This window comes from Paenarthrobacter sp. YIM B13468, assembly GCF_042788025.1.
GTDB classification, from domain to species: Bacteria; Actinomycetota; Actinomycetes; order Actinomycetales; family Micrococcaceae; genus Arthrobacter; species Arthrobacter aromaticivorans.
This window is the reverse complement of record NZ_JBHZPI010000012.1, coordinates 1-57,095: the sequence shown is the minus strand read 5'-3', so window position 1 is coordinate 57,095 and position 57,095 is coordinate 1. Positions and strand designations below refer to the sequence as shown.

At 61.0% G+C, this 57,095-nt stretch carries 50 protein-coding genes and 4 pseudogenes; 22 read left to right on the top strand and 32 right to left on the bottom strand.

The window, feature by feature from the left end:
• Positions 1-356: 356 nt before the first annotated feature.
• From mftR to pntB, 4 genes are all read left to right on the top strand, one after another.
• The gene (gene mftR / locus ACFX4T_RS12855) at positions 357-932 is read left to right on the top strand and encodes a mycofactocin system transcriptional regulator (RefSeq protein WP_216926630.1); all 576 of its coding nucleotides are present in this window, start codon (positions 357-359) and stop codon (positions 930-932) included.
• A gap of 997 nt (positions 933-1,929) precedes the next feature.
• Entirely contained in the window at positions 1,930-2,454 is a 525-nt protein-coding gene (locus ACFX4T_RS12850; RefSeq protein ID WP_377652220.1) for a MarR family winged helix-turn-helix transcriptional regulator, read from the top strand.
• Positions 2,455-2,603: 149 nt separating this feature from the next.
• A complete protein-coding gene (locus tag ACFX4T_RS12845; protein WP_377652219.1) occupies positions 2,604-4,163 on the top strand; it encodes a Re/Si-specific NAD(P)(+) transhydrogenase subunit alpha in 1,560 nt (519 codons plus the stop codon).
• On the top strand, positions 4,160-5,638 hold the full coding sequence (gene pntB / locus ACFX4T_RS12840) for a Re/Si-specific NAD(P)(+) transhydrogenase subunit beta (protein WP_377652218.1): 1,479 nt from the start codon (positions 4,160-4,162) through the stop codon (positions 5,636-5,638). The genes ACFX4T_RS12845 and pntB overlap by 4 nt, the downstream gene beginning before the upstream one ends.
• Before the next feature lie 607 nt (positions 5,639-6,245).
• On the opposite strand, the gene ACFX4T_RS12835 is transcribed toward pntB, so the two are convergent.
• Complete coding sequence (locus ACFX4T_RS12835) at positions 6,246-8,405, bottom strand: glycogen debranching N-terminal domain-containing protein (protein ID WP_377652217.1); 2,160 nt, start codon at positions 8,403-8,405, stop codon at positions 6,246-6,248.
• A 484-nt stretch (positions 8,406-8,889) separates the two neighbouring features.
• Here ACFX4T_RS12835 and ACFX4T_RS12830 point away from each other — a divergent pair, with 484 nt between their 5' ends.
• The 3 genes from ACFX4T_RS12830 to ACFX4T_RS12820 all read left to right on the top strand — a co-directional run bounded on the left by ACFX4T_RS12830 (position 8,890) and on the right by ACFX4T_RS12820 (position 12,595).
• The gene (locus ACFX4T_RS12830; protein WP_377652216.1) at positions 8,890-10,014 is read left to right on the top strand and encodes a sugar ABC transporter substrate-binding protein; all 1,125 of its coding nucleotides are present in this window, start codon (positions 8,890-8,892) and stop codon (positions 10,012-10,014) included.
• A 98-nt stretch (positions 10,015-10,112) separates the two neighbouring features.
• Positions 10,113-11,072: an ABC transporter permease gene (locus tag ACFX4T_RS12825; RefSeq protein WP_377652215.1), complete on the top strand. Its 960-nt coding sequence runs from the start codon at positions 10,113-10,115 to the stop codon at positions 11,070-11,072.
• Positions 11,069-12,595 (top strand): sugar ABC transporter ATP-binding protein, encoded by a 1,527-nt coding sequence (locus ACFX4T_RS12820; RefSeq protein WP_377652214.1) that lies wholly within the window; start codon positions 11,069-11,071, stop codon positions 12,593-12,595. Before ACFX4T_RS12825 ends, ACFX4T_RS12820 begins: the two co-directional genes overlap by 4 nt.
• Positions 12,596-12,806: 211 nt before the next feature.
• Here the strand turns inward: ACFX4T_RS12820 and ACFX4T_RS12815 are convergent, their stop codons facing one another.
• The gene (locus ACFX4T_RS12815) at positions 12,807-13,538 is read right to left on the bottom strand and encodes a hypothetical protein (protein WP_377652213.1); all 732 of its coding nucleotides are present in this window, start codon (positions 13,536-13,538) and stop codon (positions 12,807-12,809) included.
• A gap of 449 nt (positions 13,539-13,987) precedes the next feature.
• Between ACFX4T_RS12815 and ACFX4T_RS12810 the strand changes: the two genes are divergently transcribed.
• The 3 genes from ACFX4T_RS12810 to ACFX4T_RS12800 all read left to right on the top strand — a co-directional run bounded on the left by ACFX4T_RS12810 (position 13,988) and on the right by ACFX4T_RS12800 (position 16,981).
• The gene (locus tag ACFX4T_RS12810) at positions 13,988-15,094 is read left to right on the top strand and encodes a tyrosine-type recombinase/integrase (protein WP_377652212.1); all 1,107 of its coding nucleotides are present in this window, start codon (positions 13,988-13,990) and stop codon (positions 15,092-15,094) included.
• Positions 15,094-15,435 (top strand): helix-turn-helix domain-containing protein, encoded by a 342-nt coding sequence (locus ACFX4T_RS12805; RefSeq protein ID WP_377652211.1) that lies wholly within the window; start codon positions 15,094-15,096, stop codon positions 15,433-15,435. Before ACFX4T_RS12810 ends, ACFX4T_RS12805 begins: the two co-directional genes overlap by 1 nt.
• Before the next feature lie 388 nt (positions 15,436-15,823).
• On the top strand, positions 15,824-16,981 hold the full coding sequence (locus ACFX4T_RS12800) for a hypothetical protein (RefSeq protein WP_377652210.1): 1,158 nt from the start codon (positions 15,824-15,826) through the stop codon (positions 16,979-16,981).
• A gap of 290 nt (positions 16,982-17,271) precedes the next feature.
• On the opposite strand, the gene ACFX4T_RS12795 is transcribed toward ACFX4T_RS12800, so the two are convergent.
• Entirely contained in the window at positions 17,272-18,312 is a 1,041-nt protein-coding gene (locus ACFX4T_RS12795; RefSeq protein WP_377652209.1) for a hypothetical protein, read from the bottom strand.
• A 998-nt stretch (positions 18,313-19,310) separates the two neighbouring features.
• Between ACFX4T_RS12795 and ACFX4T_RS12790 the strand changes: the two genes are divergently transcribed.
• Positions 19,311-19,937, top strand: a complete 627-nt coding sequence (locus ACFX4T_RS12790; protein ID WP_377652208.1) for a hypothetical protein — start codon at positions 19,311-19,313, stop codon at positions 19,935-19,937.
• Here ACFX4T_RS12790 and ACFX4T_RS12785 read toward each other — a convergent pair.
• The 3 genes and pseudogenes from ACFX4T_RS12785 to ACFX4T_RS12775 all read right to left on the bottom strand — a co-directional run.
• A pseudogene (locus ACFX4T_RS12785) lies at positions 19,934-20,224 on the bottom strand (integrase core domain-containing protein); the annotation flags it as partial. The gene ACFX4T_RS12790 and the pseudogene ACFX4T_RS12785 sit on opposite strands and share 4 nt — an antisense overlap.
• Positions 20,225-20,228: 4 nt before the next feature.
• On the bottom strand, positions 20,229-21,626 hold the full coding sequence (locus ACFX4T_RS12780) for an IS30 family transposase (RefSeq protein ID WP_377652207.1): 1,398 nt from the start codon (positions 21,624-21,626) through the stop codon (positions 20,229-20,231).
• A 43-nt stretch (positions 21,627-21,669) separates the two neighbouring features.
• A pseudogene (locus tag ACFX4T_RS12775) lies at positions 21,670-22,260 on the bottom strand (IS3 family transposase); the annotation flags it as partial.
• A 253-nt stretch (positions 22,261-22,513) separates the two neighbouring features.
• On the opposite strand from ACFX4T_RS12775, the gene ACFX4T_RS12770 reads away from it, so the two are divergent.
• A complete protein-coding gene (locus ACFX4T_RS12770) occupies positions 22,514-23,563 on the top strand; it encodes an IS110 family transposase (RefSeq protein WP_377652206.1) in 1,050 nt (349 codons plus the stop codon).
• Between the two features lie 20 nt (positions 23,564-23,583).
• On the opposite strand, the pseudogene ACFX4T_RS12765 reads toward ACFX4T_RS12770, so the two are convergent.
• A pseudogene (locus ACFX4T_RS12765) lies at positions 23,584-23,862 on the bottom strand (transposase); the annotation flags it as partial.
• Positions 23,863-24,153: 291 nt separating this feature from the next.
• On the opposite strand from ACFX4T_RS12765, the gene ACFX4T_RS12760 reads away from it, so the two are divergent.
• Positions 24,154-24,747, top strand: a complete 594-nt coding sequence (locus ACFX4T_RS12760) for a hypothetical protein (protein ID WP_377652205.1) — start codon at positions 24,154-24,156, stop codon at positions 24,745-24,747.
• A 252-nt stretch (positions 24,748-24,999) separates the two neighbouring features.
• On the opposite strand, the gene ACFX4T_RS12755 is transcribed toward ACFX4T_RS12760, so the two are convergent.
• The 4 genes from ACFX4T_RS12755 to ACFX4T_RS12740 all read right to left on the bottom strand — a co-directional run bounded on the left by ACFX4T_RS12755 (position 25,000) and on the right by ACFX4T_RS12740 (position 28,876).
• Positions 25,000-25,512, bottom strand: a complete 513-nt coding sequence (locus ACFX4T_RS12755) for a DUF4145 domain-containing protein (protein WP_377652204.1) — start codon at positions 25,510-25,512, stop codon at positions 25,000-25,002.
• Between the two features lie 847 nt (positions 25,513-26,359).
• The gene (locus tag ACFX4T_RS12750; RefSeq protein ID WP_377652203.1) at positions 26,360-26,815 is read right to left on the bottom strand and encodes a hypothetical protein; all 456 of its coding nucleotides are present in this window, start codon (positions 26,813-26,815) and stop codon (positions 26,360-26,362) included.
• 132 nt (positions 26,816-26,947) lie between these two features.
• Positions 26,948-27,559: a hypothetical protein gene (locus tag ACFX4T_RS12745; protein WP_377652202.1), complete on the bottom strand. Its 612-nt coding sequence runs from the start codon at positions 27,557-27,559 to the stop codon at positions 26,948-26,950.
• A 678-nt stretch (positions 27,560-28,237) separates the two neighbouring features.
• Complete coding sequence (locus tag ACFX4T_RS12740) at positions 28,238-28,876, bottom strand: LysE family translocator (RefSeq protein ID WP_377652201.1); 639 nt, start codon at positions 28,874-28,876, stop codon at positions 28,238-28,240.
• Between the two features lie 82 nt (positions 28,877-28,958).
• Between ACFX4T_RS12740 and ACFX4T_RS12735 the strand changes: the two genes are divergently transcribed.
• From ACFX4T_RS12735 to ACFX4T_RS12720, 4 genes and pseudogenes are all read left to right on the top strand, one after another.
• Positions 28,959-29,432, top strand: coding sequence for a MarR family winged helix-turn-helix transcriptional regulator (locus tag ACFX4T_RS12735; protein WP_377652200.1), 474 nt, complete (start codon positions 28,959-28,961; stop codon positions 29,430-29,432).
• Between the two features lie 345 nt (positions 29,433-29,777).
• On the top strand, positions 29,778-29,993 hold the full coding sequence (locus ACFX4T_RS12730; RefSeq protein ID WP_377652199.1) for a hypothetical protein: 216 nt from the start codon (positions 29,778-29,780) through the stop codon (positions 29,991-29,993).
• Positions 29,990-30,205: pseudogene (locus ACFX4T_RS12725) on the top strand (hypothetical protein); the annotation flags it as partial. The gene ACFX4T_RS12730 and the pseudogene ACFX4T_RS12725, both read left to right, overlap by 4 nt.
• Positions 30,206-30,347: 142 nt before the next feature.
• On the top strand, positions 30,348-30,689 hold the full coding sequence (locus ACFX4T_RS12720) for a response regulator transcription factor (protein ID WP_377652198.1): 342 nt from the start codon (positions 30,348-30,350) through the stop codon (positions 30,687-30,689).
• Positions 30,690-30,844: 155 nt separating this feature from the next.
• Here ACFX4T_RS12720 and ACFX4T_RS12715 read toward each other — a convergent pair whose 3' ends face one another.
• Positions 30,845-30,940, bottom strand: coding sequence for a glycogen debranching N-terminal domain-containing protein (locus ACFX4T_RS12715; protein ID WP_377652301.1), 96 nt, complete (start codon positions 30,938-30,940; stop codon positions 30,845-30,847).
• A gap of 87 nt (positions 30,941-31,027) precedes the next feature.
• On the bottom strand, positions 31,028-31,378 hold the full coding sequence (locus ACFX4T_RS12710) for a hypothetical protein (protein ID WP_377652197.1): 351 nt from the start codon (positions 31,376-31,378) through the stop codon (positions 31,028-31,030).
• 307 nt (positions 31,379-31,685) lie between these two features.
• Here ACFX4T_RS12710 and ACFX4T_RS12705 point away from each other — a divergent pair, with 307 nt between their 5' ends.
• The gene (locus tag ACFX4T_RS12705) at positions 31,686-32,210 is read left to right on the top strand and encodes a transposase (protein ID WP_377652196.1); all 525 of its coding nucleotides are present in this window, start codon (positions 31,686-31,688) and stop codon (positions 32,208-32,210) included.
• Between the two features lie 1,333 nt (positions 32,211-33,543).
• On the opposite strand, the gene ACFX4T_RS12700 is transcribed toward ACFX4T_RS12705, so the two are convergent.
• From ACFX4T_RS12700 to ACFX4T_RS12690, 3 genes are read right to left on the bottom strand one after another with little or no spacing between them, the layout of a single operon-like run.
• Positions 33,544-33,783: a hypothetical protein gene (locus ACFX4T_RS12700; protein WP_377652195.1), complete on the bottom strand. Its 240-nt coding sequence runs from the start codon at positions 33,781-33,783 to the stop codon at positions 33,544-33,546.
• Complete coding sequence (locus ACFX4T_RS12695; protein ID WP_377652194.1) at positions 33,780-34,289, bottom strand: riboflavin kinase; 510 nt, start codon at positions 34,287-34,289, stop codon at positions 33,780-33,782. The genes ACFX4T_RS12700 and ACFX4T_RS12695 overlap by 4 nt, the downstream gene beginning before the upstream one ends.
• A complete protein-coding gene (locus tag ACFX4T_RS12690; RefSeq protein ID WP_377652193.1) occupies positions 34,286-34,789 on the bottom strand; it encodes a flavin reductase family protein in 504 nt (167 codons plus the stop codon). The genes ACFX4T_RS12695 and ACFX4T_RS12690 overlap by 4 nt, the downstream gene beginning before the upstream one ends.
• A gap of 113 nt (positions 34,790-34,902) precedes the next feature.
• On the opposite strand from ACFX4T_RS12690, the gene ACFX4T_RS12685 reads away from it, so the two are divergent.
• A complete protein-coding gene (locus ACFX4T_RS12685; RefSeq protein ID WP_377652192.1) occupies positions 34,903-35,541 on the top strand; it encodes a PadR family transcriptional regulator in 639 nt (212 codons plus the stop codon).
• On the opposite strand, the gene ACFX4T_RS12680 is transcribed toward ACFX4T_RS12685, so the two are convergent.
• Genes ACFX4T_RS12680 through ACFX4T_RS12660 form a run of 5 tightly spaced genes read right to left on the bottom strand, consistent with a single transcriptional unit; the run spans position 35,497 to position 40,569 of the window.
• Entirely contained in the window at positions 35,497-36,396 is a 900-nt protein-coding gene (locus ACFX4T_RS12680; RefSeq protein ID WP_377652191.1) for a ribokinase, read from the bottom strand. The genes ACFX4T_RS12685 and ACFX4T_RS12680 overlap by 45 nt on opposite strands.
• Positions 36,389-37,753 (bottom strand): NtaA/DmoA family FMN-dependent monooxygenase, encoded by a 1,365-nt coding sequence (locus ACFX4T_RS12675; protein ID WP_377652190.1) that lies wholly within the window; start codon positions 37,751-37,753, stop codon positions 36,389-36,391. The genes ACFX4T_RS12680 and ACFX4T_RS12675 overlap by 8 nt, the downstream gene beginning before the upstream one ends.
• 35 nt (positions 37,754-37,788) lie before the next feature.
• The gene (locus tag ACFX4T_RS12670) at positions 37,789-38,646 is read right to left on the bottom strand and encodes an ABC transporter permease (RefSeq protein WP_377652189.1); all 858 of its coding nucleotides are present in this window, start codon (positions 38,644-38,646) and stop codon (positions 37,789-37,791) included.
• Complete coding sequence (locus ACFX4T_RS12665) at positions 38,639-39,454, bottom strand: ABC transporter ATP-binding protein (RefSeq protein ID WP_377652188.1); 816 nt, start codon at positions 39,452-39,454, stop codon at positions 38,639-38,641. The genes ACFX4T_RS12670 and ACFX4T_RS12665 overlap by 8 nt, the downstream gene beginning before the upstream one ends.
• Before the next feature lie 8 nt (positions 39,455-39,462).
• Positions 39,463-40,569 (bottom strand): ABC transporter substrate-binding protein, encoded by a 1,107-nt coding sequence (locus ACFX4T_RS12660; RefSeq protein WP_377652187.1) that lies wholly within the window; start codon positions 40,567-40,569, stop codon positions 39,463-39,465.
• A gap of 346 nt (positions 40,570-40,915) precedes the next feature.
• Between ACFX4T_RS12660 and ACFX4T_RS12655 the strand changes: the two genes are divergently transcribed.
• Positions 40,916-42,334, top strand: coding sequence for an MFS transporter (locus tag ACFX4T_RS12655; RefSeq protein ID WP_377652186.1), 1,419 nt, complete (start codon positions 40,916-40,918; stop codon positions 42,332-42,334).
• 280 nt (positions 42,335-42,614) lie between these two features.
• A complete protein-coding gene (locus ACFX4T_RS12650) occupies positions 42,615-44,813 on the top strand; it encodes a glycogen debranching N-terminal domain-containing protein (protein WP_377652185.1) in 2,199 nt (732 codons plus the stop codon).
• Between the two features lie 375 nt (positions 44,814-45,188).
• Here ACFX4T_RS12650 and ACFX4T_RS12645 read toward each other — a convergent pair whose 3' ends face one another.
• Genes ACFX4T_RS12645 through mobF form a run of 3 tightly spaced genes read right to left on the bottom strand, consistent with a single transcriptional unit; the run spans position 45,189 to position 50,952 of the window.
• The gene (locus tag ACFX4T_RS12645; protein WP_377652184.1) at positions 45,189-45,941 is read right to left on the bottom strand and encodes a hypothetical protein; all 753 of its coding nucleotides are present in this window, start codon (positions 45,939-45,941) and stop codon (positions 45,189-45,191) included.
• Positions 45,860-46,300 carry a hypothetical protein gene (locus tag ACFX4T_RS12640; protein ID WP_377652183.1) on the bottom strand — a complete coding sequence of 147 codons (441 nt, stop codon included), beginning with the start codon at positions 46,298-46,300 and terminating at the stop codon, positions 45,860-45,862. Before ACFX4T_RS12640 ends, ACFX4T_RS12645 begins: the two co-directional genes overlap by 82 nt.
• Positions 46,301-46,347: 47 nt before the next feature.
• Positions 46,348-50,952, bottom strand: coding sequence for a MobF family relaxase (mobF, locus tag ACFX4T_RS12635; protein ID WP_377652300.1), 4,605 nt, complete (start codon positions 50,950-50,952; stop codon positions 46,348-46,350).
• A gap of 439 nt (positions 50,953-51,391) precedes the next feature.
• On the opposite strand from mobF, the gene ACFX4T_RS12630 reads away from it, so the two are divergent.
• Positions 51,392-51,805, top strand: a complete 414-nt coding sequence (locus tag ACFX4T_RS12630) for a hypothetical protein (protein WP_377652182.1) — start codon at positions 51,392-51,394, stop codon at positions 51,803-51,805.
• Positions 51,806-51,866: 61 nt separating this feature from the next.
• Here ACFX4T_RS12630 and ACFX4T_RS12625 read toward each other — a convergent pair whose 3' ends face one another.
• The 8 genes from ACFX4T_RS12625 to ACFX4T_RS12590 form a co-directional block, all read right to left on the bottom strand.
• Positions 51,867-52,352 carry a hypothetical protein gene (locus tag ACFX4T_RS12625; RefSeq protein WP_377652181.1) on the bottom strand — a complete coding sequence of 162 codons (486 nt, stop codon included), beginning with the start codon at positions 52,350-52,352 and terminating at the stop codon, positions 51,867-51,869.
• Between the two features lie 7 nt (positions 52,353-52,359).
• Entirely contained in the window at positions 52,360-52,620 is a 261-nt protein-coding gene (locus tag ACFX4T_RS12620; RefSeq protein WP_377652180.1) for a chemotaxis protein, read from the bottom strand.
• A gap of 40 nt (positions 52,621-52,660) precedes the next feature.
• A complete protein-coding gene (locus ACFX4T_RS12615) occupies positions 52,661-53,266 on the bottom strand; it encodes a thermonuclease family protein (protein WP_377652179.1) in 606 nt (201 codons plus the stop codon).
• Positions 53,263-53,520 (bottom strand): hypothetical protein, encoded by a 258-nt coding sequence (locus ACFX4T_RS12610; protein WP_377652178.1) that lies wholly within the window; start codon positions 53,518-53,520, stop codon positions 53,263-53,265. The genes ACFX4T_RS12615 and ACFX4T_RS12610 overlap by 4 nt, the downstream gene beginning before the upstream one ends.
• A 15-nt stretch (positions 53,521-53,535) precedes the next feature.
• Complete coding sequence (locus tag ACFX4T_RS12605; protein WP_377652177.1) at positions 53,536-54,369, bottom strand: single-stranded DNA-binding protein; 834 nt, start codon at positions 54,367-54,369, stop codon at positions 53,536-53,538.
• Entirely contained in the window at positions 54,366-54,686 is a 321-nt protein-coding gene (locus tag ACFX4T_RS12600; RefSeq protein WP_377652176.1) for a hypothetical protein, read from the bottom strand. Before ACFX4T_RS12600 ends, ACFX4T_RS12605 begins: the two co-directional genes overlap by 4 nt.
• Positions 54,683-54,967 carry a glutaredoxin family protein gene (locus ACFX4T_RS12595; protein ID WP_377652175.1) on the bottom strand — a complete coding sequence of 95 codons (285 nt, stop codon included), beginning with the start codon at positions 54,965-54,967 and terminating at the stop codon, positions 54,683-54,685. Before ACFX4T_RS12595 ends, ACFX4T_RS12600 begins: the two co-directional genes overlap by 4 nt.
• 683 nt (positions 54,968-55,650) lie before the next feature.
• Positions 55,651-57,015, bottom strand: a complete 1,365-nt coding sequence (locus ACFX4T_RS12590) for a ParB/RepB/Spo0J family partition protein (RefSeq protein WP_377652174.1) — start codon at positions 57,013-57,015, stop codon at positions 55,651-55,653.
• Between the last annotated feature and the right edge of the window lie 80 nt (positions 57,016-57,095).

Genomic DNA, 57,095 nt, shown 5'->3' with positions numbered 1-57,095 from the left:
AGGACGCGATGAGGAGTTCGCAATGCCCCGCTGGAATTTGCCGGCATGTCAAATGCGCTCCGAGCAGGGTAAGTGTCTGGATGTCAATCGCGGCCGCATCCGACTCCGGCGAAGAAATCGGCGGCCCTAATGTCACTTGGCTTCTGTTAAAAGTCGGGCCTTTAACCCCATCGGCGCTCCGGCCAGAACTCGTGCGCGGCAGAGACGCAGTCGAACACTTCTTCTACGGTGTTGGGGTCTTTCGAAGTGGTGCGGGAGAATAAATGCACCAGTGGTGACAACGATAGATGCATTCGTTGTCAAAATGAAAGACCCCGAGGAGGAGACAGTTGGCCCATCGCAGTCAGACACGGTCCTTGGCGCTTGGACGCCCAGAAGCAACGTCGCATGCCGATATTGAACAGGCGGCCTTCCGGATATTCGCCCAGCGGGGATTTGAGGCGACGACGCTCGACGCTATCGCAGAATCTGTGGGGGTCGGGCGCCGCACCCTGTTCCGCTACTACCCCTCCAAAAACGACATCCCCTGGGGGCAGTTTGACTCCACTCTGGAGCATTTCCGCGAAACTCTGGACTCCATGCCGCCGGAAATTCCCCTCCACCAGGCAGTTCACCGTGGCATCCTGGCTTTCAACAGCTTTCCGGAGGACGCGCAGCCCCCGCACCTTGAGCGCATGAGATTGATCCTACAGACACCGGCGTTGAAGGCTCATTCGGCAATCCGATTCACCCAATGGCGCCAAGTCATCGCGGATTTTGTTGCTAGTCGCACGGCAACCGCTCCGCACAACGCGCTGCCGCAGGTTGTCGGTCACGTCTCCTTGGCCCTGGCACTGACGGCGTACGAGCAGTGGCTGATGCGCCCGGACGATTCGCTGCACCATCTCATCGACGAGTCGATGGACTTGCTTACCGATTACCTGCATCAGTGAACCTAGAGAACCGCGGCCCTATGGTACCGGTGCACCGCCGCTGCACAGGCACAAGCTCCGACCGAAAAATCCGACAGTTCCTGAGCTGACGTTCGGCGGCGGCCGGCGCACTATGACGGGCAAAGGAAATGTTGCCTGACGTGAAAATGAAGCTACCGAAATCGCCGACCGGCTGGAAATCCTCGCCGGCTACGCGCTACGCACGCCGTCTACCGGTCTGACTACGACACGCTTCCGGACCGTGTCTTCACCGCGGAAGTCACGTTCGACATGATGGATGCTGGCGGCCCGCAATTGACTTGGGCACTCGTGCGCGAGCCTGACTCTTCGGCGGCACGGGATTCCCTCATTTCTTCCACATCACGGTCCCAGGCCCGCTACCATGATGAGCTCTTGCGCACCGAGCGCGGCGGATTGTTTCGCGCCGATGGGAGAACGGTTGTGTCTTCAGTTGGGAGCGCAGGGCCTGGGCAAGATAGGAGCTGGAGATGGCGGCTTCGATGGCCTCAACCAACCGGCCCACCGGCGCGGAATAGCCGCCGCGGGCAGGTCAGCTGCGCTGAGGAGCATCGGGGCGTCACGGAGTTCCGCGTGAAGCGCCACGAAGACGCTCCTCTCTCCTCGTTGCACAGCCAGAGCTGCTGCCCTGCACTCTAGCTCCTCGAGCACCTCGAAGAGCTCGTCGACGTCCTCCAACAAATACCAGTAACGACGACACCGCGATCTTGAGCAGTCTGCGTGAGACCTTGCCGCCTAGCCTGCCAAGTGCCTCCCCGAGAGGAGTGCGGGAGAGGCCAAGCCGATCCGATTGTTCGACTTCAGCCAGAACAGTTCCCGGCAAAAGACGCTACTCACCGATGTCTTCACGAAGGTTGTAGGCCCGTTCGGAGGACGCATAAAAAATTATTGTATACATCAAGGGCACGCACGCATGAAAAAACTGAATATAAGTCATTCTGTGTATACATTGATAGCTCCTCACTCTAGAATCGTTGCGATGAGCAACCTGTACGCTACTCTGCCGCGCGTCGATGAGGACGCTGTTGAAACGGAGCTTCAGAACTTGGAACACCAGTTCAGCCTCTTTTGGATGCAGGCAAGGGCCGTAGCCAACCAACTGTCCCGGAAGGTCCACCCCGATATGGAGTCGGCCGCCTACGGGCTCCTGAAGGTTATCCGCTCCGGGGGCTCCATTCGGCTGACAGAGCTCGCAACGAACATTGGAGTCGGCAAACCATCCGTCAGCAGACAGGTTGCATTTTTGGAAGACATCGGCCTGCTGTCCAAGGAAGCGGACCCGCTGGATCGCCGTGCACAGTCCATCCGCCTCACGCCCAAGGGCGAGGAGAGAATGCGTCAGGTCCAGGATGCCCGGAGGCGGGTTTTCCGGGATCGCTTGGGTGAATGGCCCGTGCACGAACTGAGAGAACTGGCGCGCTACATGGGAAGGCTGAATTCCATGTACGAGCGGGGCGGGTTCTCGAAGGATGGGCCTGCGGCACGCGACGACGAGGACAGCTGACGAGTCTCACGGGGTGATGGCACTCCCGAAGACACTGTGAGGGAGAGTCAGCACGCAGTTGCTGACTGTGACCCAGAATAAACGAATCGATACCGTGCTGCACCGGGCAAGGGTGTGCCCCATCAGCAAGTTGGACTAAAGGGAGAAGATTGAAGAGCATTGGCATTGTGGCCGAGTTGGGTCGCGAGACGAGGGTGGCGGCGACGCCTGTCACCGTGAAGCATTTGTTGGGGCTGGGCTACCAGGTTGTGGTCGAGAAGGGCGCCGGGGAACATGCATCATTCCAAAACGAAGCGTATGCGGATGCTGGCGCACTGATTGTTGGTGCGGAAGAGGCTTGGGGTGCCGGCGTCGTGCTTAAGGTGAACCCGCCCACCGAGGAAGAAATCGGGCGTCTGGCCGACGACGCAACCCTGATCGGGACGTTGAGTCCTGCACTTCGGCCTGATCTTGTGGAGGCCTTGACGCAACGGCAAATCACCGCGTTGGCGTTGGATGCCGTTCCGCGTATCTCCCGCGCACAGTCGATGGACGTGCTGAGCTCCATGGCGAACATTGCCGGGTACCGGGCCGTCATTGAAGCAGCGCACGAATTTGGCAGGTTCTTCACCGGCCAGGTGACCGCGGCGGGCAAGGTCCCGCCAGCGAAGGTCCTGGTCGTCGGCGCCGGTGTCGCCGGCCTCGCAGCGATCGGTGCCGCGTCCAGCCTGGGCGCGATTGTCCGGGCGACGGACCCTCGGCCTGAAGTCGCTGACCAGGTGAAGTCCATCGGCGGGACCTACCTCAAGGTCGAGGTCCAGGAGGTAATGAACTCCTCTGACGGGTATGCCAAGGCCACGTCCGAGGCTTACAACGCACGGGCTGCTGAGATCTACACCGAACAAGCAGCGGATGTGGACATCATCATCACCACAGCCCTGATCCCGGGACGGCCGGCGCCGAAGCTACTCACGGCCGAGGACGTGGCGGGCATGAAACCCGGAAGCGTGATTGTCGACATGGCCGCCGGCCAAGGCGGGAATGTCGAAGGCTCGGTCGCCGGGGAACGGATTGTCACTGACAACGGCGTAGTGATCCTGGGCTATACGGATCTTCCGGCGCGTTTGCCAGCCCAGGCGTCCCAGCTGTACGGGACGAACCTGCTGAACCTGCTCAAACTCCTCACCCCGAACAAGGACGGGATCCTGCGCCTCGACTTTGATGACGTGGTGCAGCGCTCGGTGACGGTGGTGCGGGAGGGGGCGAAGACCTGGCCGCCGCCCCCGGTCCAGGTCTCCGCCGCCCCGGCAGTGAAGACCGACGTCGGGACCTCCACTGAAGGTGCCGCGCCGAAGAAGAAGGCCGGGGTGAGCCCGGCAGGTAAGGCGGGGCTTTTTGCCGCGGGCATCGCGGCATTGTTGGTGGTTAACGCGGTCGCCCCGGCGCCGCTGCCCCAGCACTTCACGGTGCTGATGCTTTCGGTCGTCGTCGGGTTCTACGTCATCGGCAAAGTCCACCACGCCCTGCACACCCCGCTGATGTCGGTCACGAACGCGATCTCCGGGATTATCGTCGTCGGCGCCCTGCTTCAGGTCACCTCCGAGAACATTGTCATGCAGGTCCTGGCCGCGGTCGCGGTGCTGCTGGCCAGCATCAACATCTTCGGCGGATTCGCAGTCACCCGACGCATGCTGGCGATGTTCTCCCGCGGTGAGAAGGCCCGTTCATGAGCACCGTATCCGAAACAGCAGCCCGAATCGTATCGAGGAGCCTTACCGTGTCTGACACCGCCTCCGGTCCGCTGACCGCCGACTCCATCGCCGGAGCTGCGTATATTGTCGCGGCCCTGTTGTTCATCCTGAGCCTCGCCGGTCTGAGCCGGCATGAGAAAGCCCGGGCAGGGGTCATCTACGGCATCACCGGCATGATCATCGCCCTCGCCGCGACCATCTGGCTGACCGTCCAAGGCGCCTGGGGCACCGGCCACGCCCTGACCGGCCTGGTACTGCTGCTGGCCGCGGTGCTGGTGGGCGGGGCCATCGGGCTCTGGCGCGCCCGGGTCGTTGAAATGACCGGGATGCCCGAGCTCATCGCGCTGCTGCACAGCTTCGTGGGCCTCGCCGCAGTGCTGGTCGGCTGGAACGGGCACCTCGAAGCCCCCACCCTTACCCCGGAACTGACGGCAGTCCACCACGCAGAGGTGTTCATCGGCGTCTTCATCGGCGCAGTCACCTTCACCGGTTCGATCGTGGCGTTCCTGAAACTCTCCGCCAGGATGAAATCCTCGCCGCTGATGCTGCCGGGCAAAAACGCGATCAACCTCGGTGCCCTTGGCGCGTTCATCGCCTTAACTGTCTGGTACGTCAACGACTCCCAACTCTGGCTCCTCATCGTGGTCACCCTCTTTGCTCTCGGGCTGGGCTGGCACCTCGTTGCCTCCATCGGCGGCGGCGACATGCCCGTCGTCGTGTCCATGCTCAACAGCTACTCCGGCTGGGCAGCAGCCGCCGCCGGCTTCCTGCTCAACAACGACCTCCTCATCATCACCGGCGCCCTGGTCGGCTCCTCCGGCGCCTACCTGTCCTACATCATGTGCAAAGCCATGAACCGGTCCTTCATCTCCGTGATCGCCGGCGGCTTCGGCATCGCCGCACCCACCAGCAAGGGGGAGACAGACCAAGGCGAGCACCGCGAAATCACCGCCCAGGCCACCGCAGAAATGCTCACCAACGCCACCAGCGTCGTCATCACCCCCGGCTACGGCATGGCCATCGCCCAAGCCCAATACCCAGTCGCCGAACTCGCCCACCAACTCCGCGAACGCGGCGTGAACGTCCGCTTCGGCATCCACCCCGTCGCCGGACGACTCCCAGGACACATGAACGTCCTCCTCGCCGAAGCCAAAGTCCCCTACGACATCGTCCTGGAAATGGACGAAATCAACGACGACCTGGACGAAACCTCAGTGGTCCTCGTCATCGGCGCCAACGACACCGTCAACCCCGCCGCCGCCGAAGACCCGTCCAGCCCCATCGCCGGCATGCCCGTACTCCGGGTCTGGGAAGCCGAGAACGTCATCGTGTTCAAACGATCCATGGCCGCCGGCTACGCCGGCGTCCAGAATCCACTCTTCTACCGGGACAACTCGCAGATGCTCTTCGGGGATGCCAAACAACGCGTCGAGGACATCCTCCGAGCCTTCTAAAGGACTTTCCCGGCCGTCGGCGGGTCGGCGGTACGCCGCCCGACAAGGCCAGCGCGCTCAACCCGATCAACACAGTTCGCGACGTTGGTCGGATGCACTTGCAGGCGAGCACTGGCCTTAGCCATGGGCAGGGCCCCTCCCTGGTGAAACTGAGCAGGGCCAGCAGTTCAATAGCCTTCTTCGGCCAGCTGGTGGCGCTGAGGGCCGACCTGAATAGCTCAAGGACCGGACATCCAGACGTTCTCACCGCGGGCGCCGTACGAGTGACCGGTTCCCGATCACGATGACAGCTCAGGGTTTCGCGACAGTCGCTCACGAGCAGGAGCGTGGCCGCTGCATGCCTCAGGCAGCCTATTTGCGAAGGTATTGCGCAGACCGGGATGGCGCCGTCGGCTTTGGCTTAGCCGCCGGCTCGAGTAGGCCCGCTGCAATAGCGTCTCCGCGTTATTAGGACACCCTAGGCTTGGAGTTTCACACGCGGACTGACTTCCGTCTTCTCACGGCTTCCGTCGTTCGTCATGCGACGGAGGCTGCTGGCGGCCCGAGGAGGCTAATGAGGCGGCTAATGAGACGTGCTTTTTCCCGGCGCTGCCAGCCGCCGCTTCGGTTACCCCTTCCGGCTCAGCCTGTCCAGCTCCAGTGGGTCACCAAACGAGGGCCGCGTTCCCCTGTGCAGCGCGATTCCTTCTGGCAATCCCTCCACGGTAACTCTGGTCCCGGATACCTCGACGGATAGCCGCGCCCTGCCCACAGATACATTCGTGGCCTGCACGCTGCCCCACGTTGTCGGTAAAAGAGGGTTCATCCAGAGTCCACCGAGAGAGACGTCCGCTTCGTAACACAACAGGCTCCGGAGAAGCATGAGTGGCGTCGCCGACGCCCACGCTTGAGGTGAGCAGGCAGTCGGATATGGAAGCGGTTGGGGATAGTTGGATCGGCTGAACCCGCAGAATAATTCGGGAAGCCTGTTATCCGTGTACTCGGCTGCCTCCATCAGCGCCGAGGAAATTGTCTGGGCTTCCTTTACAAACCCGTAGCGCATCAGGCCGGCAACTATGAGCGCGTTGTCGTGTGGCCAGACTGAACCATTATGGTAACTGACCGGATTGTAGGCACCCATATTCGTCGCTAGGGTGCGAACACCCCAGCCGCTGAACATCTCCGGCGACATGAGCCGGTCTGCAACCTGTTGGGCCTTGTCCACATCAATAATGCCAGACCATAAGCAGTGCCCCATGTTGGACGCGCAGGCATCGACCGGCCGCTTATTCCGGTCGAGTGCGATGGCATAATAGCCACGCTCCGGCAGCCAGAACATGTCGTTGAATTTTTTCTTCAGCATCGCTGCACGGTCATGCAATTCAGCTGCCAACGCCTGCTCGCCGGTACGAAGGGCCATCGAGGCACGGGCAAGGTATGCGCTGTAAACGTAGCCCTGCACTTCGCACAATGCGATGGGGGCCTCCGCAAGGCTGCCATCTGCAAAGTTAATTCCATCCCAGGAGTCCTTCCAGCCCTGGTTGATGAGGCCTTGGTCGTTGAGTCGCTCATACTCGACGAACCCGTCGCCATCGCGGTCGCCGTAGTCCCTTATCCATTCCAGGGCGCGGTCAGCGTTTTGGAGGAGCGGGGCGATGTCCTCCGCGGCAACGCCCCAGCGGCTGACTTCGCCGAGTAGGGTCACGAACAGGGGGGTGGCATCCGCTGTGCCGTAATACGCAGATTTGCCGCCAAGCGCCAAGCCAGTACCGACACCAAGCCGCACCTCGTGCAGGATCCGCCCCGGCTCTTCCTCGGTCATCAGATCCACCGTAGAGCCCTGTCTATCGGCCAAGGTCTGCAACGTCCCCAATGCCAGTGACGGGTCTATTGGGACCACCATGAAGGAGGCCAGTAGTGAGTCCCGGCCAAAAAGTGCCATGAACCACGGCGCCCCTGCTGCGACGACCATGCGATCTGGGTGGCGTGAGTCAACGATCCGGAGGGCCCCCATGTCGTCATAACTGCGCAGGAAGGTCCGTTCCACAGACGGATTGCCGACGCGAAGAACGGGTACATTTGTAGCCCAAGCTTGCTGTCGCCGTTCCTGGGGCGAGACAGTATCGGAATCGACACGCACAGTCGCCGCCACTGCTCCTTCATCCGGGTCCGGGTCCGGGACTACAGTTACCCGGACGCCCCGCTCGCCATGCGCGGGGACGATTGTAGTAAGGCGAAGGCCTTCCGGGATTGCCCCGGTGCCAGGTGCGCGTACGTAAACGCCCTTCCGCACGCTTTGCCAGACGGCCTCAATATGTACTGCGCCTTCTTCAGAACGCCGTTCCTGTTCCCACTGCCGTTGGAATCGCCCGTCTTTGACTTCAAATAGATCCGCGAAGTCCGCGTCGATGGACAGCACCATATCGCACTTGGTCGGCTGCTGGGCAAAGTTGCGGATCGTGATGGTCTCACTAATGCCGGCTCCCAACTCACGTTTGCGCTCGACCGTCAACGGGCTGTCCGCCCGGCCATCAGCACCTACGGCCCTGCCGACATACACCCCTTGGTGGGGCGAAGGCGTCCACGCGCCGAGCGGCTCCAGGGGCTGCCCGTTGATGGTCAGGCACCAGCGGGACAGAACTCGGGTGTCCTGATAGAAAACGCCATGAGGGTGTTGGGGGGAAATGTCCCCGTTTTGCATAGAAATGCAGAACGAAGACCCCTCCACCAGTGTTACGGCCCCCTGCCCGGTGGGGCCCGCCACGTTGTCTGCATTCCATCCGGCCACCGCTGGCTCCTTTGCAACCGCCGCGCCATATCGAGTGAATTGAATCTACGCCAGCCACCACGCAGGCACCAGACAGCCAGACGAAGCAGGGCGGCTCTTAAGCAATCGCACTGAATGCTGGACGTACCTTCAGGCGACGTAGGTCAAGGGCTCGGCCGGGAGAAAGCCAGCCGATTCGATGAGTCTGACTGCCGATGGCGATTCTCAATGGATTCCTGATGGCATTAGCCCCGTACTTCAGGCGAGTGACCTGCCCATCGAACGTGCTGTCTCCGCCCTGCCTCTTCGGCAGGCCGCAGTTCCCGCATCCGGTCTGTCGATCAGGGCGGGCGTGTTTGTCCAGCCTCGTTGGGAGAACGCCCTCCCGGGACCCGACCGTTGACATATCTCGAGCCCGATCCTACGCTAAAGTTCTGCAATAGGGTCTGATGTTCTATTTTGCAGAACAAGTTTGTTCCAACACAATGATGTAGAAGGAGCACGGATGCGCAAACAACCGAAATTTACCCTCGGTCTCGGAATAGCGCTGGTTATCACATTGGCTGCCTGCAGCGCCCAAAGCGGTGGCTCGGGGCCCGACACAGCCGGCAGCGCTACCCCCTCGGCTTTGAGCGCAGATGTACCGACCACTGAGCCCTCGAGTATCCCTATGACGGAGCCGCTGAAGGAGCGCCCCGAACCGGGAAAGAAGGTGATCGTGCAGTACTGCAGCGCGCCGACTTGTGCCCGATTCAACCAGGGGTTCGAGGATGCGGCAAAGGCACTCGGGTGGACCGTCGAGACAATGGTGTACGACACGAATGACATGAGCGCGTCCCTCAGGAGCGCCGTGGTCCGACATCCGGATTTCATCGTCACCTCGGGTCAGCCGAGAGAAGCGCTTGAAGCTGGCCTCAAAGATGCCCACAAAGCGGGAATCCCCGTCTTTGTAAACTCCACGGATATCCAAACCGACGAAAGCGCTGGTCTATACGCCGGAGTCAATATGGCGCCCACCACTGAACGCAGCGCTGAGTACCTCGCCGACTGGATGATGGCCGATTCCGGCAGCACTGCAAACGCGGTGTACTTCTATCTGGGTGACCGACCGGTTCAGCAGGCTTCAGCTGCCGCCCTGAAGAACCGGTTCGCGGAATGCGCCAAGTGCTCGTTGAACCTGCATTCGATCAGCCTGGAAGAGATCGGGCGTGGCGCGGTCCCCGCAAGCGTGGTTGCGTTTGTTCAGGCGCACCCGGAAGTGAAGTATGTAGCGTTCTCCTTCGGCGACGCCGCCACGGGGGTTGGTGCCGCACTTGCTTCAGTAGGTCTTGCCGATCGGCTAAAGCTGATCGTCGACGGGACCACCTCACCTGCGGTAACGCAAGAGATGGTGCATGGAACGGTCTCCATGATGCTCCCACAAGCAGCCCACTACATGGGTTGGGCATCCGTCAACCAGATGGCCAGGTACGCAGCAGGGCTTCCCCAGCCCTCGGAGGAGGAGCGGCTGATGCCCGCATGGGTGGTTGAGACACCGGAAGCCGCACAGACGCTCATCCCTAAGGGCGGTCTCTGGCCGGGTCCGTCGGGGTTTGAGGAGCAGTTCAAGAAGATCTGGCACGTGCAGTGACGCCGGACGACACGATGACCGTCCAGGGGCGCATAGTGGCTGCTGTCGCTCGCCTCCGCCTCAGCCGATTCAGCGCTGTGGGGCTGTGGGTGCTCTTCATGGTTACCTTCGGCATTCTCGAACCGGCCACCTTCTTATCAGCAACAACGTTCTCCATCGTCTTTCACCAAGGTGTCGTGCCCTGCCTGGTCGCGCTGGCCTTCCTGGTCCCTCTCACCGCAGGAGCGTTCGACCTTTCAGTTGGGGGACTATTAGCGCTCAGCCTCTCCCTCTGCGTGTTCCTCAATATCGCGACCGATCTTCCGATCCTATTTATTGCGGTTATCGCCCTCCTGGCAACCTCCGCAGTGGGAGCGTTATCGGGCTTTATCGTCGTTAGATTGCGCATCGATTCGTTCATCGCCACGCTCGGAGTAAGTCAGCTTCTTCTCGCGGGTTCGATCCTGATCTCGGGGAACTCACAGATCATTGGCCACTTTCCAGATTTCTGGGCCGCGCTGGGCATCGATCGATTTCTGGGCGCTCCAATCATCATCTTTTTCCTGCTGGCGGTATCACTTCTACTGTGGTTCATCTTCGAGCACACACGCATCGGCCGGTACCTCTTCGCCACCGGTGGGAATGCGGAAGCCGCCCGCCTCGCCGGTGTCCCAACAGATCGGATGATCTGGGGTTCGTTGATCGCGTCGGGCTTCATCGCCGGCCTCGGAGGCATCGTTCTATCAATGCAGTTCGCGGTGTTTGCTCCCACCACTGGGCCGGGGTACCTCTTCCCAGCAGTCACGGCCGTTTTCCTTGGTGCGTCCCAATTCCAGCAACGACCAAACGTGTGGGGGACATTGGTGGCGTACTTCGCCCTAGCCTTCGGCATTCAAGGACTCACCCTGGCCGCCCCCTCCGCATCCGCTTGGAGCCAGCCGCTGTTTCAAGGTGCGGCACTAATCCTGGCGGTCGCCCTCGCCAGTCGTCACTTAAGGCAGCTTCGCAGGGGACGGCATCCCCGAAAGACCGATCCGCCTAGCGTCCGTCGCAGCCCTGCGAAGGCAGCACTGCGATGAGCCAGGAGGTCCGCGAGGGAGTTGTAGTGTTACGTGGGTTCAGCAAAGCATTCGGCGACGCCCTGGTTCTCGATGACGTTTCGCTGGACATCCGTCGGGGCGAAATCCACGCCCTGCTCGGCGGCAATGGCTCCGGCAAGTCGACGTTGATCAAGATACTGTCGGGATTCCACACGCCCGAGCCGGGCGCCTTAGTTGAAGTCGACGGCGCACCTGTGAGTCTCGAACGCCATGGTCTCGCAGACGCCGGATTCCGCTTCGTACATCAAAACCTAGGCCTAGTCGACGCACTAAACACAATAGAGAATCTGGGGCTTGGAGTCGGCTACCCGACGGGTGTGCTGGGCCGCATCCGATGGCGTGCCGCGCGCCGCGACGCTGAAGAGCGCTTGCGATCGCTGGGCTACGAGATCGACGCGCGGATTCCCGTCGGCGAACTGTCGGCAGCACAGCGAACTGCCGTCGCAGTCGCTCGAGCACTTCACGACTGGCGGAGCGCGAGGGTTTTGGTATTGGACGAACCGACGGCAGCAATGCCGGTCGGGGAGTCGACGGCGCTGTTCGACATGATGGACCGGTTACGGCGCTCAGGCATGTCGGTGGTTTTCGTCTCGCATCACCTCGACGAAGTTTTCGCGATCGCGGACCGAGTGACAGTCCTGCGGGATGGCCAGCGGGTCGCGACCATCCCCACTGCCGATATCGATAAGTCTCAACTCGTCTCGCTGATGCTCGGGGATGTCGAGTTTGCCGAGCTTCCCGCTAAAGAAATACGCGGCACAGGGCCTGTTCGGCTGGAGGCGAGCGGGCTGTCCGGCGCAGTGATCCAGCAAGCGGATCTGCAAGTAAGGGCGGGAGAAATCGTGGGTATCTCCGGGCTGACTGGCTCCGGGCGAGACGAACTGCTGCAGCTGATCTTCGGAGCATCCCGACGCAGTGGTGTCATTCGAATCAATGGGCAGCCCATCGACTCGGGAGATCCCCGGGCCTCGATCCGAAACGGGATGGCTCTAGTCGCAGCCGATCGCGCGCGGCAGTCGAGCATCGGGACGCTGAGTGTAAAGCACAATCTGACATTGACAGACGTGAGTCGGTTCAGCGGAAAATTCGGCCTCCTCAGCGACAGACGCGAGGAGCAGGAAGTGCTGGGCTGGATTCAGCGGCTGGGAATTCGCCCTACGTCTACAACAGCGGCCTTTGCAACCCTTTCGGGTGGAAATCAGCAGAAGGTGGTGCTTGCCAAATGGCTACGAAAGAACCCTCAGGTGCTTCTGCTCGACGAGCCGACGCAAGGTGTTGATATTCACGCGAAATCGGCAATCCACACCTTGACTATGGAGGCGGCGCATGCCGGGTGCGCCGTCATCGTCGCGAGTTCCGACGACGCTGAGCTCTGTCAGCTTTCCGATCGGGTGCTTGTCTTTCGTGACGGAAAGATCGTCGTCGAACTCCTTGACGAAAAGATCACTCAGACCGAAATAGCACGTCATCAGCACACCGCAATCGCGACGGTATCGCTTTAGGTATTGGCCGCTCAGCGGGCGTTGCCGCCCCTTTCGCTTCAGTCAAGCCTCGGCGTTCTTCCGTCGCCTACACGGCGAGGACCGAAGCAGTCAAAACCCGTAGGAGCCTGTGCCTACCAACCCGTTGAGAAGCGAGGGCTCCCGGCAACTATGAACTGCTCCCCTGAAGTTGGAATGAGAAATTTTCAGTTCCGATTTAAGGGGAGCAGTTTTATGCGTTCGAGAAGTTCTTTGTCTGTGTCGCAGCGACCTGGAGCGCGCCGAACCGGCCGAACTGTTCAACGTGGGGATTGGGGCCGAAATCGACGTACTCGAGCATCCTCAGTTCACGGCGGCGCAGCCCGTAAGCGTAGGCGACCTTGAACGCCGTCGAATCCCTCAACGCCGGCAACCAACGCTTGGAGCGTTTGGAGAACTCCGTATCCACCAGGTCATCAGCGACGTCAAAGAACGTTTGAAGCTCCGCCCTGGTGAACGCCCGCCGGCGCGGCCGCACGGCGTCGTCGGTGGTGTGCCGCGGCGAGTTCCACTCGAACACGACCTGCACCGGAATGTCGGCGAACACCCGTTCGCAAAGGGCTGCCCACCCATAACGACCATCGGTCAGATAAGCACAGAACGCCTTGATCGCTCCAGCGTTGGACCGGAGCGTGGACAACGCCAGGCCATGCTCTGAACTGCGCCTGTCCGCGAAGAACTCGTCCACGTGGTGCGCCGACCACGTCCACGGATACTCGTTTGCGTGGTCCTGGAACCGCTCAATCACACTGCAGGAACTCTTGATATACGCGGTCGAGAGCCCGCGTGCCAGCATCTGCGCACGCAAACCATCAAGCATCGCCTCGAAAACCCGGTCATCGGCCCGCAGCAGCCCAATGTTCTCAGTGTTCAGAAAGGCAGGAATCCGCCCAGGTTCGATAGTCAGGAGCAAAACTCTACGCAAGAATCTCTCATTTAATGAGAGATTACGCCGCTACAACGCGCAATGACGCGGCCGAGCCGATGGCTGTTACTCGACGATGCCCTCAGCACACCCGAAGCTGACGTGGGAAAACGCTGCATGACAGGTCTGGACGAGTTATCTCATCTACTTCTACTCGTCCCACTCGAACGCCGATAACGGACGTTATGTAAGGCAGTAATGACTTTAAGTGCGAATCGTGCACATCGTGAGCTTTCGGGGAACGTCTTGCCGCTCTCCCCTAATCGGTACCTGACATGCAGATTCATTGTGACGTTAGGCCCCCCGGGAACAGCGCGGGTGAGTTCCGTGGAGCGCCTGGATGGCCCGCAGTAAGTGGCCTGTGAGCAGCCTTTTTACCGTTGGTGATTGCGGTTCTCGCAATCTGCGTGCGAAGATCGCAAAGAGCTGCGACGATGCAAGGACTGACCATGGCGCAGGATGATGAGAATGTTCTGTTTGTTCCGTTCGGCGGCGAAGCGCCGGATCCGGAGTCGTTCCTGACGCTTGTCCTGGATGGCTGGGAGCGCCAGCAGCGCGCGAAGGATTTCTCGCCGTCGACTATCCGCACCAGGCGGAACGTCGTGCTGAGCCTCGTGGACTTTTCCGGCCGGTATCCATGGCAGTGGACGTTGGGCGACGCGGACGATTTTTTCTCTCATGCGCGTGCTGTGCGAAATCTGTCCCATGGCACTGTCCGCTCCTATCAGGGTGCGGTGAAGTTGTTTTGCGACTATGCCTGCAGCCCGCACTATGACTGGTGTGGGCAAAGCGCGAAGCTCTTCGGCCAGGTCTTTGCCCAGGTGGTAACCGAGCTGAACCGGGTGACGCACGCGCAGCCGACGGAAGCCCGTCCGGCCAAGCGGCCATTTAGCCAGCGCGAGCTGCAGGAGCTGTTTGATCTGGCCGACCTTGAGGTCGTGCGGATCATGGACTCCGGTCGCAAGGGTGCACTGGCTGCCTGGCGTGATGCGATTGCGTTCAAGACAGCTTATGGATGGGGATTGCGCTCGGACGAACTGCGCCACTTGCAGGTGGCGGACTTTTCGCGCAACGGCAAGGCGCCGTTTCTTGGAGACCATGGCGTACTCCGGGTGCGCTGGGGAAAGCCTCACCGCGGCTCCGCGAAGAAGGTCCGTTCCGTCCTGACGGTTTGGGAGTGGTCCGCGGAAATGGTTGCCGATTGGATCAGGAACGGACTCCCCCGCTATGGGCATCCCGTCACAGACCTCTTCCCAACCAGCGCGGGAAAAATTGTTGGCGAATCACACCTGATCGGCCGGCTCCATGACCTTGTGGACGAGCTGGGGTTCCCGCCGGGCCTGGACCTGCACTCTTTCCGCCGTTCGTATGCCACGCACCTGGTTACCGGTGAGGGTTTCGATGTGGCTTTCGTTCAGCTGCAGCTCGGCCACGAGCACGCGGCCACGACGTCGATCTACACCCTGCCCTCCCCCGACTATCAACGCCTCGCACTTGAGCGGGTGCATGAACGAATCATCAACGCGGCCCTGGAACTGCGCGAGAGGAAACACTGATGAGCAGACGAGAGATCGACTACACCTGGCGGGTCCGCGAGATCATGGCACGCCGCGGGGTCCATACGGCCAAGGAACTCGCCGCCCTATTGCACGATCGCGGCATCACCTTGACCGCCAACGCCATTTGGCGGATCGTGACCCAGGAACCTGAACGGATCTCCTTCAAGGTCCTCGTTGCACTCTGCGATGCCCTGGACGTAACGCCGAACGACCTGATCACCTACACGGCCACCGACACCAAGACCATCCGGCACCACCGCAAAACAGCGACTGGAGATGTCCCGGACATGCGCAACTACCGCCCCGTCCGCGCCCGGATCGTCGATGACGATGACTAGCCGAGGGCGTCCAGCCACCGGCGGCAACGGCTCCGCACGCCCGCCAACACTCACCGATCTGCCCACCCCCAAAAAAAGCGGCCGACCACGCTCAAGCGGAGACTACACCTGCGGTCGGTGCCACCAGCAAGTCGCCAAGATCCGGGTGCACTGGCCCGACGGCCCAGTCTGCGGAGCCTGCTTCACAGAGGCCACCCACAGCCGCGGGAAGTGCCCCAACTGCGGTGAGACCCGCATGCTCCCTGGCCGCTCGCCAGACCAAGAACCCATCTGCCGCGACTGCGCTGACATCACTACTGCCTTGACCTGCACACGATGCAAAAGCGAATCCGAACGGTTCCGGGGCGGTCTCTGCATCCGCTGCACCCTCACAGACGACCTCACGGCAGTGCTCAAACCCAATGATGATTTCCGTCTGCGCCGGCTGATCGGCCTCCTCACCGAAACCGGCAGGCCCGAGAGCATCTACACCTACATGCGCCGCGGCACCAAGGCCCGGGCACTACTCGAAGCAATCGGGGACCGAACACTCAAGCTCACTCACGAGGCCTTCGACGCCCTTCCCCGGTCCACTGCCGCCGAACACCTGCGCGCACTGCTGGTCCACCACCGCATGATGCCAGGGCGCGGCAATGAAAATCTCACCCGCTTCGAACATTGGCTGGCCACAAGGATCAGCAACCTCCCCGACGACGGCACAAGCCAGGTGATCGAACGCTACGCGGCATGGCACCACCTCAAACGCATCCGGGACAAAGCAACAGACCCTGCCGTGAATCTCGAGACCGTTACCCACGCAGCGAAACAGGACATCACCGAAGCAGGCAAGCTCCTCATCTGGCTCCGCGACTCTCACGGCATCGCAGCGGGCGAACTAAGACAAGCCCACATCGACGAATATCTCAGTACCGGGCCCAGCACCCGCAAGCACATCCGTAATTTTGTCCGGTGGCTCAACCGCGACAGCACACGGCGAGGGCACCTCGACGCGCCGTTCCGTCCCGCTCAATCCACGCCAACGATCACTCAAGCCGAACGTATTGAACTCGTGCGCAACTGTCTGGAACACGACCACGTCATAAGGTCCACACGCCTCGCTGGGTTGATCTTGCTGCTCTGGGCACATCCACTGAACAAGATCGTCATGCTCCGCCACGAACACATCAGCATCACTCCGGCGGGCATGCTTCTCAAGCTTGGGACCACGCCGGCCACTATCCCCGCAGCAATAACCGAGATGTTCTGGAGCCAGCGTGAGGGATCTGAGAACCAGAACACGACGAACTCAAATACCTCGTGGCTTTTCCCCGGCACCCGCGCGGGCCAGCACCTTCACCCGGCGACCCTTTCCGAGCGGCTCAAAGTCCTTGGAATCGACGCACAACGGGCCCGAAACGCCACACTCCGCGACCTCACCCAGGAAGTCGACGCCCGAACACTCATTGATCTACTCGACTACAGCCCCGCGGTCATCACACAGCACGCAGCCCGCGCAGCCACGCGAATGTCTGACTACATCGTCTTCAAGCATAATCAGCGTCCTTAACGCCCGCGCATGGCAAGAAAACGGATAACGTACTTCGCCATCAGTAGTCCGCGTATCTCATCAGATGAATCAATTCGTCCGATCCGCTGATCCTGCCTCGCTCGCCTGAATAGCCTTGGGACTCCGCGGATTTGGGGCGGTCAGTTGTGCCGAATGTCGCCGCCTCGATCGACAACCCACGAGGCTATAGACCTGGCGTCTGCCTAACTGAAGAATCTTCGGAAACAAGTACTGAAGAAGCGCAGCCGTTCGGTTGTCTGTATGGTCTCCTCCTAATCGATACTTGTTGATTAGAAGGGAGGTTCTTGGTTTTGCCACTGTGCGACCTGTTCGGGAGTCATCGTCCAAGGATCGAATTCAGCTAGTGCCTCTGGTGGTTCATGGTTCACAGTTTCGACAGCCCTGGCTGCGTCGGCTCGGTCACGTCGTTCACGTGCCGCGAGTATGTCCCTTGGTTCTTGATTCGACAGCCGGACCATCAGGGCTCCAGCAACGTGTATCGCAAGCCACGCGTCAGCCTTGGAGGCGTCGTCTGCCCGATGGTGGTGTGCATTACCACGGTCAGAACGATCGGCATTGAGCCAGTTCACGAGCGGTCTTAGGAGCTGCCTGTCCGCCTGTGTGATGACTTTCTGCCGCGCAGCAGCATCGATCTGATCGGTAATGCTGTTTCCCTGCACGCCAAGAGCTCTGAACATTTCCTGCACTGCAGATGCGGCATCGGTGATGGCAACGTCGGGTTTGTTGTCCGATAAGCGCGAAATTGCGGCGCTGAAGCCGCGAGAGGCTTTAGCAAATTCTGGACTTGAATCAAGGAGAACCGTTGCTGGCTTGACTACGTCCGCGTACATAACGGAGTTGCCACGCTGCACAAAACTTTCGTCGCTGAAATGCCATTCCACACGCTCAGCAAGGAGGACGTCGTTTACCGAGGTAAGGAAGCGATCCACTTCGTATCGAGGTTCCTCATCGGGCGTGTTGAAGTCTCCCTCAATCAGTTCCTTATCACTGCGGCTAAGTTCTATGAATGCATATACAACAGCGGCTAGAGCGTCCAGCCTTTCCACCTCGGAACCTTCGCCCGCCAAACAACGTTCGATTTCCATTGTGACCACCGTCGAACTGCTTCCCGCCACCCAGTGTTCTTCGGCCAGCCTCAACACGCGCCAAGCAGCGTTCGTTGCCCGCCGCAGCAGGGCCGCAACCTTGCGGCCCACTTCGGGAGGACAGTCGTCACGCCATTGAATACCTCTTACCGCCTCCAGCTTCGCCATCTCGGACCGCCTACGCATCTCGGACGGAAGCGGTGCAAAGAGATGGTTCGAGTTCATGCTCCAACCTTAGTTCCACCTAGCGAATACACTGCTGAGAAGAACGACCCGAAACCAGATTTTTCGTGAAGAGGATCCAACCGAGACCCCATCAAGGGAATCTCGCGGGAGAGCCTGGTCCTGGAACGACAAACCACAGGCAGAGTCGCTTCCGACCACGAGCGTCAGTCAGTAGCCTCATTGAGCCGTGCAGTCGTTGCAGAACCAAAGCAGCCCCGACAAATGACAGCCACCAAGGGTGGATCGGGTCCGGGCTTACGAACCCATGCGCGACACCTTCATCCAGATCTAGTGAGATCTATCTAGGGCTAGCAAAGAGATAGAAACAGATTTTTGGTCGGCTCGGGCGCACGCCGACTTCCACCACCAACACGAGGGACGGATCTCTCCTGGCGGAACAGTGTCGCGATGGCCTGGATCGTGACGCGCAACGGGATAAGTTTCTTGGTCATCCCGTGGCGGCTGATGTCGGCAAGCCCTGCAAGACGGTGCTGATGCCATCGAACGCGCCACCGCCGGTCTCCTTGAGAGCCTGCGATGGCACCCGGTCGTGCGGCAGCAACCCAGTACGGCCCCGTAAGTTCCCCCGAGAGGTGGAATCCGGGCATGGATATCACGGCACGAGGCTGCCGCGGCGACAATTCGTGGATCGAGGTTCCTGAAGTCAAGGGGCCGATACCCGGCCCGGAAGCTCAGCGAGGTCAAAGGGATGGTTCTGGACGCGGCAAGTGCCATGGCCGGCCGCCCCGAGGGCGATTTCAGTGTCCGGATCTTCCGTCTCGGACCAAGACCACCGAAGGGACCAGTCTCCGGCCGAACCAGCCCAGGGATTGGCCGGACATGTGGCCGGCCGCGTCTCGGGGTAGCCCGATCTACATCAAGCCGGGCCCGGGGGTGGACGGTAGCATCAGAGGCATGGACACGGACGGCAGCGCGCCTGCGGAACTGTATGCGGACGCGGACCGCTTCAAAGGGCTGACACTGCGGGACCTCGGTATGTGCCTCATCCGGACAGTCTCTCCGAGGAGGAGCGCCCCGAACTGGACGTCGAGACATTCGAGTGGATGGCCGGGCTGAATGAGGATGAACGGCGCCTCGGGCTAGACCGTGCCCGCCTGCTCGCCGGGGCGCTCTGGCAAGCCTCGATCATCCTCATCGATGAACTTTTTGAAGACATTATCGCTCTCTACGACAAAGAAGACATCACCGCCGAAGACATCCAAGAAACACAGGTGCTGTGGACCCTCCCACCGCAGTACGCGGCAAAGTACAACGGACTCTTCGCCCGCCGTTTCCTCATCGTAGCCGCTGATCTCACGACCAAACTCGCCGGCACATGGTCCATGCCCAGCTGCGTAGCCCAGGAACTCACCGTGCGGTGCCTCCTCGACAAAGTCGAACTCGTAACTGACACCCACGACCTTGACCTGGAACCCGATTGGCGGGGCACTTTGACCGACAGGATGCTCGAAGACACGGACAGCGACATGCTCTATAACCCCAGCATGGACGGTTTCCAACACAATCAGCACGTCACCGAAACCTTCCGGCTCGCTCCCATGGCGCTCGAGCACTGGTTCGAACCATTTGGGACTGCCCCGGCTTTTGTTGACTCGGGGTCTTAGGCCGCTATGAGCGCGGTTCGGTTGATTGTTTCATATTCGATTGGCGTGAGTTTTCCCAGCCGTCTTTGCCGTCGCCGGCGGTGGTAGGTCCGTTCGATCCAGGTCGTGATGGACAGCCGGAGTTCCTGTCTGGTGGTCCACCGCTGACGGTCGAGGACGTTCTTCTGTAGAAGCGAGAAGAAGGATTCCATCGCGGCGTTGTCCGCGCACGCGCCGACCCTGCCCATCGAGCCTGTGAGCCCGTGGTGCCGGAGCGATTCAACGAAGCGGCGGGACCTGAACTGGGCGTAATCAACCGGTCGAAGCAACAGTCGCTATTGGGACTGAGCTTAGCTGGTCCGCGAAGGCTTCCGCTGGAGTGCGCCATCCTAGTACCCCGCGCGGCCGGTTGTTGATGATGTCGGCGACAGCTTGGATCTCTGGCGTGCTCCAACGAGATATGTCGGTGCCTTTCGGGAAGTACTGCCGAAGCAGCCCGTTGAGGTGTTCATTGCTCCCTCTCTGCCATGGGCTCTTCGCGTCGGCAAAATAGACCGGCAACCCGATTTCCTGCGTCAGAAGGGCGTGCGCGGACATCTCCTTCCCGCGGTCCCAAGTCAGGGAACGTCGCAGGTCCGCCGGAAGCGGCTCGAAGGTCCGGACGAGTGCGTTCTTCATCGTGACCGCCCCGTAGCCAGCCAATGCTGGCCCATTCTTTGTCGGCTTGACCACTCCGTAACCCTTCTGCCGAGGCAAATGAACGAGCATGGCGAAACGCGTCGTGCGGTCGATCAGAGTCGCGATCGCTGACCGGTTGAGACCAATGATGAGATCTCCTTCCCAGTGGCCTGCGACTTTCCGCTCGTCCGCTTCGGAAGGTCGCTTCTTCAAGGTTGTGGCGTCGGTGACATGCGCCCAGGCTTGCTGACGTGTTCGCGCTCGTGGCGTGCGTTTCGTGCGCCCTCGGCGCAGGTGCCACGCCTGCTGCCTGGTCAGTCCGCCTCGGCTCGGAACATAAAGGGCTTGGTAGATCGCTTCGTGCGAGATCCGCATCGTTGGATCATCCGGGAACTCGACCGGCAGGCGTTTCGCGATCTGCTGAGGACTCCACCCCCTCACCCATTCGCGGTCCTCCCTATGCGGTTTGTTCTTCCCGTCCCAGACCGGGCCGACCGGGCCCAAACGTTCTCCTCCGCCGGATCTGACGTGTCCGCTGAGCTTGTCATTGACGTAATCGCGGAGGTCCTTGTTCGTGATCAGCTTCGCGGTCTTGGGACGGCGGGCTCGTCGTTCGGCATGCCACTGCGCTGTAGACGCCTTGTAGTCCAAGCGATACGTTCTCGTCGACGCGTTCCGACGCAGCTCCCGCGAGATCGTCGATGGGCTTCGGCCCAGCCGGCGAGCAATCTCTCGCACTCCACAGTCTTGCGCACGCCACAACGCGATGTTCTCACGGTCGCTCGAGGACAAATACCGCCCAGACAGTGTCGGGGCCAGCTGAGGATTCACACCGCCAGCGTGCAGGAACCAACGATGCGCGACGGGCTCTGACACGCCCGCCGCGACGCCAGCGTCCCGCGTCTTCGCGCCCGTGGCGATCGCGACCCAGAACCGTACCCGGTCCTCGCGCCAAGCCACCGACGGCCGACCCGGCGAAGGGATCTGCCCTCGATACGCCCGTACCTGCTTCTGACGATTTCGAACCGACATCCAACACCTCCGTGATCAGGTGTTGCTTCGACCGGTTGAATACGCCCTGGGACCCACGGTCCGAATGCACCACCGTCCCTGCCGGGCGGCGCGCCCGCACCGCGTTCTCCAGCGCGGCGACGGCAAGCGAGGACTTCATCCGCGAGTCCATCGAATAACCGACGATCCTCCCGGAATAGACGTCCTTCACCGCACAGAGGTAGAGCTTCCCCTCGGCAGTGGGGTGCTCAGTGATGTCGGTCAGCCACAGCTCGTTCGGCACCGCGGCGGTGAAGTCCCGCTCCACCAGATCATCGTGGACCGGTGGTCCCGGCTTCCGATTCAGGCCACGCTTCTTGGAGAATACGGACCAGATGCCGTGGTCCCGGCACAAGCGCTGGACCCTGTTCTCGCCGACCATGATGCCCTTCTCCGGGAGTTCGTCGGCGATGAACCGGTAACCGAACGCCGGATCGTCGGCATGGATGTCCCGGGCTGCATTGACCAGGTGCGCATCGACCCAGTCCCGTTCCGTCACCGGGCTGGCTCTCCACCGGTAATAGCCTTGCTTGCTGAACTTCAACACCCTGCAGGTCACCGCCACGGGAACACCGTCGGCGGCAAGATCCGTGACCAGCGGGTAGATCTGTAATGGTCAGTAGCCGGCCCGAGGTTGGCTGGCAGGCTGGTCCCGGAGAACGGCGTGTGACTCAGGGTATATCCGACCCGCTCATGCGGTGTCTTGAAAATGACTCGTCCGCACCATTCTCCGGGCACCGGCCTGCCCGCACGGATGACCTGATCAGAAGACTGTCCACCACTTGGGTGTGACTCGTTACAGATGCGTCTCCAAGCGACTCAGGCAGGCTCCTGCCACCTGTCCGGTTCATAAGGAAAAGGAGATCACAATGGCGATTATCGCCGAGGAATTTGCGTTCGTCGTCGGGGTCGACACTCACGCCCGCACCCACACTTTCACCGCGGTTCATGCCGCAACCGGGGCAGTGGTCGACACCGCCGCGTTTCCGGCCACCTCCGCGGGGATGGACCGTGCTATCACCTGGATCCGGCGGCGCACCGGCGGGGAGAGGATCTTCGCTGCTGTTGAGGGCACGTCCTCCTACGGTGCCAGGCTCACCCAGGCCCTGCTTGCCGCTGACATCGAGGTTGGCGAGGTCAGGCCTCCTACCCGCTCATCGCGGGCCCTCACCGGGAAATCGGATCCGATCGATGCCGAAGCCGCAGCCCGTTCAGTCCTGGGGCGACCCCGCGATCAGGTGATGGAGCCACGCGCAGCCGGAGCCCGGACCGCAATCAGAATTCTGTTGGCCTCCCGGTCCCTGCTGGATCACCAGCGCACCGCGAACCGCAACGCCCTCACCGCCTTGATCCGCGGCACCGACCTCGGAATTGACGCCCGGTCATCTCTGCGGGACTCCCAGATCACCACCATCGCCGCCTGGCGCAGCTCAAACATCGTCGACCCCATGGTCCAGATCGCGCGCGCCGAGGCCAAACGCCTGGCTTTGGCCGTTAAAGACATCACGATTCAGCTCGCCGAAAATCACAAGGCCCTGGCCCAGCTCACCGAAGAACTGGCTCCTGGACTGCAAACCATCTCGGGCGTCGGTCCCGTAACAGGGGCGATCATCATCTGTGCGTACTCCCATCACGGCAGGATCCGTTCAGAGGCAGCATTTGCCGCCCTCGGAGGTGTTGCGCCACGCCCTGCTTCCTCCGGCAACACCACCCGGCACAGGCTCAACCGCTCCGGCGACCGGCAACTCAACCGGGCCTTCGACGTCATCGTCCGCACCCGCATGAGCTTCGACACCGAAACCAAGGACTATGTGACCCGCAGCCGGGCAACGGGAAAATCAAACCGCGAGATCCGCCGGAACCTCAAGCGCTACGTCTGCCGCTCCATCTTCCGCCAACTCCAAACCATCATGGCTTGACACAACCCATAGAAGAGTCATTTTGGGTTGATGTCCCTTGCCAGATAGGCAGCAGCGCGGCGCAGGATCTCATTCTCCTGCTCCAGCAGGCGGTTGCGCTTCTTCAGCTCGCGCATCTCGGCAGACTCGCCCGTTGCCGGGCCGGCGCCAGAGTCCTTGCGTTCGGCGATGGCAACCCAGCGCTTCAACGTGGTGACCGAAAGCCCGAAGTCCTTCGCAATCTGCGCCAGCGGCGCCTCGCCCTTGCGGGCCACATCAATAACATCCTGGCGGAACTCCGCCCCATAAGCCGTGGGCATGGTCAACATCCTTCCACGAGCACCAGCTCGCTAGGTCAAGGAGTCAACAAAACCGGGGGCAGTCCCTTTCGGGAGAATCGGCAGGTCGCACCCTACGCCCAGACGAACTAGCCCGTACTCGACCTCCCACTAACTCCTTCACCACGACTCTGCGCCGGCGGACAATGAGGCGCCCAGAGTTACTGTTTCGTTTGTAGGCGAGCATTCCCCTAAGCTCGAGCAAGATGCTCCGCTAGGAATGCTGCCGAGCACCTGCCCCAAATCAAAGCCCGCATCTGAAGGAAGCCCACGATGACCGCTGAGGCCACCCGTGAAGCAAAGGCGCCCACGGCGTTTCAAAGAGTTGCAGCCGCTTGGAAGTGGCTCATACGCCCATCTGCTCTAGCATGCGCCGCCATCTTCCTTTTCGGTGCTGCCTTCATTCTTTGTACCTTAGCGTTGAACTCAGGCTCAGAAGATAAAACTTCGGACTGGATAAGTGCATTCGGAACAGCCTTTGGGGCAGCGCTAACGGGCGGTGCACTTCTGGTCGCCGCATTCACCTATCGGCACCAAGTCGACGAGAGGATCCGCATTGCGGCTGATAACAGGAAAGCACAAGCAAGGGCTGTATCCGTTTCAATAAGAAAGAAACCTGGATACGACAAAATGCTTCAAATCCAGGTTCTAAATAACAGTAACTTATCGATTAACAGTGTCTTTTTGATTCTTCTCGATAAGAAGCGAAGAGAATGTCACCAGGAGACATACCATTTGATGGTTCCCGGCTCAGAAGAGGGATTTGACCGGGACGAGCGCATCGTCGGCGCAGCCTATGCAAACTTCATAGACGCTGATGGCAGGCGCTGGCGTAGCTGGTTCAATGGTGACTTGGAGGAGCGATAGCCTGTCTCCACGAAGGTTTCAGAGATCCCAGGTTCACGGAGCACGCCTGTCGTGTCCGCTCTGGTCTCGGACGAGAGAATCATGAACTATTCGGCGTGCGTGCTGACCGCGCACTCTTCACTCCCTCCCCCAAAAGGACGTATCTGGGGTCCTGGATCACCCTTGAATCATTTCAGTCTTCGGCGAAGTTCCTTCGCGGAGAAATGATGCTCAATTAGTCTAAAAGCCAAAATGCACGAAATAATGCAGGCTCTACGTGCCTTTGGTTTCTGCCCTATCGTAGCCCGTTACAGAGGCTGAATAGCCTTCGCGCTTCGGGCCGCTGTTCGAGAGTCTGCAGCCTCCTGCAGCCTCTGAAGTTCGGCGCGCGACTGGTATACACCATGGAGGATCAAGTCCATGAATTCGAGGATGCTGTCCGCGTCCAGAGAGTCTACTGGTTTCGCTTAAATCACCGTGGGCCATGTCATTGCCGAACACCCGGATCGTATGCGCTGTCTCCTTGGTGAACTCATCGATGAGTCCCGTCTCGTGGAGCTTGTCGATCTTTTGGTAAAGGTTTCCGTTCTCAATTCCGTTGTCCTTCGCCACGGATTCAATCACGGATCTCGCCATAAGAATGGTAGACATCAGCGCATCAATACTTCTGCGTCGGTGGGCCTCTGACGCGGGTATCGCAACAGACTCCGGAACATCCTGATAGTCCTGACCCTTTAGATACGGAGGCGACCAGTGCGTGGGAGGGTTCTTACTCCAGAAATTCATCAAACTCTGGATGTCTGTACGAGAAGGACCACTTCCGTGCGTAACCGAGCCTATATTGAACCTTAGGCACTTGTCGCAGCGGAAAACCGATTCAACCCAGAACGATCGGCTGGGTCCTGCCGGTGCCAGGTGAACGCCCCCGATCAGTGTCATGTGGCTAATCGTGCCGCAGCGCCCACAAGCAGTCGTGGTCAATTCGCCTCTCCCATTCGTTGAAATCCGGAATCCTCCGGTCAACGATATGTGGCTGCTGGGCTGCCCAAACCTTTGGGGTCGACAACTGGCAGCTAATACAGGCCATGAACCACGGAGTGGAAGGAACGGCAAACACACCGGACGTTGTCGGTAATGGTCCGCCTGACTCTTCATCGTCATAGCTGACCCCGACTCGTGTACCGTGACGAACGCTCCGAAACTGCGCGCTATATGGGTTAAGCGCGATGACAGCTCGACATTGCCAGATTCCGTTCTGCGCTGGCGCGCGGGAGTCGACGACGCCGCTGTCGAAGTTGAGACAAAGGCAGTCGGCAGATGGGGCAACGTCGTTATACCCTCGGGCGCCCGAGATGAGTCTGGTTCGCTTCTTCCCCTCATGAATGTCGGATACGAGGTGCTCGCGCCCGAGGGTATGGTTTTCCTGCTCAAGGAGGGGTGATCGCCCCGCTTCAATCTAAGGAGCGGGTAAGGCAATCGAGCCCTGCATGTCAGGACGCGGCGAAACCGAGAATCTACCTTCAGGCGTGCGATTGGAGAATCCACGTAGCCTCCCGGACGGGAGCAGAGCTCCCGGCGTCTCGGGTATCGTCTCTCGGAACCCTGTCCCCAAACCCGGTGTAACCGGCACTGCTCATTTGGCCTTCATGTGAAACGCACGAAACCTGTCAACCGCCATTATCAATTCCACAGGCTGCGGAAGATCTAACTCCAATCCACCTTCGCTCACAATTCCAGTACAACGCATTTCACCGCCTCCAAGTTCGATCGCAAGGTCGGCGAGAAGCGTCTTGCCAATCCGACTTAGATCCCTTTCATAGAGGTAGCCAAAGAACCTCTGGTCAAGGTCTCCACCGAACTCGTCCGGTGCTGCAACGGAGATTGCATTTGGGTTGTAGTCGTTGTCTGGGCGGTGGACCAAGGCCAGTTCAACGTGTACGCGTTCTTGTTCTAGAAGCTCACGCCCAACGGCTCGCTTCGTGTAGTCCTCAATTCTGTCAGCTGCATCGTGCCACCGAGCAAACTTCCATGAGGATCCTCCAGGCGGAAGGACAGCCTTGCCATCAACTAATTCGATTCTGTAGGGCACTTCTTGGACTCTCACTTTCGCGGCCCGGCGGGGACTCATCCGTGTTTCATTTGGTCGTGGTGGCCGGAGCGATCTCGGTTGCCTGGTTTCAACTTGCGCTCAGCATCGTCGAGGCGAATGCGGTTTCAAGTCTCAGTAGCAGGACATTGAGTCCACACGGAATGACGCGCCTTGCCCTGATAGGTCAGTGAAGTCCAGTTGAGCCTGTTCGCCGGCTGCCAGCGCCCCGGTAGTGCGTGCCCCGTTGTATACGGATACGCCACTTGCCGAGATGAACGATGCTCGAACCCCAATCCCCCGCGGGCATCCCCCGGTCTTGTTGTTGGTCACGACCATGTAGGTGCACCCGTACCGCGTGGACGGGCAGAGGTAATTTTCTTCGGGTGTAGCGAAGTAGAGATAATCGGACACGTATGTCCAGCCCTGCTTCTCCATCGCTATCCGGTCTGCCTTGGCCCTCTCCGCCTCGGCCTTGGCCAGTGATGCGGCAGCATCCCGTTGTGCCCGGGCTTTGTTGGCAGCTTCTGCTGCGGCTGATTGACTCGCTCCTGCCCTCGATGAGGCAGCACTACTTGCTTGTGCTTCGTGTGCTGCGGCAGCGGAACCTTGAATGCCAAAGAAGATGAACGCGCCAAGCACGGATGCAATGGCAAGGGATCCAATGACGATCAACGTGATGATTAGAGCCCTGGGCGGCTTGGGATGCTGCGGTGCAGGCGGCATGGCGGGATAGGGATAAGTCATTGAAGGGCCCCCGGTTAGAACGGTGATGTTGGTGAATTCTAACTGCTAGGAATCGATGAAGCCGCTGGCTGCCTCCCAGTACAGCGGGTCGGATCCGGCTGGAACGTCACGACCGCCATCCTTGACCTCCTCAGCAGTCGGGCCCCAATAGGTTGACGGAATCATTATTATCGGCGTTTGAGTGGGACGAGTAGAGGTAGATGAGACAACTCGTATCAACGTGTCATGGGGCGTTTTCCCACGTCAGTGACCGGTGCGGGTGTGATGGCATAGGGTGGAGTGAGACGCATGCCAAGGCCGAAAGAAGTCGTCCTCCACTGAAATTTCGCCCGTCCAGACGTGCCAACCACTAGTGCCATCAGAGGACGGGTGGCGAAGTCCGTGCACCGGCCAGTCCCATTCGTTCCAGGGGTCGTGACGCACCGAGCACGTCTTTTTGTTCATCAGTCGGCATAACGCCATTCTGCCGGGAAGATATGTGATCGCAGGCGGCATGAACTCGTCCCACTTCAACACCCCTGCCAGTCAGAATACGGTAGAAGTGGCTTCCAAAACTCCGGCTTCGAATGTGTGACCGTGCAGGCCACGAGCGGCGAACGGTGGCGTAACCTACCCCATCAGTCGTATCCGGGCCCCTGAGCGTGCGGGGCCATGGGCTGGGGCCCGGCCACGGTTTGTTTACGCGGCAGAGGTCCTCACGAGTTCGACCGCGTACACCCCGGTCAGCACGATCCCGAGGATGCCGAGTACGACCGTCGCCGAGCGCATAGTTATTGTGTACGCCCGCGGGGTGAAACGATCGCGGAAGCGCGCGAGCAGCAGCGCCACGACCGCTTTCGCCCCGATCAGGGCTAGGTAAAACGCGGCAACCAGAGACAACGCGCCGAGCGGTACCGATTTCCACTCGCGCAAGAACAGTGGTCCAAGCACAGTCGCCCACGTGATCCAAGGGTGAGGGCTGAGCAAGTTCACCAAGGCGCCCTGGAGGAGAGTACGCCACCCGTCCGTCCGCGGAGGCACGACATCAGACACGACCTGATCGACCGTTGCACCACGGTGCCACTGCAGCCCGGCGGAGACGGCCAAGTACAAACCTCCCAGCAACCCAATCACCGATAGCGTCCAATACGGCAGCCGGTCGAGCGCGAGGACTACCAACACCACGACGACCGCGTCCGAGAGCACCGGCGCCACGGCCGTCGCCATTCCTCCACGCCAACCGCGGCGGAGTGTCTGTGCCACAACGAGAACGAGCAGCGGCCCGGGACTGACACCCGCCGTGGCGCCGAGCGACAAGCCGATTAGAAGCGCATCCATTGTTGTTTCCTCAAGTGGACTGTAAGCATCATAATAACTATTATTTCACCATAATTATGCACGCACAACTAAAGGTAAAACGATGAAGATTGGTGATGCGGACGATCTCGGCACGCTGGCTGACCTGCTACTCGACGTCGCACGGCTTATTCGAATGGTCGAACCCCTCGGTGAGGTACCAACCTTGACTGAGACGGAACAGATGGTCATGCGCGTTGTCGACCTCGCGCCAGGGTCGACGCCAAGCGAAATTGCGGACCGGTCCGTCCTCCAACGGCCCAATGTCAGCGCTGCGCTCCGCAGCCTTGAGGCCAAAGGACTCGTCGATCGCACCGAACGGGCCGGACGGAACGTCGTTGTCCGGCCGACAAGGGCTGCTGCCATCGCGCTCGAGCGGCTTCGGACAGCCCTGCGCGACGTGATGATAGAGGCAACGGAGGAAGCCGATATCGAAGAATTGTTGGCCCTCATTGCACCACTGCGCAAGCTGGAGCTGAGACTCTTCGCACTGCGGCGCCCGAGTCGGACGCAGATGAGCAGGTCCGACCTTCCGTAGCAGCGCGGCCCCGTATTGTCCTCTTGATGGGTGCACTCGGACGGGCGGCACGATCTACGACCCATAAGAGCCAGTTCCTGGTCCCCGAGGTCACTAGCCGGGGAAACCTGCGCGCCCTTTGCCGTTCCGGAGAGCCCTGGGAATTGCCAGGCACTCTTATGCGCTGGAACTATGATCGAGTTACGACCGGGTCGGGACACCGAGGAGTGCGGCGGCGAGGCGCCCTTTCTCAGGGTAGCTCGTGACTGACACATATCGGACGGTGCAAGGTTCCTCCGTCTGATCAGGCACGTATGTGAAGGCCGGAGTCGGAAATGCTATGTGCGTGGTCCTGGATCCAAATACGTGACACTCGAATCGGCCAAGGTCGCAACTTCTGCAGCCACCGCTCCCTACACGGGCGCAACAATCTGGTATTACACCGGAACTGCTGGCGGTCTTCTCAACCCTGCCAGCACCAGCTACAACCCAAATGCATGGAATGGCTGCGGTACGGACACTCCTTTGGCTGATGGGTGGACGACAACGCCGCCGGCCAACCTTAGTACGGTGACGTCATGACCTTTCAAAACCAGGCCCTTATTGACCAGGGGACGTCTGCCAACGGAATGCTTGGCCTGCTGGTTTCCCAGAAGATCAAGAGCCCGGTCGCGATTGGCCAGGACATCTGGTCGTGGGGTTCATATGTGTTGAACGGCGTTGTAGCCGAGGCCGCCGACGGCACTGAGGGAGTCGCCGCCGCGACTGCGGGTGGGGTGGATCTCGCTGTTCTCGACATCGCCATGCCTCAGATGACCGGCATCCAGGCGGCGCGGCAAATAGCGCGTCGCGCCCGACGTCCGGATCCTCATCCTTTCGACGTACGACAACGAGCAGTACTTCTTCGAGGCGCTGCGCGCAGGCGCCTCTGGTTATGTGCTCAAGTCGGTCGCCGATCGCGACCTGATCGAGGCATGCAGGGCATCTATGCGCGGGGAGTCCTTCGTCTACCCCGGAGCGGTCACCGCACTCATCCGCGACTATCTGGAGCGCGACCGCCGCGGCGACCGGATGCCGGACAGCATCCTCACGCCACGGGAGGAGCAGGTCACGAAACTAATCGCAGAGGGAAACTCCACCAAAGAGATCGCCGAGATCCTCAGGATCAGCGTGAAGACTGTCGACCACCACCGGGGTAACGTCCTGCAAAAGCTAGGGTTGCGCGACCGGCTGGACCTTACAAGATTCGTTATCCGCGCCGGGATCATCGAGCCGTAAGTTTGACCCGACCACCCTCCGTCGTAGCTGTCGTAGTGCATTTGTCCCGCCGGTCCTAGCTTGATGGAATCTGCTTATCGACGTTTGAGTGGGACGAGTGGAAGTAGCTGCGAGAACTCCCGCCCCGTAACGAATCCAGCGTTTCTGCCGGTCAGTCATCGTTCAGTGAGCGCTCCTGTGGTTGGAGGGACTGACTGCAGATTCCAGCGGGACAGGATACGGGTGTCCTCGACGAAAACCCCTTGCGGGATTCAGGGTGGATATTCCCTTCGCCGAGGATCTCTCTACGAAGGTGACCATCCCGGGCCCAGCGGCCCGGCGGCAGTGTCAACGGGTTGCTATGCCGCTGGCTGGGTCAGGCGGGTGTCCAAAAGTGCTTCAGCGCATCGGACGAGATGCTCCGGTACATCGGTGTCGTGGTTGAGTCCTGTCCGGCCCAGGAACACGACGTTTCCGGTCACCGGCAGGTCAAGGCCGGTTTCGTGAAGCAGCTGCATGGCACGGATGTTAGGTTCTGCTGCTTTCTGGGTGTCCGCGTTCAGGTAGACCTGCCAGTCTCCTTGCGCGATGCACTCCAGTCCGCCGCCGACAATGATTTGAAGGCTGGCGTGGCGTGCGTCGAGGCTGTGCACGGTGACGCTCTCACTGAGCCGTTCCGGGATGTACAGAGCGGTCAGGTGGCTAAGCATGGTGTTGCTCCTTCTTGTCCGAGAAAAGGAAGTGGGGCGGCCGATGGTGACTGGCCAGCTTCCCTTGCTCCCCCATCACCGCGGTTGCCGGCCACGCTGGCTACAGCTGATATGAGTTGAGTTAGTCCTTCCCAAACACCTCCGGAGATGTCAGGACGGGATGTATCAGATTCCCGTGAAGGACCTGGGGTTTGATGTGCCGGGTCCTTTGAGATGCCGGAGGTGTTTGTAATGTCTGTTCAAGCCATGGTTCCCACTGATTGGCCTGTTGTTGTGGCTGTTGATGTGGGTAAGACGGTGGTCGCGTTTGTCGGTCACCGATGCGGGCCGGCACCGGTTGCTGGGGCCGGTGGATTTCGAGATGACCGGACGGGGCCTGCAGGGGGTCCTTGCGTTAATCCGTACCAGGCTGGCTGGGACCGATTTACCCGTGAAGGTCGGCATCGAAGCCGCAGGACACTACCACCGGCCGCTACTGGCGCCAACGGTTTGGCCTGAAGGCTGGCAGGTGCTGGAGCTTAATCCCGCGCATGTGGCCGAGCAGCGCAGAGCACAGGGACGCCGTCGGGTGAAAACCGATGCCCTGGACCTGGAAGCGATCACGGAGCTGGTACTCAGCGGCAGGGGTATCCCGGTCACGGCTCGAGAGTCCGTGATCGGTGAGCTTGGCGCATGGGCAGCGCACCGGAACCGCAGGATCGGGACCCGGACCGCGACGAAGAACCAGATCCTCAGGCCTAACGTTCAGAATACCTCGGCCCCTTGCGTATGGACTAAGGAGGCGACCCCTGCCGCACTCGACCGGGACACCCTTAGGGCACGGGTCCGTTGATAACATCGGCAGGATTCCTTCGGAATCTCGGGCCCTTTCCGGCCTCATCCAGCCCCTGCTTGGCCGTGCTCCGTCGCCCCCCAGTCGGCTCCGGGGTTGTTTCCGTGCCCGCTTCATGTCCCTCGACCCAGTGGCGAACGAGTTCCCGAATGCGATATCAATGCCGTCGTTTCCGGTGCAACGAGGCGCGCGCATCAAGGAAGTGATTTGTACTGTAAGCGCCACCGCGCAGCTGATAGACGACTCGCTTCGAACAGCCGCGACGATGTGGAAAGCGCACGATGTGCGCTGCTACGACACCTGTTGCAAAGGTTCGATCACCCGTCCTCGGCGAACTCGTTCCTATGTACGAACTCCTTGAACTATCCGTCGACTATGGCAAGTCCTCCTTCTCGGGCGCGCCTTGCAGTTGCCGTTGCTGACGACACCGACTGCTCGCCGCTGGACTGCCGAGCACCATTTCTCATTTGCGGCGAAAATTGGAATCCGTCCGCCCTTCCTGGATGCGGCAGTGGCCCGCTGGGACAGTGCCTGCCCGCCACATTCCGCGGCTTAGCTCAGCCGTGAACCTCGATATGGACGAGAGGCAGCTAATCGGCTGTGGCCTAGCACGGCTAGTGGAATAGCCGAAGCTATACGATGCATCGCCACAGAACTCGGAGTGTCCATGGGACGATCCGAAGACCTCTGCAGCCCTGATGTCTGCCCCTCTCATTGGAACGACAAAGGAGACACCTAATCGAGTCGGTAAAGACCCTGGATGTTGGCTCACAGCAGAAGAGGCCATTTCACCGAAGCAGCACTACATACCACGGCGCCCGCCTCACTTTGAGCTATCGGGTGGGACTCTGCCCCTAAGCCATTCCTCGGACTTTGGCCACACCAGAAGTTTCCATGCCCGCCAAAAGCCGCTACACATGAAACGTGGGAGGCGAGGATGACGGCAGCTGCACTCGAGTTCGACATAAGAGGAGTCTGTAATTAGCGGTGCCGTCGCCTTCGAGCAACACCAACCTGACGTTGGGGTCTCTAAGTACCGTCCGGGGCTAAAATCACAAGGCGATTTTGGACTCTCTGGGAAAGTAGTTCCGTCAAGCATCGCCGGATTGGACAAGGACGGCTACACCGCTCGGAAAGGAACAGCCCAGCTCCGTGTGGCGCGGGTTTCAGCTGACCGACCCCCGCTGCCACGAGGAAAGCATGCGCCGATCTCTCAGAGCCCACAGCGTCGCTCCCAACGGCCCGAAGGAGCTGAGGCTGATTTATGAAAGGCAGCACTTAGCAGGAGGAGAGTTAAGCACTGCAGGCAGCCGCCGACTTATTCCCCGACGCGTCATGCCTTTCCAATGGGTGTTGCAGTCTCAAGTGTTTTCTCGTACGTGTACCCGTAGGGGACCAGTGGACTCAGTTCGATCGTGAACCGACCAGGAGCCAACCTGGTGACGAGGATTCCCATTGCGCCTTGGGCGCAAGCCTGAATTTGGAGTCTGCCGACTTCGTGTTCCAGTGCCTGGTCGAGATCGTGGGCGTGAAGAACGCACACTTCTGTTCTTTCCGCCGCGATTTTTGTCATGGGTTCCTTTCCTTCCCGGTGCCCTGGGGCCGGTAGCCTCTTTGCGACCTTGGATCCACAGTTTGCTGCCTCTTAGGCTCATTCTGATCCATTGAATACTGCGCATCGTCTGCCGTGCTTGAGAGGATCTCGCGGGAGCGTACTACGTCCTGGGCGGTGTTGAGGATCAGGTCGGCTACGGTTTCGAACCTGATCATGTCTCTGAGCCGCTGCACTAGCCAAATTTCAATTCTTTCGCCGTACAGATTTGTTGTGACGTCGTGTAGATGCACTTCGATCCGGGATTCTGCGATGTCGCCGAAAGTGGGGTTGTCCCCCACGCTGAGGGTGCCGTCGTGGACTTGCCTGGAGGAGGGCAGTGCTACACGGCAGGCATAGATTCCGCTTTCCGGCAGGCGGCAGTCCGGGTCGAGTGCGATGTTTGCGGTGGGGAACCCGAGCCGGCGTCCCCGTTTTTCACCGTCGATGACGCGGCCGCGGAGGCTGGCTGAAGTGGGGTTGTTCACTGGGACTGGAGACCGCGGAACGCGCTTTGGTGGAACACGAGCGGCTCCACTTCCGGGAAGAACTCTGCCCCGAGAACGTTCAGGAGGATGATTTCATGGTCTCCCCCGTCAAGGACTGAGTGGACGCCGCATTCCAGCCAGAGGGCGGCGTTCTCAATGAGGACTGCTCCGCCTTCGGTGGCGTGCCAGGACGCATCCGCGAACCGGTCGGGACTGCGCGACGACAGCTGCCTGCACAGCGCCTGGTGTTCGCTTCCGAGGATGCTCAGGCCCAACTGGGGGGCTGCGGCGAGGATGGGCCAGGTGCTTGAGGTCCGGGCGACGCTGACTGCTACCAGTGCCGGTTCAAGGGAGATCGACGTGAACGAATTGACCGCCATCCCTACTGGCTTTTCATCTACCAGGGCCCCGATGCCGACAACGCCGGTAGGGAACGCGGAGAAGGCACGCCGTAAAGCGCGTGGCGCGTCGATACCGGCTGCGTGTGTTGGGATGGACATGTCGGTTAGCTCCTAGCTACTCGGCCAATCTAAATAGTCAAATTTATCTATGTCAGAACAGTGTATAAAACTTTACTCATACAAACAACGTAGAAAACGGTTAGGGTGGTTGCATGTCGTCTATTACCCGCCTTGTGGTCCTTGGGGCCGTCCATCAGTTCCAGCCCGTTCACGGATATTTTCTTCGTCGGGAGCTGCTGACCTGGCATGTCGATGAATGGGCGAACGTCCAGGCTGGCTCGATTTACAACGCGCTCCGGTCCTTGGAGAAGGACGGCTACGTCGAGGAGAGCAGCACCGAGGCTGAGGGGAAGCGCCCCGCGCGGACGACGTACAGCATTACTCCCGAAGGTGAGGTCGAGTTTCTTCGGATGTTCCGTAGTGTGCTGTGGAACGTGGAGATCTTTGACGCGAAGCCTGTGATGGTGGTGCCTTCGTTCATGAACGTGCTGAGCCGTCAAGAGGTTGTCGATGCTCTCGCCCACCGGGTCAGCGACATCGACGCAATCGTTTTGACCAATGCGTACAACATTGACGACACGACCCGTTCGTCCACGACGCCCGGATATGTGCGGGAAATCTTTGAGCTCTCCACGCTCCGCCTGCGTGCCGAGCAGCAGTGGGCCCGTGATCTTCGAGAGCGCCTTCTCGCCGGCGATTATGTTTTCGCAGGCGAGAAGGGCTCCCGCGTGGAAAGTGCTCCTGAGTTAGTCCCGGCTGACGAGGCAGTCAACGGCGCCGGACGTCAGTAGGCCCGTTTGGGCGCCAAGGGCCGTAGCAACTATGGCCCCGGCCGCCGATGCCTTCAGCAGGGCGGTTTCAATGTCATCTCCGCGGCTCATGGCCGCCGCCAGCGCGCCGCAGAACGCATCGCCTGCCCCGGTGGTGTCAACGGCATCCACCTGGAAAGCCGGGACCCTAAGGTGGCCACCGGAGCGGTGGGTCCATTGCGCACCACGCGAACCGAGGGTGACGATGACTGCTTCAGGACCTGATGCCAGGATGTGTTCGGCTCCGCCCAGCGCAGCTGCCTCGCTCTCGTTGACCACCACCACGTCGGCAAGACGGAGAACCGAAGCGGTTACGCGCTCTACCGGTGCAGCGTTCAGGATCGTGACGGCCCCGGTGCTTCTTCCGGCGGTGAGGGCCGCTTCAGCGGCCGCGGCGGGGATTTCCATTTGCACCAACACCACCGCGGCTCCCTCAGCGGCCGCCGCGGCGGCAGTTGAGGGAAGCGAGGAGTTCGCTCCGCCTACCACGATGATGCTGTTGCCGGATTCGGGCAGCACTGCAACTTGTGCAATCCCTGTTGGCTGGTGCTCGCTGGTGCAAAGTCCTGTTGCATCGATGCCCGACTCTTCAATCGTCCTCCTGAGCATTGCTCCGTCCGCGTCGGATCCCACCTGCCCGCAGAAGCGGGTCTGTGCCCCGCAACTTTGGGCAGCCAGCGCTTGGTTCAGTCCTTTCCCTCCCGGGAGCCGCCCGACCCAGTCACCGAGAACGGTCTCGCCATGCTCCGGATAGCGGTCCACGCGAACCATCTGGTCCACGTTGGCGCTTCCTATGACGCTTACCAGGCCGCTGGCTGCCTTTCCTGGGTCACGCAACAGAGGCCCCTTGCCGGTTCCGGTAGCCGGCGCCGGGGTGATCCGCGGGCAAAGTCGGAGAATCGGAGCCCAGCAACCTCTCGCGGAGGCTTGCTGATTCGTACTCGGACGAGGCAACACCGCGCTTGCGAAGGATTGGCAGGACGTGTTCGACGAAATCAAGGGTGGAGCCGGGTTGGATGACCGGGGACAAAAGGAACCCGTCGAGGTCCGCCTCTGAAGCCAAGGAGCAGATTTGGTCAGCAGCCTCTTCAGGGGTGCCGACAAATGGCTTGACCCCCACGCCGTGGGCGTGCCAATCCTTCAGGACTTCCCCGACCGTGAGATCCCCGAAGCGGGCGACTTGCGTTTGAGACATTTCCGTGTGAAGGTCGCTCATCGGCGTCTGCGGATCGTGGGCGGACAAGTCGATTCCCGTGAACCACGCGTAAGAAGCGATGGTTACTTCCGGGCTTTGCGATTCCAGGATGGAGGCGTATTTGCTTTCGGCCTCCTCCCGTGTGGATCCGATGACACACGAGAAGGCCGACATGAGTTTGACTGCATCGGCGGACCGGCCAGCACTGACGGCTTCCGCCCGGACGCTTTGCACGTGCTGGGCGAGGGCGGCAGGGCTTCCGCCGCCGAGGAAGATGCATTCTCCGTGGCGTCCACCGAATCGCCGCCCTGCAGGAGAACTGCCCGCTTGGAACAGGACGGGCGTCCCCTGGGGTGAGTACGAGGTGTTGCCATAACCGTGGGACCGGAAGTACGGCCCCACGTGGCTAATCCGGTGGACTTTCGCAGGATCGGCGTATCGGCCTTGCTTGTCCAGCTCCAGGGCTCCGGGCTCCCACGCGGACTCCCAGAGCTTGTAAACGACCTCCATGAAATCCTCGGCCATTTCATACCGCTCGTCGTGGCCGACCATCGGAACACCAAAGGCCTGCGCTGCAGTCTCGGCGGTCCCGGTGGTCACGATGTTCCATCCCACTCGTCCGCCGGAGAGGTGATCCAGGCTCGCCATGCGCCGCGCGAAGGAGTACGGCTGCTGGAGCAGGGTGGACCCGGTCAGGACCAGCCCAAGGTTCTTGGTAGTCGGAATGACCGTGGCGGCAACGACGGCCGGGTCCAGCCGCGGTAAGTCCAGTCCTTCCAGGGAACATACGTCCGGTCGGCTGCCGTTCACATCAGCCCACCCCCAGGCGTCTGCAAGGAACATGAAGTCCAGGCAGGCGTCTTCGGAAATACGGGCTATTTCCTGCCAGTAATCCGCGGTCTCGAAGAGGTGCCGTTTACTGTCTGGGTGCCGCCAGGTTGCCGTTCCTGAGTCATTGGTTTGAGCGTTCTCGAAGAGACCAAAGCGGAGCTTTTTCATTTCGTGCCTTTCAGAAAATTCTTTGAGTACAGCTGTCAGCGACTGGTGATTTCCCCGTCGCTCCACCAGAGGACCTTCTTGCGCACCAGGGCAAGGACGGAGACCAGGGCCACACCCATAAGGCACAGGAGAGCAATGGACGCCCAGGTAACCGGCAAATTGGCTTGGGCGGCTGAGATCGTCACGAGTGAGCCCAGACCTGCTTGCTGCCCGGCGGCAACGAACTCCGCCACGGCAGCTCCGACGATGGCCAGGGGAAGGGCGATTCGAAGGCCGGCGAAGAAGTACGGCATACTCCCGGGAAAACGGAGTTCGCGGAAGATCTCCCATCGGCTGGCATGCAGGGTTCGCATGACGTCCAGTGCGCGGCTGTCCACATCGCGAAGCCCGGCAAGGGAGTTGACGAGCATCGGGAAGAACACCACGAGCGCAGTCACGATGTATTTGGGGGTCATGCCAAATCCGAAGGCCACGACAAGGGCAGGGGCGATCGCCACGATGGGAGTGACCATGACCACCACCACCAGCGGCATGACGGCCCGTTCGATGATCTGGAATTCCGCCATGACCATGGCAAGGACAAAGCCTGCCACGATTCCTGCGGTCGCACCGATGACCACCTCCTGAGCGGTGACGAGCATGTTGGACCAGTACATACCGGCATCGTCGACCAGGCTGGCCCCAATGGCGTCCAGCGTCGGAATGACATAAGGGTTCGTCGTGGCCACGAACTGCCACAAACCCGCCGCCAAAGCGAACGTAATAACGGTGGGCAGCCACGTCCGCCACTTCGTCTGCGGGAATGCTCTTCCCTGAGCGGGCTGCTTTTCCTTGCCTTGGACTTCTGAGGGAGGTTTCACTGCAGGTGCCTTCATGGTTCCGATGTCAGACATTGTTCTTCTTCTCCATTACGCTTAGAAGGGATGTCCTGACAACACCCTCAAGGTCTCGGAATTCGTCCGTGGCATAGGTTTCGGCTGTTCGCGGCCGTGGCAACTTCACGTCGATCACGTCTGCGATCCGACCCGGATGGGCAGCCATAACGATGATGCGGTCCGAGAGCATGATCGCCTCGGGAACGGAGTGCGTCACGAACATGACAGTCTTGCGGTTCGACTGCCAGAACTTGAGCAGCCCAAGTCGCTGCTGATCCCGGTTCATCTCATCAAGTGCTGAAAAGGGTTCATCCATGAGGAGTACGCTGGGGTCGAAAACAAAGGCCCTGGCGATGGCGGCACGCTGTTGCATGCCGCCGGAAAGCTGGGACGGATACTTGTGCATGGCTTTGCCGAGCCCGAAGGATTCAAGAAGCGATTCCGGGTCGCGCAGGTCGCGGCCGCTGTTGGCTTTACGGTTGACCCGCATCGGGACCTTGACGTTGTCCAGCACAGTGCGCCACGGCATCAACGCCGGCGATTGCGGGACAAGCCCGATAAGTTTGTCCTTGGTCGCCGACTGCACGCCAGCCCCGTCAATGGACACCGTGCCCTGGTCGGCGTCAATGAGGCCCGCCACGACTTTCAGGAGGGTCGACTTTCCACATCCACTTGGACCAATGATGGAAACGAACTCGCCGCTACGGATATCCAGAGATACATCGCCCAGTACCACGGTGCGCTTTTCGTTGCTGCCGAAGCTTTTGGAGACGTTGCTGATCTTCACGCCGTCGTAAACGCTATTGCTTGATGTGTCGGAGCGCATTTGCAGCCTCACTCCCCTGGCCACGCGAGCTGCTTGTCCCGGTACAGATCAGCGACAAGTTTCGTGTCCATCATCTCTGACACCGGCGGCAGATTGCCGATCTTGCCGTAACGCTGCACCAACTCGTACTCTCCGGCCCATTCGTCTACGGACTGAACACCGGGTGCCCCTTCGGTTTTGGCCTTGATCCAGCCGGACTCCACGGCCCAGGTGCGTGCCTGCTGATCCTTGGGGAAGGCAGCCCCCTGGTTGTTGGCCGCAGCCAGATCGGTGATCTTGTCCACGCATTCCTCGCTGGAGCTGAGGCAGAATTCCAGTGCCTTGAGGTCGGCACGCATGAAATCGGCGACGACCTCGCGGTTCTTTGCCAGGAACTCGGAGTTGGTCTCCATGACGTTGTAGGTCCCGGAGATGCCGAAATCCGACGGCAGGAACTCGGTGAAGGGCAAGCCCAGCGCTTTGAGCTTTTCGGGCTGGTTGGACGCGTATCCAACAATGGCGTCGACCTGGCCGCGGGTCACCACCGTGGGATCGTAGTTCGTCATCTTCACCAGCTCGACCTTGGAAACGTCGACCCCTGCCTTGTCGAGCATGGCCGAGGCCATCGGCGTTAGGTTGATGAAGTACCCGAGCTTCTTGCCCTCGAGATCCTTAAGGCTCTTGATGTTCTGATTGGCGAAGATCGAGAAAGGAGAGGTGTTTCCGTACGTCGCCACGGCCGTCAAATTCCTGCTGTTGGCCGCTGCGAGCATCACGTCCGACGCAGATCCCAGGGCGGTGAACTGCGCCTGGCCCGATGCAACAAGCTGTTGCCCGTTCGCGCCCGACGCGTTGATCTGTACGTCCAGGCACATTGCCTCGAAGTAACCCAGTTCCTTGGCCATGAACACGTCCATTTGGCCAGCGCTGGCCGAGTATCCGTAGCCCGAGATGTAGGTAATGGGGCCCGCTGCGCGGTTTCTATCACATCTGGCCTTATCGACCAGAACTTCGGACTTCCCTGCGGTGCTCGTTGTCGCGGGGGTCCCGGCGCAGGCATTCAGCGCGAGAACCACTGTCATGAGGCTGATGGCGGACAGAGCACGCCCACCAAGGCCCTTCTTACTTGTCATCATTTTTGATCTTGCGTCCCTTCGTTGGGCCGGCCTCCTTCAGCCGCTAGCAAAAAGTAGCATAGTCAATCTTGACTACACAAGGTTTTTCTAATTGCGTTTGTACTCCCACTTTGCTTCGGAACGCAGGGCGCCGGGTTGGCGTCCACCATGGCGGGAAATCGCCGAACGCGGACCGCTCTTGACATTTGGCGGCCGCGGTGCTGTAACTTGGGTAATCCGCTCAGCCTTTGCGCTGAGGTGGCCGGGTGCAGCAACTTCCCACGGTCCGAGGCTTGAAACCTCCGTACTCAACTAGACCCGTGGAGGTTTGATTTTGCGTGCCAACCGTAGGCCACCCAGCAGGTGGGTGGGGCTTATTGTTCTGTCACTGACGCAGCTGATTGTCGTTCTGGACGGAACCATCGTCACTATTGCCTTGCCCGATGCGCAGCAGGACCTCGGACTAACTGATGGCCAGCGTCAGTGGGTGGTGACAGCGTATGCCCTGGCTTTTGGGGCCCTGCTGCTCATTGGAGGAAGGGTCGCCGACTACTGGGGAAGAAAGAAGGCGTTCATCGTCGGCCTGGTCGGCTTCGGGCTGGCGTCATTCCTCGGAGGCATCGCGCCCAACGGGGCCGATCTCATTCTTGCCCGCGCTCTTCAGGGCCTATTCGCCGCGCTGCTTGCCCCCTCCTCGCTGGCGCTTCTAACCGTCTCGTTCCCCTCCGGGCGGGAACGAAATACCGCCTTTGCCGTGTTTGGGAGCGTCGCAGGAGCCGGCTCGGCCCTGGGACTGGTTCTGGGGGGCTTGTTGACGGAACTGGCCAACTGGCGCTGGTGCCTTTTCGTCAACATCTTCTTCGTCGCAGCCGGCATCATCGGCGGCATATTCTTCATCACCGGGAGCAAGACCGAAGGGAAGTCCCGCTACGACCTCTGGGGAGTCATTACGGTCACCCTGGGGCTCGGCGCGCTCGTGTACGGGTTCACCCTGGCTGAGAAGGGCTGGACGCGGCTGGACACGCTTGGATTCCTCGCGCTGGGTATCGGATTTCTCGTCATGTTCGTGTGGGTTCAGACCCGGGCGACGTCCCCGCTTCTTCCCCTGCGCATCATCCGTCACCGGGTCCGAGGAAGCGCGTTCTTCATCCAAGCCGTGGCGGGAAGTGTAGCGATAGGGGGCACTGTCTTCATGTCCTATCACCTCCAAGTCGTCCTGATGATGTCCCCGCTGCAGGCCGGACTGGCGTCCCTACCTTTCACCCTGTCCACACTCTCTGCCGCTCCCTTGGCCACTAAGGCACTCCAACGGTATGGTCCCCGGCCACTCCTGGTAACCGGCCCCCTCATCGTCGCCCTCGGTCTTCTTCACCTCAGCGGAATCACGGCCACGGGAACATACCTCCAACAAGTGCTTCCCGGCTTCATCATCATCGGAATCGGAATGGCAGCAGTGTACGTTCCACTCCAAAACCTTGCACTGGCCGGCGTGGCAGCCCAGGATTCCGGTGTTGCAGGCGCCGCCAGCACCTCGATGATGCAGATCGGCGGGTCGGTGGGCCTCTCGGTATTCACGGCCGTCGCGGCAGCCTCGTACGGGACAGTCCTACTGGCCGACGGAGCCTTGGCCCCTGCCTCCCTGACGCAGGGTTACTCCGCAGCCTTCATCGCAGCGGCGGCAGGCATGGCTCTGGCAGGAGCCGTCGCAGCAGCGTTCCTAAGGGGGCGCGACGGTAATCCCGGCAATCCCAAGACCGAACAGAAGGAAGCCATGGAGGTCGGCTAGCCCGCCAGCACTTGCCTTATCAGGCCATCATGGCGCGGTCCTCTTCGGATTGGCTCAATCCCAGAGAGAGGCGGTTATGGAAGCCAAACGGAGCAACAGGGCCGCATCAACGGGACCAACGTTGACGGCCTAAACCTTTTGCCCGCATTCCTTCGCAATCCCCGGTTTGTGGTTTCAGCGGGAGTAGGGGCGTAGCCTCGTATCAAGGCCAAGCATCCGATCCATGGCTGCTTGGCTTTGATACGAACCGCCTATTGCCGAGTCCGCTGAAGGAGACGGAATGGCTGGCTGGAACGCTGACACAGCTGCCGGCCCTGTGGGCGCGGGTACGGTGACCCTGGTGGAAGGCTCGTCCTTCTGCATCTCTCTACCGAACGGGGACATCGACCCCAAGCTGCCGCATGGGCTTTTCCTTGAAGACACCCGAATCTTGTCGCGGTGGAATCTAAAGGTCAACGGCGAAACGGTGGAGCCATTGACCGCAGAACTTCAGGAGCCGTACCGTGCCCGGTTTGCCGGGCGGGTACCCCGCCGCGACAGATACGCTGACAGCAGCCTAGTCGTTGAGCGACTGCGCGAGGTGGGTACCGGAATCCTGGAGAAGATCACCATCCGGAACTACTCCCCAATCCCTGCAAACTGCGTTGTTTCCATGGAAGGCGACTCCGACTTCGCAGACCTCTTCGAGGTAAAGGAGGCACGAATCCAGAATGCCTGGCTTAAGTCCCGCCAAGCCGAGACAGGTTCCCTCACCATCAACGCAGCGTGGCACGGTCTCCGGAAAAAGGTCGTGATCACGGCCAGCGGCGCCGCTGCGTCACCGGAGGCGTTGACGTTCCACGTGGTTGTCCCGGCCCACGGAGACTGGAGCGCGTTTCTCACTGCCGAACCGGACGGCGGTGGCACGTCACGATCGTTCCTTCACCCAGCCCCCGGAGAGGCTTCCCGACAAGACCGGCGGCGGCAGGAATGGGTGGCAAAAATACCGGTGCTGCACATCGGCAACCACGCTATCGAACGGACACTCCGCCGAAGCTACGACGATCTGGGGGCGCTGCGAATCGAGGATCCTGAGCACCCAGAACGGATCGTCGTAGCCGCCGGCGCCCCATGGTTCATGACCCTCTTTGGGCGTGATTCGCTGCTTTCATCCATCATGGCCATGCCCGTGGACCCCTCTCTCGCCCTGGGCACCCTGCAGACTTTGGCTGATCGCCAAGGCACGGTAGTGGACGCCGTAAGTGAAGAAGAGCCAGGGAAAATTCTTCACGAGGTCAGATTCTCGATGTCAAGTTCGCTGGAGCTGGGTGGAAGGTCCGCCTACTACGGCACGGTCGATGCGACGCCACTGTTCGTGATAGCGCTCGGGGAAGTGAGCAGATGGGGTTTCGCCGATGAAACAATCAACGCCTTGCTCCCCCACGCAGACCGGGCGCTGGACTGGATTCAAAACTACGGAGACAAAGACGGCGATGGCTTTGTCGAGTATGAGCGACAGAACGATCGAGGCCTGATCAACCAGGGATGGAAAGACTCCTGGGACGGCGTCAATTTCGCCGACGGTACCCTCGCCCAACCGCCCATAGCGTTGTGTGAAGTGCAAGGATACGTCTTCGGCGCTTACATGTCCCGTGCCTGGATGGCGTACGCCACCGGTGACCACGCGCTGGGCACCGACCTTCAGAATCGGGCAGCACGCTTAAAGAAACAGTTCAACGAACGATTCTGGCTTCCGGAGCGAGGCTACTACGCCGTCGCTCTGGATCGCGACAAGAAGCCGGTCGATGCTTGCGCGTCCAACATGGGGCACTGCCTTCTGAACGGCATCATTGACAAAGACAAGGCACCACTGGTCGTGAAGCGACTAATGTCCCCCGAGATGTTCAGCGGATGGGGAGTACGGACACTTGCCAGCAACATGGGCGCCTACAATCCAGTCAGCTACCACAACGGGTCTGTCTGGCCCCACGACAACGCAATCATCCAAGCCGGGCTTCTACGCTACGGATTCGTGGAGGAAGCTCAGCGGATCTCCACCGCCCTGCTCCAGGCAGCCGAGTACTCAGAGGGCCGCCTTCCCGAACTGTTCTGCGGCTTCAGCCGCGAACACTTCTCAGCACCAGTGCCGTATCCCACGGCGTGCTCACCGCAAGCATGGGCAGCGACCACCCCGATATATCTGGTCACCAACCTCATGCGCTACAACCCCGACGTTTCTCTCGGCAGGCTGTGGATCGATCCCGTGCTTCCGGAATCCTACGGCGATCTGCACATAACCAACGCGCCAATGGCCCAAAGCCGGATCACCATCGACATCACCAGCACTGGCACCACGATCCACGGGCTGCCAGAAGAGCTGGTGCTCCACCACGGAACCCGGCCTTGGATGGCAGATCTAGTAGAAAACAGCCGAGCATGGTCCAATGCCCGGACACCACCCGATAAAACCCGAAAAAGAGAAAGTGATGCTCCTGGCTGATACCACCCAGTACTGCCTCTCCTTCACCATGGAGGGATACGGGGCCCGATGCCGGCTAAAACACAACGGATAGGCTGGAACCTTCGGCTCTGGGCCCGCATGATTCCAAGGTTTTGCTCTCAAAGTCTTTTGCTCCGTGCGCTGTAGCCGCCGACCCCGGCCCTAGCGAACGCTCCTTGTCGAGCCGCCGCCGGAATTGTTCCGGGTAACCTACACCCCAACCTGACGTCAGGCCTTGACCGAAGATCGCGTCAGTTTGGAGTCGAAATGGCGTTAGTGCACATACCTGGGCGAGGTTCTTGAACCTGAACCTGACATGCCGGGCCTTCAGGTTCCGGCTCAGGTGGCCGGAGAAGCGACAGACGGCGAGCCGGTCTACCGTTGGAGTCCGCCGTTCTCGGGGCGGGGTGCAGGCCTATCCGCTGCCTGGTTCCGTTGCGGTTCCTTGAGCGCCTGGGACGCCTGTTCAAGGAGCTGCCGTATAGGCTCGGACGCTGCAGGGTCTGCACGCTGGCTGCGTTGGGCTTTGAGGTACCAGTCGAAGCGCTCTTTGATCGCGTCGATGGACTTGGGTGAGTTCGTTCCGACTGCCAGACTGACGGAGTGATCCAGGGCAGGGCGCTGGGCATCGGCTTTGGCCCGCACGGCTGCCAGGGCTTTGTTCTCTTTGCCTTGGTGGATTAGTCTTGATTCAGAAGCAACAGCCGGCCCTCCGCCTCTTTGAGTGCCGACAGTTGGCTGGACCCCCGGACTTGGCTGCGGCAGATGGGGGTTGCTTCCTTTAACGGGCATCCCCGTTCGGGCATGCAGCACCGTTGTAACCGGTGCCAATGGTTGAAACCATGACCCTTCCGCCCGGGCCATCTGGTGGTAGAAACTCCAGGACGACAGGTCAGCTGCCCACAGCAGGTGCTCATCGCGGGGAGAGACAGCTTCAACTGTCACCCGCCGGTCAAGGAGTCCTGCTTTACGCAACCTGGCCACGACGTCCTGGTCTTGTTGATTGGCGGCCGGGTTGTTGTCCTCGTTGACGCGTTCGAACACCATCAGCCGGGGTGGGTTTTCACGGCCTGAGTTGGTGGCTGCCCTGGCAAGGGTCGTGATGCATTCTTCGCGTGCCTTCGCCATGCCGTCGTCACCGGTCCTGACTTCGGTCTGGACGGTGACGATGTTGAAGTCCCGACTTGTGCCAGGTACTGGTTCAGTTCCAGGATCCGTGGGCGTAGTTCCTCAACGGGGCCGAGCTTCCCTGCGTAGGCCTCGGTGGTGTGCCAGTAATCGGCGGCAATGATGCGTTCGAGTTCTTTGCGGACGCCCTCCAGTGACTCTTTGGGGATCGTGACGCCGCTCATGGTGTAGAAAGGCCGCTCACCGTAGCTGTTCCCTGCAGGGCGGAAGCTTTCATCGACAAACACCACTGGTCCGGGAGTACGGGCGTACAGGGTGTGCAGTCGTTCCTGCGCTTCTCTCCCGCGAAAACTCCCCATGCTCTCCCTTTGCCCCCTGCCCGCCCTTTCGGACCAGTCAAGCCAGCCTACAGGCGCGGTCCGCGTGGGCCTTGTTCGGGCCCAGCGCCCGGGCCTGGCTGGTCCCGGCGGCGACGTTCTTCGGCGGCTTTCGCTTCTGCTTGTTCCTGGCGGAGCTTTTCGACCGCTGACGGGGTGCCGTTTGGCTGCGCGGCGCGCCGGGCGGCGAGCTTCTCGGCAAAGTCCGGGCCGGTCTTCCTTGCCTGCTCCCTTTCCTGTTCACGGCGGGCCTTGAGCTGGTCCAGTGCTTCCTGGACCGCTTCCGGGCTCCGGGTCTCGGACTGCCCACCGGCGCGCTCTGCCCGGTTCTGCCTGACCTTGCGGGCTAGTTCGGCCAGCCGTTCTGCGCGTTCCTGTGCCGGGCTCAGTTGCGCTTCCGCACCGCGGGCTTGCTGCAGATGGTCCACGACTTCCTCTGCCGGCGTCAGGGTCTCCTTTACGACGGCCTCAACATGGGCGGCTTCGGCCATCAGGGACGCGTCTGCTGCGGATAGTGGTTCCTTGGCGGTCTGGGCCGCGTACTTGTGCATGGCCGTGATCCGCGCAGTCAGTTCTGACCCGAGGCCCTTGTCCTGGTGGTCCTTGGGGACGGGCGCAGTTTCGCTGGCCGGGATCCGGTACATGTCACGGTAGGTGGAGATCTCCACGGCGAGGGTCCTCCACTGTTCCTGCCGTGCAGGGTCAGACGGCACCGGTCCCAGGGCAGCTGCCCAGGTTGGAGGTTCAGCCGCGAGCTGGGCACCGAGCCGGGTGACTTCGGTGGCCATGATCTCCCGGCGCTGGTTAAGTTCCTTCCGCCACAGGGCCGGGGTGTCTTCGTGGGTTACGACGTCCGCTGGTGCCATCCATGCCGGCAACCGGTCAACTGCAGCTTGCCGGCTGACAGGCGTGGGCAGTTGACGGCGCAGTTCGATTTCGGCGCGGATCCTGCGGTGGACCTGCGCGGCAGCTTCGACCTTGGGCGCGTTCTCGTCCCGGCGGTAGTTGGTCAGTGCGCCGCGTTCGTAGGCTTCATCGGCGCGGGCTTCGGGTCGCATCATTTCACGGAGGGATTGTTCCTTGTGCAGGGATGCGGCCAGCCACTGTGCCTTACGCGCGGCCGCGGGGTCGTTGATGGTCGTGTCCGTGCGTCCGCGCTCCTGTGCGGTGCGCAGGCGTGTAGCCAGGTCGTCGTCGCTGAGGTGGCCGTGCAGGCGCCGCTGCCACGGCGTATCTTTCCGTTCGAACCTCCAATTGCGGAGAAGGTCTTTCCGGTCAGGAATCTCAACACCGGGCGTGCGCGCCGCGTCGGCCTTGGCACGCATCAGCTCACTGACTGCCCGACGGTCGAGCCGTTCCAGCGCCTCATCGGTGATGGATGCGAGGGGCCGGCGGCCGGGATCGGCTGCACGTGAGCGCCAACGATCCAGCCGGTCCTCGACCCGCCAGGCCAGAACTGCAGCGGGATCCTCGGCTGCGCCGAAGTCTTCTTCGTTCACGCTGTCTTTAAGCAAGTGCACGAGGTTGAAACCTTCGTTCTCGGCCGCGCGCAGGTGTGTGGACACTGCTCCCCAGGCTGTGGACTCAGTGAACGTCCCTGCCACGCCTTCGCCAAGTTCACGGCGGGCAATGTTTGCCATGCGCAGCTCGTTGGCTTGAGCATCAATGTCGCGGTACTGCTCGGACATTTCCGGCAGCGACCGTGCCTGAGCGCGGGCGGCGTCCATCTGTTCGTGCGCGGTGAGGTTACCGTCATGGTTGGCGGCCACCGCGGTAAGTACGTCTTCCATGGTTTCTCCCTCAGCAACAATGCCGTAGAGCTTGTTGGAAAAACGGCCGCGGGAAGCGGCGACATAGGCCAAGGCGCGGGACAGTCCCGAGCTGATCAGGGCGTGCACGGTATCGCACGTGACGCCCTGGGTGCGGTGGATCGTTGCCGCGTATCCGAGCATCGTTTTCCCGCGCACGTAGTCGGCGGGGAGAGTCACGGTGCCTTGGTGGCCATGGTGCCGAACGGTCAAGGACCCGTCCTCGTGGGCGCCGAGAACGTTCCACACATCGTTGTTCTTGACGAAGTCCTTGCCCCTGTTGGTGGACAGGCGACGGTTGTTCTCACGGGTGACAATGATGTCTCCGGCTCGGGCGGTCAGCCCGTCGCGGAGCATGGCTGCCGGGGTCCTAGAGTCCAGTTCTCCGGTGGCGATCCGGTACGCCTGGGCGCGGGCGTTCAGGTCCGTGACGGTGGCATTGTCGAACGCCATCATGATCGAGTGTTTGCCGGCGTTGGTGTCTTTCTGCCAGGCCTCGAACACCTGGGACGTCATGGTCTCGGCGTCTCCACCGACTATGCGGTGGTTCTCCCGGTAAAAGCTCCACGGATCATCGGCCCCGTTGATCGGAGGTTCGCGGAGGGCCAGGGTGGCTTCTGCTTCTGCCTCATTGGAGGTTCCGTCTGCGTTCCGGAACCGGTGCAGGTCTTCCAGGTGCACGGCCCCGACGGTGTTCTTCAAGAGTCGCAGCGCACCGCCGGAACCCACCGCTGAAAGCTGCTGGTCATCACCGAGCGCGCGGACCACTGCGCCGTGCTGTTCTGCAATGGTCACCGCCGAGGCGAACAACTCCGTACCAACCATCCCGGCCTCGTCAATGATGATGACGTCGCCGGGCTGGGGTGTGGTCTTCTCGTCATTTGCCCCTGTTTTGTGGACTAGAACGAAGGAGTCGATGGTGGTCGCCGTGGCTCCCAGCTCGGTTCCCATCACTGCAGCGGCGACGGCGGTGGGGGCCAGCCCGAAGACACGCCCGCCTGCTTCCCGGATGGTGTCAGCTGCAAGCTTGAGTGCTGTGGTTTTACCCGCACCGGCCGGGCCTACGCCGACGAGCAGCAACCGGTCGCTGCACGCAAATTCCTTGGCCATGCGCAGCTGCCCGGCGTCGAAGGTCTTCTCCTGCCTGGCCAACGCAACGTCGAAGGAATCGACCGTCGCGGCAGGAATGATATTGCTTTGCGCGGCCGTCAGCAGCCGGTCTTCGCTGTGAAGGATCCCCGCTGAGGTGTAAAAGGTGGAGTGCGGTTTGCCGTACTTGGAACCACCGTTGGACAGGCACAGGGCGTCGATTTCAGGGGTGGGCGTTTCCGGTGTGATGCGGAGTGAGAACTGGTCAGTTGCGCGGGCCACAACCTGTTCCAGGAGCAATTCGGGAATGGGCATTTCACCGAGGCGGGACCCCAGTCGCCTCGTTGCCTCAGCCCGGATGTGGTGCTCTCCCCAGACGCCCCGGCTTCGTTCCAGGCGTTCAATGACTCCTTGGGCTTCGACGGCGGGATCGAGTTCGTCAGCGTGAGCGACCATCCACATGGGCCTGTCTTTCTCGGCCTGTTCACGCGCGTCATGCCGATGCTCGCGCGCCTGCTCAACGGCGGCCGAGCCGGTAACAACGCCGGGCAAGGCCCCCAGCTCCGTCGTCCATTCCTCGACCAAAACCGACAGTTGCCGAGCATCCTTCTTCGCTGGCCTGGTGTCCAGAGTCGCCTGCTGTGCAAGGGCGATCAGCTGCTTCTTATTTGGTGCGTAGCCGTGCTTCTCGGTGAACTCTTTGGTCAGTTCATCGATCACAGGCTTGATGCCCTCACGTCGTGATGAGGCCGCTTCGATGGCCGCAACGTCAACGCCGGCGATCTCAACGACCGGCCGGTCACCGTTGACCTTGCGTTCGGTCAGACCAACACCGAGACGGGCACAAATCTTCTCCATGACCACCCGGTTGTACATCTCGGAGGCGGCCACATTGAACTGGTACAACAGCCGCCCGTCCAGGCTGGACCACTTGCCGTCCGCACCAAGAACCTTGTTGGAAACCACGATGTGATCGTGCAGCTGGGGATCACCGTTGCGGGAGTCGTAGTGACGGAACTTGGTGTAGATCAGGCCACCGTCCACGTCCTCCTGGCGAACGCCGTTACGACCTCGGCGGGTGAATGTGGCTTCCTTTTCGAGGTAGCCCATGGTCTCTTCGATGGCCTCATTGTGGGCCTCTTCGATCTGTTTGCGGGCATCCTCTCCGCCGATGGCCCAGAGGACCGACGCTGATTTTGCTGGTGCAAACACCAGGTCATATCCGGCGACGGTCTGGGTAGCAGGCTTGGTTTGGGCGGTGATGAACCTGCCCAACTCTTCCTTGTCAGAAGGGTTTCGCCCGTTGAGTTCGCGGAAGTATTTGGCCCCTTCCTTCGTGCGGATCAGGCGTCGGTTGTCCGCGTCAGGCTCGCGGTGGTTCATCCGCTTGTAGTCACCCGTTGCGCGGTTGATACGTGCCTGGAGCTCGTTGTCTTTCTGATTGGCCTGACGGTACTTCTGGCCCAGGGCCACATCCGCTTTCGGGTTCTTCTTCAGTATTTCTTCGGCATTCGGGTGCAGTCCGTTCCCGAAGAGAGCCGCCATTTGAGCTTCAGTGACTTCCCCTGAAACACCCAAATGCTGAACACCCGCGCCGCCCCACTGACCCGGCGGGTTCCCGTCCACGGTGTAGTAATCACCCAGCTTCCGGCCTTTCGCACGCAGCTCATCACCGCTGGCGACTTCACGTGTGTAGTAGGTGTATCCGTCGCCGGCACTGAGCTTGTGCACGGTCATCACGGAACCCAGCATACCCGCGAAACGGCCCCGCTCATCGATGATGCATGAGGTGTGACAGATGTTGCTCTTTTTTGGTCTGTGGAATTGGCTGATGGGAGCTTTGCGAGCGGGGCTCAATGAAACAGGACGAAAAAGGGTAAGATCGGGCCATCAAGGTTTTGATGCGGTTCTGCACATGAGAGTGGGCGGTGGGTAACACGCTTTTCGTTATCCACGGTGCGTTTTCGATTGTGTGGAACCGCTGCCTGGGTTATCCACAGGTGGGCAACGGAGAGAGCCGACTCTCTCTCGGAGGGTCCACGTGTGGATAACCCAGGCACGGCCAGCCCGAGCGTAAGCGAGGCTGGTTGCGGTGCGAGCCGCACGCTTGGGACCAGGCACCGCGCTAGCCGTTAGGTTTGGTACACGGACAGTCCAGAGGGGAAGGACCCACACCATGGCAACACCACGAAAGTCTGCACTGCAATTGGCAGCCCGCGAGAAGGCATTGGCCAAGGCCAAAGAATTGACCGAGCGGCACGAGAAGCTGATCGAACTGGCAGCCGAGTTCTTCCAGCAGCAGGAGCAGGCAGAGCTCGTGCGTACCGAAGCGAAGAAGAAGGCTGATGCCATTCTGGCCAAGGCTGAGGCCGACGCCCACAACGCCGTCCGCAGCGCCGCAACAACGCTTCGTGCCATGCTCGATTCCGGCGAGCCCAAGTCCGCCGTAGGTGCCCGCCTGGGACTGAGCGGAGCCGAACTGAAGCGAATGCTCGATCTCGTCCCAAACGAGGAACCGGCTTCGGTCGGAAGCGAGAAGCCGGACAATCACGACTCATCCCAGCTCAGTGCACAGGACGCTGCTGCCTGATCACCGACAGCAGGAAATACCGAAGCCCCCCCCCGGCACATGTGCCGGGGGCTTCTCTTTGTCAGAAGAGCGTTGGTGCCTCTGGATCCGCGCCGGCGAGCAGTGCCCGGATTCGTTCCTCACGTTCCCATCCATGCGCGCGGACCTCGTCTCGTAGCGCCCTGGATCGTTCTGCGAACTGACCACGAGCGAGACCTCGCCACCGGAATCCCGTACCGTTCGTGTCACGGCCCTTGGCCTGACGGTCGAGAATGTTTGCCCTGGCATCCCCAACGCTCAGGTGCGTGTCCGAATCGGTGGTCGCCCGCACGAAAAGCGGAATGTCGCAGTGGTGCATCAGAGGCCCGAACCCGTCCAGGTCGGCACCGTAGGCCAAATGGAAAGCGAAGCGGTGAGGGCGCACAGCCACAGTACGTCCGCCGCTGTTCAGGGTGAAGCGTCCGTAACCATCGTCGGCAACGGCCCGGGTCCAGAGCCAGCAATCATTCTCCCGCGGGCCTTTGCTGACCTTCGCCCAGAAGCGCGCGGCATCCCGTGATGGGTTCATGACCGGGCTACCAGCGACGCCAGCGGCGTTCGAGCCGGTTCGCGGCGAAGAAGAAGGCGACCATGAACAGCGCCGGCGGCACTGCCTGGAGCAGGCTCTGACCGAGCCAGGCCACCACGGCGGCGATCAAGGCAATGACGCAGGCGGCCTTGCAAAGGAAGATGAGGATGCTTTGGCCGGCAGCTACCGGGTGCGTGAGGGCATAGATGATCCAGCCGCCCAGGGCGACGGCGGCGAACGCTGCGAAGAAGATCAGAACGACGGCCATGGGGTTCCCTTTACGATTCGGTGTTGCGCGGTCGGTGGTCTCAGCAATTCCATCGGCCTGACTTCCTGTCCCTGGCTTGGTCGGCGGCCGCGGTGAAGTCCTCGCTGTAGGCGAAGGGCTTGCCGTAGCCGGTGGCCCCGGCGTGACCGTGTTCAAGGATGGCGCGGTTGATCAGGGTGCCGTCTGCGGTCCAGACGTAGGCAAGCAGCCGGTCGTACTTGTCCCGCACTCCTTGGCCGGCATCGGCCGAGAGGAACACTTGTTGTCCGTCCAGGAGTGAGTGCAGGTAGGTGGACGCTTCCAGGCCGCCACATTCGACGGGCGCGTCTTCTTTGACGCTTTCCGGGGCGTTGATGCCAACGAGTCTGACGCGGGTGCTGGTGCCGTTGCAGCTGATCCGGATCGTGTCCCCATCAACTACGCTTTCCACCGCGTAGGGGCCACTGGCTGTTGCTTGAAGCGCCGACGGCCGCGCCGCCGTGCCCGTCGCGTCACACGGGACTTCATGCAACGGTGCTTGGCCGCCGGCAGGAACAACCCGCGGTCCGCCCTGGGCCGTGCAACCGGTCAGGACAAGAACAACCAGGGCAAGGACGGCCGGGACACTTCCGAGCATCAGCCGGCCCCTGTACTGGGTGATGGTCACGGGTGGTCCTCCCTTGCTGCTGTTTCGGCGCGAGTGCGTCGCCCGGGACGGAGTAGGCCGGCTTCGACTCCCGGCCATTTCCGGCCGGCGTTGTACTTGCGCTGCAGACGGCGGAGCTCACGGCGTGCAGCAGCTTCAACGAAGTCCGTAATGGACGCGTAGCCCTCCAGCGGCCCCACGGCTTGAACCGCCGCTCTGATCTGTTGCAGGTCCTCCTCCGTGAAGTAGGGACCCTTCTTCTCACTCGACTTCATCAACAGTCCTGGTCTTTAGAACGGGGGTTCGGAGTCGGGGCCGTTGCCCCAGGAACCGGCGTTGGCTGATGAGTTCGAAGCCCACGGATCATCCTGCCGGGTGGCCTGCCCGGTGTTAGGCTGACTCCCGAAGCCTCCGCCGATTCCGCCACCCTGGGCGTTGTTGCGCTGGGCGCGGTTCACTTTCGCGTTGGCGTAACGCAGACTCGGACCGATCTCATCTACCTCGAGTTCTATAACGGTGCGTTTGTCGCCTTCTTTGGTTTCGTAGGACCGTGACTTCAGCCGGCCCGAGGCGATGACGCGCATGCCCTTGGTGAGGGACTCGGCGACGTTTTCCGCCGCTTCCCTCCAAACACTGGCGCGGAGAAAAAGAGTCTCCCCGTCCTTCCACTCGTTGGCTTGGCGGTCGAAGGACCGGGGTGTGGAGGCGATCGTGAAGTTCGCGACGGCCGAACCACCCGGGGTGAACCGCAGCTCGACGTCGGCAGTTAGATTCCCAATGACGGTGATGGTGGTTTCGCCGGCCATGATGGTTCCTTTTCCTCGTGCGTTGCTGGTGTCGTTCCGTGGTTCGGTTACGGGTTGGTCGTGGGTGAGGTCGTTGGGTTGGTGTTGGTTTTGTGTGTGCTCGTCCCAGAGACCGCCTTCCCCGAGCGGGGCCCTGCTGATCGCGGCCAGGTACCGGTCATCCTCCACGGTGTACGGGTTGGCGTAGTAGCCGGCGTAAGGGTCCGGGACGTCGACGTTGATGACCCCCGAGGGGTTCCCGATCCTGCCGAACTCTTCCAGGTCGACGTACTGCCGGGGGCTGAGGGTGAACCCGTCCACCGGGTGCGGCTCCCTCACCGGAGCCCCACGTGCTCTGTCTCATCCCCGGCGTCACCATGCAGGAGGGCGGCGGTGCGGACGCTGGCCCGGTAGAAGAGTTGTTCGGCCATCAGGTCCCGGTTACCGACCTCGTACCGCAAAGGAGAATCGCTGTCGGGATCCACGTCGTAGAAGACGGTAGCGGAGTCGTAAAAGTTTTCCTCGGTCTTGGTGGCCGGCGCGCCCAGGAAGGCGACCCCGTAGGCCACGGCCTGCAGTTCCGGGTCGGCGTGCAGTTCGGCAGGGACCCGGAAGTCGTTCAGGATCGCGGTGATGGTTTCGGCGGTGATGCTCATGATGCTTCCTTCCGGGTGGTAGCCGTGTGGGTCATGGCGGCGGTGACGAGTTTGTCGCGGCGCAGCCCGGACCAGTGGTCCTGGTCATCGGAGTTGTTCACGATGACGGGCGCCTGGGAGTAGCCGAGCTCAGCGGTGATGTATTCCAGCGCTGCCGGCACCTCGGTGATATCCACACTCGTGTAAGTGATGCCTTTGGAGTCGAAGTACTCCATGGTGCGGTCGCAGTTCGGGCAACCGGGCTTGGTGTAAACCGTGTAATCGGTGGGTGAAGTAGTCATTTTCAGTCCTGCGTTTCGTATCAATTAGGTAAGGTTCGTCTGGCTGACTTGCTTCTAATATCCTAGCAATTATCCACTTGAATAAACAGGGTTTTGCCCCGTATTTCCGAGTTTTTTTACCCTATTTTGGGTCTATTTTTGGTGGGTCTTGCGGGTGGTGGGTTTGGTGTTGCGGGCAGTAGTCCGGCGGCACTCCCCCGGCTTCTTTAGAAGCTGCCCAGGGGTGAGGTTCCTGCGCCTGAGCCAGGTGATTGCCCGCGCCCCAGTTGGTCGTCGAGGCTGAAAGGAACTGTTCCCGGGCGGGTGGCGGGCCGGCGGCGGGTGTTGTGTCCCATGGGGAAGGTGCCCGGTTTTGATGGTTAAACAACGCAGGACCGGCGCGGGCCGGTCCTGCGTTGTTCCTCGGCAAAAAGGAAATCTGTTGGTCAGTCTACAAGACTGAAAGGCTTCAGTGTCAGAGCGTGCTTCGTTGGTGAGTCGATGGAGTAGCCATGTAGTCGGCGACGCGCGGCTTTTGGTGATGTTTGCCTGGTGGCGTTCAATGGCGGTCCGCCGCTGGTGATTGGCTGCTGTGGTGCGCCCTGGCGGCGGACCGCCCGCCGTTTGGGAGGTTCCTGGCCCTGTTTGTGATGAGTGGCCGGGGGCCTTGCCGGGCGGTGGGGGTTCCGCCCGGCAAGGGATTCTTAGGCCGCTTCGGTGCTTTCCTCGGTGGCGTCTTCTTCGGCTGGTGTGCCGCTGTCGATGATGATTTGCTCAACCTCGCTCGGGGTGTATCCCCATGTGAGGAGTTGGTTCAGGTAATCCCGGTGGCTTTGGGACGGGGACCGCCATGAGTCCTTGGCGATGGTCTTTTCGTATCCGGCGCAGACCAGCGCGATCAGGGAGAACTCGGGCCGTGCTGTGGACTTGGCCACGTGATCCTTCAGCGGGTTCCCTCCCCATGACTTCTCCCCGCCGGTCTTGGCGCTGACCATTTCAGCTGCAACTTCTCCGTCGTACGTCCGGGCGACGTCGGTGTGGTGGGTGATCGCGTGCACGGTGAAGTACTGCCAGCCCTTGGGTGCCTGCTTCTTCGTCAGCAGGGTTTTCACGAATTCCCGGCGCACGGTGGTGGCCGATTCCATGGCCTTGTTGTTCGCGATCAGGGTTTTCCGTTCGGCTTTCTGTTCCTCGGTCATCGGCCCTTTGTTGGCCGGTGAAGAGTGGTAGCTGTACCGCTCGGTGAAGCCAAGTTCCTTCCATCCGACGATCACCGGGACGGTGGAGAACTCACCCCGGTAGTCCTGAATGATGTAGACAGCGTTCGCGTCGTCCTCTTCGGTGGCCGGTTCCCCGTCGGCCCGATTCAGGGAGGTGACGTGGGCGGTTTCTTCGTCGCCGTAACCGGGCCGTTCAACAATGGTTGCGCCGGTGGCTTCAACTTCTGCCGTGTACGCGGCGAGGGCGGCGGCGCGTTCGCGTTCGTCCCGGAGTTGCTGGGCGACGTGGAACAGCTGGTCGGGTTCGTCCTGGATGACCGATGCCAGTTCGGCGGTGGCTTCCTCGTCGTCTTCGAATTCTGCGAGGATCAGGGCTTCTTCGATGGTGTGGCCTCTGCCGAGGGCGGCGGTTCCAACCTCGGATGCCTTGGCCTTCAGCGCGCCTTCGACGGCGGTCTTTTTCCGTCCGGTTTTCTTGGCGATCGCTGCTGCTGAGACGCCGATCAGGGACAGCTGGTGGTAGGCGTCGGCTTCGTCCGCGTCGGTGAGTTCGGTGCGCTGGATGTTCTCCACCACCTGCGTGACGATGCGTTCGGCTTCTTCGGGGCTGCTGATCATCATCACCGGGATTTCGCTGCGTTTGGCTTCGACGGCCCCGAGGGTGCGGCGCTGTCCCATCAGCACGTGCACGGTTCCGTCGTCCTTGCGGTGTGCAATGACCGGTTCCATGACGCCGTGTTCTTTGATGCTGGCAACGAAGTCAGAGGTCAGGGCGGCGTCTTTGCGGACGTTGATGTCTACGGTCAAGGTGGTGGGGTCGATCATTTCCAGCGTGGGTGCTGCGTTCATGGTTGTTGCTCCTTCTTTTGCCGAGAAAGGTGGTGGGTGGGGCGACCTGTGGTGACCGGCCAGCTTCCCCGTCCCTCCCG

Bases quoted from the DNA above. Each gene is read 5' to 3' on its own strand.
- ACFX4T_RS12850 (WP_377652220.1), top strand. From the start codon at position 1,930: ATGAGCAACCTGTACGCTACTCTGCCGCGCGTCGATGAGGACGCTGTT.
- pntB (WP_377652218.1), top strand. From the start codon at position 4,160: ATGAGCACCGTATCCGAAACAGCAGCCCGAATCGTATCGAGGAGCCTT.
- ACFX4T_RS12830 (WP_377652216.1), top strand. From the start codon at position 8,890: ATGCGCAAACAACCGAAATTTACCCTCGGTCTCGGAATAGCGCTGGTT.
- ACFX4T_RS12825 (WP_377652215.1), top strand. From the start codon at position 10,113: ATGGTTACCTTCGGCATTCTCGAACCGGCCACCTTCTTATCAGCAACA.
- ACFX4T_RS12820 (WP_377652214.1), top strand. From the start codon at position 11,069: ATGAGCCAGGAGGTCCGCGAGGGAGTTGTAGTGTTACGTGGGTTCAGC.
- ACFX4T_RS12810 (WP_377652212.1), top strand. From the start codon at position 13,988: ATGGCGCAGGATGATGAGAATGTTCTGTTTGTTCCGTTCGGCGGCGAA.
- ACFX4T_RS12805 (WP_377652211.1), top strand. From the start codon at position 15,094: ATGAGCAGACGAGAGATCGACTACACCTGGCGGGTCCGCGAGATCATG.
- ACFX4T_RS12795 (WP_377652209.1), bottom strand. From the start codon at position 18,312: ATGAACTCGAACCATCTCTTTGCACCGCTTCCGTCCGAGATGCGTAGG.
- ACFX4T_RS12780 (WP_377652207.1), bottom strand. From the start codon at position 21,626: ATGTCGGTTCGAAATCGTCAGAAGCAGGTACGGGCGTATCGAGGGCAG.
- ACFX4T_RS12770 (WP_377652206.1), top strand. From the start codon at position 22,514: ATGGCGATTATCGCCGAGGAATTTGCGTTCGTCGTCGGGGTCGACACT.
- ACFX4T_RS12760 (WP_377652205.1), top strand. From the start codon at position 24,154: ATGACCGCTGAGGCCACCCGTGAAGCAAAGGCGCCCACGGCGTTTCAA.
- ACFX4T_RS12755 (WP_377652204.1), bottom strand. From the start codon at position 25,512: ATGAATTTCTGGAGTAAGAACCCTCCCACGCACTGGTCGCCTCCGTAT.
- ACFX4T_RS12745 (WP_377652202.1), bottom strand. From the start codon at position 27,559: ATGACTTATCCCTATCCCGCCATGCCGCCTGCACCGCAGCATCCCAAG.
- ACFX4T_RS12740 (WP_377652201.1), bottom strand. From the start codon at position 28,876: ATGGATGCGCTTCTAATCGGCTTGTCGCTCGGCGCCACGGCGGGTGTC.
- ACFX4T_RS12735 (WP_377652200.1), top strand. From the start codon at position 28,959: ATGAAGATTGGTGATGCGGACGATCTCGGCACGCTGGCTGACCTGCTA.
- ACFX4T_RS12710 (WP_377652197.1), bottom strand. From the start codon at position 31,378: ATGCTTAGCCACCTGACCGCTCTGTACATCCCGGAACGGCTCAGTGAG.
- ACFX4T_RS12700 (WP_377652195.1), bottom strand. From the start codon at position 33,783: ATGACAAAAATCGCGGCGGAAAGAACAGAAGTGTGCGTTCTTCACGCC.
- ACFX4T_RS12690 (WP_377652193.1), bottom strand. From the start codon at position 34,789: ATGTCCATCCCAACACACGCAGCCGGTATCGACGCGCCACGCGCTTTA.
- ACFX4T_RS12685 (WP_377652192.1), top strand. From the start codon at position 34,903: ATGTCGTCTATTACCCGCCTTGTGGTCCTTGGGGCCGTCCATCAGTTC.
- ACFX4T_RS12675 (WP_377652190.1), bottom strand. From the start codon at position 37,753: ATGAAAAAGCTCCGCTTTGGTCTCTTCGAGAACGCTCAAACCAATGAC.
- ACFX4T_RS12670 (WP_377652189.1), bottom strand. From the start codon at position 38,646: ATGTCTGACATCGGAACCATGAAGGCACCTGCAGTGAAACCTCCCTCA.
- ACFX4T_RS12665 (WP_377652188.1), bottom strand. From the start codon at position 39,454: ATGCGCTCCGACACATCAAGCAATAGCGTTTACGACGGCGTGAAGATC.
- ACFX4T_RS12660 (WP_377652187.1), bottom strand. From the start codon at position 40,569: ATGATGACAAGTAAGAAGGGCCTTGGTGGGCGTGCTCTGTCCGCCATC.
- ACFX4T_RS12650 (WP_377652185.1), top strand. From the start codon at position 42,615: ATGGCTGGCTGGAACGCTGACACAGCTGCCGGCCCTGTGGGCGCGGGT.
- ACFX4T_RS12645 (WP_377652184.1), bottom strand. From the start codon at position 45,941: ATGGCGAAGGCACGCGAAGAATGCATCACGACCCTTGCCAGGGCAGCC.
- ACFX4T_RS12640 (WP_377652183.1), bottom strand. From the start codon at position 46,300: ATGGGGAGTTTTCGCGGGAGAGAAGCGCAGGAACGACTGCACACCCTG.
- mobF (WP_377652300.1), bottom strand. From the start codon at position 50,952: ATGACCGTGCACAAGCTCAGTGCCGGCGACGGATACACCTACTACACA.
- ACFX4T_RS12630 (WP_377652182.1), top strand. From the start codon at position 51,392: ATGGCAACACCACGAAAGTCTGCACTGCAATTGGCAGCCCGCGAGAAG.
- ACFX4T_RS12625 (WP_377652181.1), bottom strand. From the start codon at position 52,352: ATGAACCCATCACGGGATGCCGCGCGCTTCTGGGCGAAGGTCAGCAAA.
- ACFX4T_RS12620 (WP_377652180.1), bottom strand. From the start codon at position 52,620: ATGGCCGTCGTTCTGATCTTCTTCGCAGCGTTCGCCGCCGTCGCCCTG.
- ACFX4T_RS12610 (WP_377652178.1), bottom strand. From the start codon at position 53,520: ATGAAGTCGAGTGAGAAGAAGGGTCCCTACTTCACGGAGGAGGACCTG.
- ACFX4T_RS12600 (WP_377652176.1), bottom strand. From the start codon at position 54,686: ATGAGCATCACCGCCGAAACCATCACCGCGATCCTGAACGACTTCCGG.
- ACFX4T_RS12595 (WP_377652175.1), bottom strand. From the start codon at position 54,967: ATGACTACTTCACCCACCGATTACACGGTTTACACCAAGCCCGGTTGC.
- ACFX4T_RS12590 (WP_377652174.1), bottom strand. From the start codon at position 57,015: ATGAACGCAGCACCCACGCTGGAAATGATCGACCCCACCACCTTGACC.